The sequence below is a fragment of the Azospirillum brasilense genome (assembly GCF_003349955.1).
Lineage (GTDB): Bacteria > Pseudomonadota > Alphaproteobacteria > Azospirillales > Azospirillaceae > Azospirillum > Azospirillum brasilense_B.
Genome location: NZ_QLKQ01000002.1, coordinates 78,000 through 133,201, shown reverse-complemented (window position 1 = coordinate 133,201; position 55,202 = coordinate 78,000). Strand labels below are relative to the sequence as shown.

General features: G+C 68.6%; 50 protein-coding genes and 2 tRNA genes. 30 read left to right on the top strand and 22 right to left on the bottom strand.

Annotation, left to right across the window (positions count from 1 at the left end; translation table 11 throughout):
* Window positions 1–137 precede the first annotated feature (137 nt).
* From DXK32_RS01655 to DXK32_RS01630, 6 genes are all read left to right on the top strand, one after another.
* A tRNA-Val gene (locus DXK32_RS01655) sits at window positions 138–212 on the top strand.
* Between the two features lie 131 nt (window positions 213–343).
* Window positions 344–418 (top strand) — tRNA-Val (locus tag DXK32_RS01650).
* 232 nt (window positions 419–650) lie between these two features.
* On the top strand, window positions 651–815 hold the full coding sequence (locus DXK32_RS01645) for a hypothetical protein (protein ID WP_014240656.1): 165 nt from the start codon (window positions 651–653) through the stop codon (window positions 813–815).
* A 150-nt stretch (window positions 816–965) separates the two neighbouring features.
* Window positions 966–1,856, top strand: coding sequence for a pantoate--beta-alanine ligase (gene panC, locus DXK32_RS01640; protein WP_114856912.1), 891 nt, complete (start codon window positions 966–968; stop codon window positions 1,854–1,856).
* Between the two features lie 128 nt (window positions 1,857–1,984).
* Window positions 1,985–3,478 (top strand): NADP-dependent succinate-semialdehyde dehydrogenase, encoded by a 1,494-nt coding sequence (gabD, locus tag DXK32_RS01635; protein ID WP_114856911.1) that lies wholly within the window; start codon window positions 1,985–1,987, stop codon window positions 3,476–3,478.
* A 187-nt stretch (window positions 3,479–3,665) separates the two neighbouring features.
* Window positions 3,666–4,076, top strand: a complete 411-nt coding sequence (locus DXK32_RS01630; protein ID WP_247876925.1) for a flagellar basal body-associated FliL family protein — start codon at window positions 3,666–3,668, stop codon at window positions 4,074–4,076.
* A 133-nt stretch (window positions 4,077–4,209) separates the two neighbouring features.
* On the opposite strand, the gene DXK32_RS01625 is transcribed toward DXK32_RS01630, so the two are convergent.
* Entirely contained in the window at window positions 4,210–5,595 is a 1,386-nt protein-coding gene (locus DXK32_RS01625; RefSeq protein ID WP_114856909.1) for a class II 3-deoxy-7-phosphoheptulonate synthase, read from the bottom strand.
* A gap of 216 nt (window positions 5,596–5,811) precedes the next feature.
* On the opposite strand from DXK32_RS01625, the gene DXK32_RS01620 reads away from it, so the two are divergent.
* Window positions 5,812–7,155 carry an AmpG family muropeptide MFS transporter gene (locus DXK32_RS01620; protein ID WP_114856908.1) on the top strand — a complete coding sequence of 448 codons (1,344 nt, stop codon included), beginning with the start codon at window positions 5,812–5,814 and terminating at the stop codon, window positions 7,153–7,155.
* 75 nt (window positions 7,156–7,230) lie between these two features.
* On the opposite strand, the gene DXK32_RS01615 is transcribed toward DXK32_RS01620, so the two are convergent.
* The 3 genes from DXK32_RS01615 to DXK32_RS01605 all read right to left on the bottom strand — a co-directional run bounded on the left by DXK32_RS01615 (window position 7,231) and on the right by DXK32_RS01605 (window position 10,258).
* Window positions 7,231–8,127, bottom strand: coding sequence for a manganese catalase family protein (locus DXK32_RS01615; RefSeq protein ID WP_114856907.1), 897 nt, complete (start codon window positions 8,125–8,127; stop codon window positions 7,231–7,233).
* A 169-nt stretch (window positions 8,128–8,296) separates the two neighbouring features.
* Window positions 8,297–9,649: a glutathione-disulfide reductase gene (gene gor / locus DXK32_RS01610; RefSeq protein ID WP_114856982.1), complete on the bottom strand. Its 1,353-nt coding sequence runs from the start codon at window positions 9,647–9,649 to the stop codon at window positions 8,297–8,299.
* A 111-nt stretch (window positions 9,650–9,760) separates the two neighbouring features.
* Complete coding sequence (locus DXK32_RS01605) at window positions 9,761–10,258, bottom strand: flagellar basal body-associated FliL family protein (RefSeq protein WP_114856906.1); 498 nt, start codon at window positions 10,256–10,258, stop codon at window positions 9,761–9,763.
* 363 nt (window positions 10,259–10,621) lie between these two features.
* On the opposite strand from DXK32_RS01605, the gene DXK32_RS01600 reads away from it, so the two are divergent.
* Window positions 10,622–11,785: a nicotinate phosphoribosyltransferase gene (locus DXK32_RS01600; RefSeq protein ID WP_114856905.1), complete on the top strand. Its 1,164-nt coding sequence runs from the start codon at window positions 10,622–10,624 to the stop codon at window positions 11,783–11,785.
* A gap of 74 nt (window positions 11,786–11,859) precedes the next feature.
* Here the strand turns inward: DXK32_RS01600 and DXK32_RS01595 are convergent, their stop codons facing one another.
* The 3 genes from DXK32_RS01595 to DXK32_RS01585 all read right to left on the bottom strand — a co-directional run bounded on the left by DXK32_RS01595 (window position 11,860) and on the right by DXK32_RS01585 (window position 14,361).
* The gene (locus DXK32_RS01595; protein WP_114856904.1) at window positions 11,860–12,192 is read right to left on the bottom strand and encodes a (2Fe-2S) ferredoxin domain-containing protein; all 333 of its coding nucleotides are present in this window, start codon (window positions 12,190–12,192) and stop codon (window positions 11,860–11,862) included.
* A 99-nt stretch (window positions 12,193–12,291) separates the two neighbouring features.
* Window positions 12,292–13,590: an ergothioneine biosynthesis protein EgtB gene (gene egtB / locus DXK32_RS01590; RefSeq protein ID WP_114856903.1), complete on the bottom strand. Its 1,299-nt coding sequence runs from the start codon at window positions 13,588–13,590 to the stop codon at window positions 12,292–12,294.
* Window positions 13,591–13,764: 174 nt separating this feature from the next.
* Entirely contained in the window at window positions 13,765–14,361 is a 597-nt protein-coding gene (locus tag DXK32_RS01585) for a hypothetical protein (RefSeq protein ID WP_114856981.1), read from the bottom strand.
* Window positions 14,362–14,559: 198 nt separating this feature from the next.
* Between DXK32_RS01585 and DXK32_RS01580 the strand changes: the two genes are divergently transcribed.
* The 5 genes from DXK32_RS01580 to DXK32_RS32530 all read left to right on the top strand — a co-directional run bounded on the left by DXK32_RS01580 (window position 14,560) and on the right by DXK32_RS32530 (window position 21,539).
* On the top strand, window positions 14,560–15,351 hold the full coding sequence (locus tag DXK32_RS01580) for a crotonase/enoyl-CoA hydratase family protein (RefSeq protein ID WP_114856902.1): 792 nt from the start codon (window positions 14,560–14,562) through the stop codon (window positions 15,349–15,351).
* 258 nt (window positions 15,352–15,609) lie between these two features.
* Window positions 15,610–16,353, top strand: coding sequence for a hypothetical protein (locus DXK32_RS31965; RefSeq protein WP_162801027.1), 744 nt, complete (start codon window positions 15,610–15,612; stop codon window positions 16,351–16,353).
* Between the two features lie 258 nt (window positions 16,354–16,611).
* Window positions 16,612–16,914: a succinate dehydrogenase assembly factor 2 gene (locus tag DXK32_RS01575; RefSeq protein ID WP_035674467.1), complete on the top strand. Its 303-nt coding sequence runs from the start codon at window positions 16,612–16,614 to the stop codon at window positions 16,912–16,914.
* A gap of 10 nt (window positions 16,915–16,924) precedes the next feature.
* Entirely contained in the window at window positions 16,925–20,551 is a 3,627-nt protein-coding gene (gene mfd, locus DXK32_RS01570) for a transcription-repair coupling factor (RefSeq protein ID WP_114856901.1), read from the top strand.
* A 4-nt stretch (window positions 20,552–20,555) separates the two neighbouring features.
* Entirely contained in the window at window positions 20,556–21,539 is a 984-nt protein-coding gene (locus tag DXK32_RS32530; RefSeq protein WP_205215614.1) for an ACT domain-containing protein, read from the top strand.
* 3 nt (window positions 21,540–21,542) lie between these two features.
* Here the strand turns inward: DXK32_RS32530 and DXK32_RS01560 are convergent, their stop codons facing one another.
* Window positions 21,543–23,408: an AI-2E family transporter gene (locus DXK32_RS01560; protein ID WP_114856900.1), complete on the bottom strand. Its 1,866-nt coding sequence runs from the start codon at window positions 23,406–23,408 to the stop codon at window positions 21,543–21,545.
* 157 nt (window positions 23,409–23,565) lie between these two features.
* Here DXK32_RS01560 and DXK32_RS01555 point away from each other — a divergent pair, with 157 nt between their 5' ends.
* Window positions 23,566–24,009, top strand: coding sequence for a PRC-barrel domain-containing protein (locus DXK32_RS01555; protein WP_114856899.1), 444 nt, complete (start codon window positions 23,566–23,568; stop codon window positions 24,007–24,009).
* Window positions 24,010–24,015: 6 nt separating this feature from the next.
* Here the strand turns inward: DXK32_RS01555 and arfB are convergent, their stop codons facing one another.
* Window positions 24,016–24,435 carry an alternative ribosome rescue aminoacyl-tRNA hydrolase ArfB gene (gene arfB / locus DXK32_RS01550; RefSeq protein WP_114856898.1) on the bottom strand — a complete coding sequence of 140 codons (420 nt, stop codon included), beginning with the start codon at window positions 24,433–24,435 and terminating at the stop codon, window positions 24,016–24,018.
* Window positions 24,435–25,088 carry a DsbA family oxidoreductase gene (locus tag DXK32_RS01545; RefSeq protein WP_114856897.1) on the bottom strand — a complete coding sequence of 218 codons (654 nt, stop codon included), beginning with the start codon at window positions 25,086–25,088 and terminating at the stop codon, window positions 24,435–24,437. Before DXK32_RS01545 ends, arfB begins: the two co-directional genes overlap by 1 nt.
* Window positions 25,089–25,251: 163 nt before the next feature.
* Between DXK32_RS01545 and DXK32_RS01540 the strand changes: the two genes are divergently transcribed.
* Complete coding sequence (locus DXK32_RS01540) at window positions 25,252–25,710, top strand: hypothetical protein (RefSeq protein ID WP_114856896.1); 459 nt, start codon at window positions 25,252–25,254, stop codon at window positions 25,708–25,710.
* A gap of 15 nt (window positions 25,711–25,725) precedes the next feature.
* Here DXK32_RS01540 and DXK32_RS01535 read toward each other — a convergent pair whose 3' ends face one another.
* From DXK32_RS01535 to DXK32_RS01525, 3 genes are all read right to left on the bottom strand, one after another.
* A complete protein-coding gene (locus tag DXK32_RS01535) occupies window positions 25,726–26,109 on the bottom strand; it encodes a hypothetical protein (RefSeq protein WP_114856895.1) in 384 nt (127 codons plus the stop codon).
* A gap of 64 nt (window positions 26,110–26,173) precedes the next feature.
* Complete coding sequence (locus tag DXK32_RS01530) at window positions 26,174–26,449, bottom strand: hypothetical protein (RefSeq protein ID WP_114856894.1); 276 nt, start codon at window positions 26,447–26,449, stop codon at window positions 26,174–26,176.
* 86 nt (window positions 26,450–26,535) lie between these two features.
* Window positions 26,536–27,531: an extracellular catalytic domain type 1 short-chain-length polyhydroxyalkanoate depolymerase gene (locus DXK32_RS01525; RefSeq protein ID WP_247876924.1), complete on the bottom strand. Its 996-nt coding sequence runs from the start codon at window positions 27,529–27,531 to the stop codon at window positions 26,536–26,538.
* Between the two features lie 169 nt (window positions 27,532–27,700).
* On the opposite strand from DXK32_RS01525, the gene cobU reads away from it, so the two are divergent.
* The 4 genes from cobU to recG all read left to right on the top strand — a co-directional run bounded on the left by cobU (window position 27,701) and on the right by recG (window position 32,756).
* On the top strand, window positions 27,701–28,225 hold the full coding sequence (cobU, locus tag DXK32_RS01520) for a bifunctional adenosylcobinamide kinase/adenosylcobinamide-phosphate guanylyltransferase (RefSeq protein ID WP_114856892.1): 525 nt from the start codon (window positions 27,701–27,703) through the stop codon (window positions 28,223–28,225).
* Window positions 28,222–28,833 carry a cob(I)yrinic acid a,c-diamide adenosyltransferase gene (gene cobO, locus DXK32_RS01515; protein WP_114856891.1) on the top strand — a complete coding sequence of 204 codons (612 nt, stop codon included), beginning with the start codon at window positions 28,222–28,224 and terminating at the stop codon, window positions 28,831–28,833. The genes cobU and cobO overlap by 4 nt, the downstream gene beginning before the upstream one ends.
* A gap of 3 nt (window positions 28,834–28,836) precedes the next feature.
* Entirely contained in the window at window positions 28,837–30,294 is a 1,458-nt protein-coding gene (locus tag DXK32_RS01510) for a cobyric acid synthase (protein ID WP_114856890.1), read from the top strand.
* Window positions 30,295–30,674: 380 nt separating this feature from the next.
* Window positions 30,675–32,756 carry an ATP-dependent DNA helicase RecG gene (recG, locus tag DXK32_RS01505; protein ID WP_114856889.1) on the top strand — a complete coding sequence of 694 codons (2,082 nt, stop codon included), beginning with the start codon at window positions 30,675–30,677 and terminating at the stop codon, window positions 32,754–32,756.
* Window positions 32,757–32,781: 25 nt separating this feature from the next.
* Here recG and DXK32_RS01500 read toward each other — a convergent pair whose 3' ends face one another.
* A complete protein-coding gene (locus tag DXK32_RS01500; RefSeq protein WP_114856888.1) occupies window positions 32,782–33,507 on the bottom strand; it encodes a DUF502 domain-containing protein in 726 nt (241 codons plus the stop codon).
* A gap of 166 nt (window positions 33,508–33,673) precedes the next feature.
* On the opposite strand from DXK32_RS01500, the gene DXK32_RS01495 reads away from it, so the two are divergent.
* Together DXK32_RS01495 and DXK32_RS01490 are read left to right on the top strand one after the other, a co-directional pair.
* Window positions 33,674–34,723, top strand: coding sequence for a type III polyketide synthase (locus tag DXK32_RS01495; RefSeq protein ID WP_114856887.1), 1,050 nt, complete (start codon window positions 33,674–33,676; stop codon window positions 34,721–34,723).
* An 11-nt stretch (window positions 34,724–34,734) separates the two neighbouring features.
* Window positions 34,735–35,274, top strand: coding sequence for an isoprenylcysteine carboxyl methyltransferase family protein (locus DXK32_RS01490; RefSeq protein ID WP_114856886.1), 540 nt, complete (start codon window positions 34,735–34,737; stop codon window positions 35,272–35,274).
* On the opposite strand, the gene DXK32_RS01485 is transcribed toward DXK32_RS01490, so the two are convergent.
* On the bottom strand, window positions 35,246–35,659 hold the full coding sequence (locus tag DXK32_RS01485) for a hypothetical protein (protein ID WP_114856885.1): 414 nt from the start codon (window positions 35,657–35,659) through the stop codon (window positions 35,246–35,248). The genes DXK32_RS01490 and DXK32_RS01485 overlap by 29 nt on opposite strands.
* A gap of 160 nt (window positions 35,660–35,819) precedes the next feature.
* Between DXK32_RS01485 and DXK32_RS01480 the strand changes: the two genes are divergently transcribed.
* A complete protein-coding gene (locus tag DXK32_RS01480) occupies window positions 35,820–36,527 on the top strand; it encodes a Crp/Fnr family transcriptional regulator (RefSeq protein ID WP_114856884.1) in 708 nt (235 codons plus the stop codon).
* A gap of 21 nt (window positions 36,528–36,548) precedes the next feature.
* Here DXK32_RS01480 and DXK32_RS01475 read toward each other — a convergent pair whose 3' ends face one another.
* Window positions 36,549–36,962: a response regulator gene (locus DXK32_RS01475; RefSeq protein WP_114856883.1), complete on the bottom strand. Its 414-nt coding sequence runs from the start codon at window positions 36,960–36,962 to the stop codon at window positions 36,549–36,551.
* Window positions 36,963–37,195: 233 nt separating this feature from the next.
* The gene (locus DXK32_RS01470; protein WP_247876923.1) at window positions 37,196–37,930 is read right to left on the bottom strand and encodes a Crp/Fnr family transcriptional regulator; all 735 of its coding nucleotides are present in this window, start codon (window positions 37,928–37,930) and stop codon (window positions 37,196–37,198) included.
* 300 nt (window positions 37,931–38,230) lie between these two features.
* Between DXK32_RS01470 and DXK32_RS01465 the strand changes: the two genes are divergently transcribed.
* Entirely contained in the window at window positions 38,231–38,515 is a 285-nt protein-coding gene (locus DXK32_RS01465; protein WP_205215613.1) for a hypothetical protein, read from the top strand.
* A 91-nt stretch (window positions 38,516–38,606) separates the two neighbouring features.
* Here the strand turns inward: DXK32_RS01465 and DXK32_RS01460 are convergent, their stop codons facing one another.
* Window positions 38,607–41,216 (bottom strand): glycosyltransferase family 2 protein, encoded by a 2,610-nt coding sequence (locus tag DXK32_RS01460; RefSeq protein WP_114856881.1) that lies wholly within the window; start codon window positions 41,214–41,216, stop codon window positions 38,607–38,609.
* Window positions 41,217–41,655: 439 nt separating this feature from the next.
* Here DXK32_RS01460 and DXK32_RS01455 point away from each other — a divergent pair, with 439 nt between their 5' ends.
* The 3 genes from DXK32_RS01455 to DXK32_RS01445 all read left to right on the top strand — a co-directional run bounded on the left by DXK32_RS01455 (window position 41,656) and on the right by DXK32_RS01445 (window position 42,549).
* Window positions 41,656–42,069 carry an HIT family protein gene (locus DXK32_RS01455; RefSeq protein WP_114856880.1) on the top strand — a complete coding sequence of 138 codons (414 nt, stop codon included), beginning with the start codon at window positions 41,656–41,658 and terminating at the stop codon, window positions 42,067–42,069.
* A 121-nt stretch (window positions 42,070–42,190) separates the two neighbouring features.
* Complete coding sequence (locus tag DXK32_RS01450) at window positions 42,191–42,367, top strand: CsbD family protein (RefSeq protein ID WP_114856879.1); 177 nt, start codon at window positions 42,191–42,193, stop codon at window positions 42,365–42,367.
* Complete coding sequence (locus tag DXK32_RS01445; protein ID WP_114856878.1) at window positions 42,367–42,549, top strand: hypothetical protein; 183 nt, start codon at window positions 42,367–42,369, stop codon at window positions 42,547–42,549. The genes DXK32_RS01450 and DXK32_RS01445 overlap by 1 nt, the downstream gene beginning before the upstream one ends.
* A gap of 129 nt (window positions 42,550–42,678) precedes the next feature.
* Here the strand turns inward: DXK32_RS01445 and DXK32_RS01440 are convergent, their stop codons facing one another.
* Together DXK32_RS01440 and typA are read right to left on the bottom strand one after the other, a co-directional pair.
* Window positions 42,679–43,152 carry an OsmC family protein gene (locus DXK32_RS01440; RefSeq protein WP_114856877.1) on the bottom strand — a complete coding sequence of 158 codons (474 nt, stop codon included), beginning with the start codon at window positions 43,150–43,152 and terminating at the stop codon, window positions 42,679–42,681.
* 126 nt (window positions 43,153–43,278) lie between these two features.
* Window positions 43,279–45,105 carry a translational GTPase TypA gene (gene typA, locus DXK32_RS01435; RefSeq protein ID WP_114856876.1) on the bottom strand — a complete coding sequence of 609 codons (1,827 nt, stop codon included), beginning with the start codon at window positions 45,103–45,105 and terminating at the stop codon, window positions 43,279–43,281.
* Window positions 45,106–45,375: 270 nt separating this feature from the next.
* Between typA and DXK32_RS01430 the strand changes: the two genes are divergently transcribed.
* From DXK32_RS01430 to DXK32_RS01415, 4 genes are all read left to right on the top strand, one after another.
* Window positions 45,376–47,304 (top strand): autotransporter assembly complex protein TamA, encoded by a 1,929-nt coding sequence (locus DXK32_RS01430; protein WP_247876922.1) that lies wholly within the window; start codon window positions 45,376–45,378, stop codon window positions 47,302–47,304.
* A gap of 113 nt (window positions 47,305–47,417) precedes the next feature.
* Window positions 47,418–51,737 carry a translocation/assembly module TamB domain-containing protein gene (locus tag DXK32_RS01425; protein WP_114856978.1) on the top strand — a complete coding sequence of 1,440 codons (4,320 nt, stop codon included), beginning with the start codon at window positions 47,418–47,420 and terminating at the stop codon, window positions 51,735–51,737.
* Between the two features lie 127 nt (window positions 51,738–51,864).
* Window positions 51,865–52,563 carry a rhomboid family intramembrane serine protease gene (locus DXK32_RS01420; protein ID WP_114856875.1) on the top strand — a complete coding sequence of 233 codons (699 nt, stop codon included), beginning with the start codon at window positions 51,865–51,867 and terminating at the stop codon, window positions 52,561–52,563.
* Window positions 52,564–52,670: 107 nt separating this feature from the next.
* Entirely contained in the window at window positions 52,671–53,555 is an 885-nt protein-coding gene (locus DXK32_RS01415) for an S-methyl-5'-thioadenosine phosphorylase (RefSeq protein WP_114856874.1), read from the top strand.
* Between the two features lie 78 nt (window positions 53,556–53,633).
* On the opposite strand, the gene DXK32_RS01410 is transcribed toward DXK32_RS01415, so the two are convergent.
* Both DXK32_RS01410 and DXK32_RS01405 read right to left on the bottom strand, forming a co-directional pair.
* Window positions 53,634–54,047 carry a hypothetical protein gene (locus DXK32_RS01410; RefSeq protein WP_035674528.1) on the bottom strand — a complete coding sequence of 138 codons (414 nt, stop codon included), beginning with the start codon at window positions 54,045–54,047 and terminating at the stop codon, window positions 53,634–53,636.
* A gap of 109 nt (window positions 54,048–54,156) precedes the next feature.
* Entirely contained in the window at window positions 54,157–55,077 is a 921-nt protein-coding gene (locus DXK32_RS01405) for a pseudouridine-5'-phosphate glycosidase (RefSeq protein ID WP_114856873.1), read from the bottom strand.
* Window positions 55,078–55,202: the final 125 nt, after the last annotated feature.

Here is a 55,202-nt window from a genome sequence, read left to right as displayed (position 1 = left end):
GGGAGGGTTTCTTTGATATTGGTGTGAAACAGGTGCTTGACAGGAGGGGGCGGGGCCTTTAGAAACCCGCCTCACCGCAGCGGTGGCAACGACGCGACAGCGAAACGAGCCTGATGCCGACGCGGTTTTACTGGGATGGGCGCATAGCTCAGCGGGAGAGCACACCCTTCACACGGGTGGGGTCGTAGGTTCAATCCCTACTGCGCCCACCATCCCAAAGTCCGGTGGTTCCTGGGCTTTGCGGATGGTACCATCCCCTCCACCATAGGGCCGGTCAAGATCGGGGTCCGTCGGGCCTCGCTTTGTCGTCTCCGTGGTGCGTCAGCGGTTGTTTCTTTGGGATGGGCGCATAGCTCAGCGGGAGAGCACACCCTTCACACGGGTGGGGTCGTAGGTTCAATCCCTACTGCGCCCACCATCCCAAACACCGCCTCCTCTCCAAAGCATCGCTGGAATTCGCCAGTAACGAGCCGTCGACTCGGTTGCGTGGCCATGTTTCACGGCGTGAATGCCACAAAAAATCCCTGCTTAATCGCGTGTGCCTTTTTAAGACGAATGCCGCCGCAGTTGATTCAGATCAGCTACAGCCTGTGGGGTTTTCGTCTATCGCTTCCAGCATCCGATTTGCTCAATCATCTGGAAGCAGTGACATGGAAGATACGCGCGTGACCCTTCTCGCCCTCGGCCTGCTGGTCGTGGCGCTCGTCGTGATCCTCGGTTCGGTGGTCCTGTCTCCGGCCACCCTGGTCCTCCTGGCCACGCTCGGCGCCTGGGTAAACCTGACCTATCTGGTCGTCGTCACGCTGATGCGTTGACCGAGTCCGCGGGCGGGAGACCGGCGGTCCGACCCGCCCGCAGGATGGAAAAATTTCAAATTCCGGCTCGTCCGGTTAATTCCATGACTGGACAGCGCCGATCCGGCGGTTTATCCCAGCGCCGTTTATGACGCCTGTGGAGCACCCGCCATGACCTCCCTCGCCGCTGCCCGCCCGCCGGAGTCGGAACAGCCCCTGCCGGTCGTCCGCAGCGTGGACGATCTCCGCGCCCAGGTGTCCGCCTGGCACCGCGACGGCAAGACGGTGGCCCTGGTGCCGACCATGGGCGCCCTGCACGACGGCCATCTCGCCCTGGTGCGCCGCGCGCGGGAACTGGCCGACCGGGTGGTCGCCAGCGTCTTCGTCAACCCGACCCAGTTCGCCCCGCACGAGGACTTCGACCGCTACCCGCGCGACGAGGCCGGGGATTCGCGGAAGCTTGTCTCGGCGGGCTGCCATCTGCTCTACGCTCCCACGGTGCGCGCCATGTATCCGGAGGGCTTCGCCACGGCCATTTCGGTCGGCGGCCCGGCGGAGGGGCTGTGCGGCATTTTCCGGCCCCAGATGTTCGGCGGCGTCGCCCTGGTCGTGACCAAGCTGTTCCTCCAGGCCCAGCCCGACGTGGCGGTGTTCGGGGAGAAGGATTACCAGCAGCTCATGGTCATCCGCCGCTTCGCCCGCGACCTCGACATCCCGGTGCGGGTGGAGGGGCTGCCGACGGTGCGGGAGGCCGACGGGCTGGCCATGTCCTCGCGCAACGCCTACCTGTCCGCCGACGAGCGCGCCCGCGCGCCGGAGTTGAACCGCGCGCTTCGCGACGCCGCCACGGCGCTGGCCGGTGGGGCGGAGGCCACCGCGGTCCTGGAGGCGGTGCGGGCGCGCATCACCGCCGCCGGTTTCGGCTCCATCGACTATGTCGAGCTGCGCGATGCCGACACATTGGAGCCGGTGATCCGTGCGGAGCGTCCGGCGCGTTTGCTGGCCGCCGCCTGGATGGGCAAGGCGCGCCTGATCGACAACGTGCCGGTCCTTCCGGCGTAAACGCCGGCGTTCCATCCCCGGTCCGCACGTCTGCCCCCGTCACGCGAAGGATCGCAGAGGGGGCGTGGTGTCCTATACTCTCTGGCGACCGCGCTGTTGCGCGCAAGAACCAAGGGAAGGAAGGCACCATGCCGTATGATTCCGTGGACACCGCCCGCCGTCTCGGGCTGAAGGACGCCGAGCTGCTGCGCTTCCAGGGCTTCGTCGATGGCCGGTGGATCGACGCCGACAGCGGCAAGACCGTGGAGGTGACCAACCCCGCCGACGGCAGCGTCCTGGGCAGCGTGCCGATGATGGGCGCCGACGAGACGCGCCGGGCCATCGACGCCGCCGAGCGCGCCTGGCCGGCCTGGCGCGCCCTGACCGCGAAGGAACGCGCGAAGGTCCTGCGGACCTGGTTCGACCTGATGATGGCGAACCAGGAGGATCTCGCCCGCATCATGACGGCGGAGCAGGGCAAGCCGCTCGCCGAGGCGCGGGGCGAGGTGGCCTACGCCGCGTCCTTCATTGAATGGTTCGCCGAGGAGGGCAAGCGCGTCTACGGCGACACCATCCCGCAGCATCTGCCGGGCCGCCGAATCGTCGTGACCAAGGAGCCGATCGGCGTCACCGCCGCCATCACGCCGTGGAACTTCCCGGCGGCGATGATCACCCGCAAGGCCGGCCCTGCGCTGGCCGCCGGCTGCCCGATGGTCATCAAACCGGCGACCGCCACCCCGCTGACCGCGCTCGCCATGGCGGTGCTGGCGGAGCGGGCGGGCATCCCGGCGGGCATCCTCGCCGTCGTCACCGGCTCGGCCCGCGCCATCGGCGGTGAAATGACCGGCAACCCGACGGTGCGCAAGCTGACCTTCACCGGCTCCACCGAGATTGGCAAGGAGCTGATGGCCCAATGCGCCGGCACGGTGAAGAAGGTGTCGCTGGAGCTGGGCGGCAACGCGCCGTTCCTGGTCTTCAACGACGCCGACCTCGACGAGGCGGTGAAGGGCGCCATCGCGTCCAAGTACCGCAACACCGGCCAGACCTGCGTCTGCGCCAACCGGCTGCTGGTGCAGTCCGGGGTCTACGACGCCTTCGCGGCCAAGCTGGCCGAGGCGGTGAAGGCGCTGAAGGTCGGCCCCGGCCTGACCACGGAAGGGGCGCAGCAGGGGCCGCTGATCGACATGGCGGCGGTGGAGAAGGTCGAGGACCACATCCGCGACGCCACGGAGAAGGGCGCCCGCGTGGTGCTGGGCGGCAAGCGGCACGCGCTGGGCGGCAGCTTCTTCGAGCCGACCATCCTCGCCGACGTCACCCCGGCGATGAAGGTGGCGCGTGAGGAGACCTTCGGCCCGGTCGCCCCGCTGTTCCGCTTCGAAACGGAGGAGGAGGCCGTGCGCATGGCCAACGCCACCGAGTTCGGTCTGGCCGCCTACTTCTACAGCCGCGACATCGGCCGCGTCTGGCGGGTGGCCGAGGCGCTGGAGTACGGCATCGTCGGCATCAACGAGGGCATCATCTCCACCGAGGTCGCCCCCTTCGGCGGCATGAAGGAAAGCGGCATCGGCCGCGAGGGCTCCAAGTACGGCATCGAGGATTACTTGGAAATCAAGTATTTGTGCATGGGCGGCATCGGCGGCTGAAGGCCGGGTGCTGATTTCAAGTAAAAAAGCGGGGCCGGTCGCGCGACGCGCTTTGACCGGCCCCGTTTTTTTATCTAGGATAAATCATCGTTAAATATGCCCATACCCCCCATCCGGGGAATGATGGGGGAAAGGCGGCCCGGTGCACTTCCTGCTGCGGCGTTCCGATGGGGAGTCGGTGTCCGTGATGCCCGTCCTCGTCGCGGTGGCGTTGGTGCTGCTCGCCGCGCTGGGCACCTGGACGGTGGTCTCCGCCAAATCCGGTGCGCGAAAAAACGCCGGTGGCGACCGCAAGGCGCAGAAGACCTACGCGTCCCTGCCGACGATGACCTTCACGCTGGGCGGCAGCGACGCGCGTCTGGTGGACATCCGCGTGCTGCTGGAGATCGAGCCCACCGCGGACCCGAACCCGGCCATGCCTTTCGTTCCCCGCATCGCCGACCAGATGGCCGACCGTCTGCGCCAGATTGAGCCGGGCCAGCTGAGCGGGGCCGAGGGCGCCAACCTGATCAAGAGCACCGTGGCGAGCGTGATGAAGCGCGAGGCGCAGGCTATCCGCGTGCGCGAGGTGCTGCTGGAACGGATGGTGGTGCGGTAGAGAGGGGACGCTTGCCCCCACCCCGGCCCTCCCCCGCTTTCGCAGGGGAGGGTGCCCTCTGCGAAGCGGCGGCAGTTCCCTCCCCTGCGTTAGCGGGGGAGGGTTAGGGTGGGGGCAAGCCCCTGCGGATGCCTTACTCCGCCGCCGCGCGGCGGTCGGCGTCGCGCTTCAGGCGGGCGCGCTTCAACTCCTCGGCCAGCAGGAAGGCCAGCTCCAGCGCCTGGCTGGCGTTCAGCCGCGGGTCGCAGGCGGTGTGGTAGCGCAGCGCCAGCTTGTGGTCGGTGATCGCCTGGGCGCCGCCCGTGCACTCCGTCACGTCCTGGCCGGTCAGCTCGAAATGGACGCCGCCGGCGTGGGTGCCCTCGGCCTCGTGCACCGCGAAGAAATCGCGCGCCTCCGACAGCACCTTCTCCACCGGGCGGGTCTTGTAGCCGCTGGTGGACTTGACGGTGTTGCCGTGCATCGGGTCGCTGGACCAGACGACGACGCGGCCCTCGCGCTGCACCTTGCGCAGCAGGGGCGGGAACTTCTCCGCCACCTTGTCGGCGCCCATGCGGACGATCAGGGTCAGGCGGCCCGGCTCGTTGGTTGGGTTCAGCAGGTCGATCAGGCGGATCAACTCGTCCGGATCGGTCGTCGGGCCGCACTTCAGGCCGATCGGGTTCTTCACGCCGCGCAGGAACTCGACATGCGCGCCGTCCGGCTGGCGGGTGCGGTCGCCGATCCACAGCATGTGGGCCGAGACGTCGTACCAGTCGCCGGTGGTGCTGTCGACGCGGGTCATCGCCTGCTCGAACGGCAGCAGCAGCGCCTCGTGGCTGGTGAAGAACTCGGTCTCGCGAATCTGCGGGGTGGTCTGGGCGGTGATGCCGCAGGCCGCCATGAAGCCCAGCGTCTCGTCCAGCCGGTTGGCGATCTCGCGGAACTGCTCACCGGCGGGGGAGCGCTCGACGAAGCCCAGCGTCCACTGATGGACCTTGTGCAGGTCGGCGTAGCCGCCCTGGGAGAAGGCGCGCAGCAGGTTCAGCGTGGCGGCGGCCTGGGTGTAGGCCTGCATCATGCGCTCCGGGTCGGGAACGCGGGCGTCCGGCGTGAAGTCGAAGCCGTTGATGATGTCGCCGCGGTAGGACGGAAGCTCGATCCCCTCCAGCACCTCGGTGTCGGCGGAGCGCGGCTTGGCGAACTGCCCGGCCATGCGGCCCACCTTGACCACCGGGATGGCGGCGCCGAAGGTCAGCACGACGGCCATCTGCAGCAGGACGCGGAAGGTGTCGCGGATGTTGTTCGGGTGGAACTCCGCGAAGCTCTCCGCGCAGTCGCCGCCTTGCAGCAGGAAGGCGTTGCCGGCGGCGGCGGCGGCGAGGCTGTCCTTCAGCCGGCGCGCCTCGCCCGCAAAGACCAACGGGGGATAGGAGGACAGGCGCTGCTCGACCGCTTCGACCTTGGACGGGTCCGGATAGGTCGGAAGCTGCTTCGCCGGCTTCGACCTCCAGCTGTCGGGGGACCAACGCTCAACCATGACGCCCGCTCTTTCCTTGTGCTAAGGGTTCCTCTCGAAGGCCGGATGACGGCCAGAGGGGTACTCTGTATAGCGGTCGCCGGGAAATTTTTCCATAGTTTCGACCGCAACTTCCGCAATGGATGATGCGGCGCGGCGCCCGAAAAAGCGCGCTGGCCGGGGCGTCCGGCTGGAGCCTATACAGACGGTTACGCAGGTGTGCGGAAGGGACAACGGGTGAAACCATCCTCCTGGGGTCAGGCGGCCTCCGTCTATCTTGACCGGCGCGTTCTGGCCATTCTGTTCCTCGGCTTTTCCGAAGGGCTGCCGCTGGCGCTGACCGGGTCCACCCTGTCGATCTGGCTGCGCGAGGGCGGCGTCAGCAAGACGGCCATCGGCCTGTTCGCGCTGGTCACCATGCCCTACGCGCTGAAGTTCGTCTGGGCGCCGCTGATCGACCGGCTGCGCCTGCCGGTGATGACCCGCCTGTTCGGGCGGCGGCGCGGCTGGGCGCTGGTGGCGCAGGCCGGTTTGATGGCGGCCCTGATCGGGCTGGGCAGCACCAACCCGGTCACCGACCTGTGGTGGACCGCCATGCTGGCCGTGGTCGTCGCCTTCTTCTCGGCCAGCCAGGACATCGTGGTCGACGCCTACCGCGTCGAGGTTCTGGAGGAGCACCAGCAGGCCGCGGGGGCCGCCATTCTCGTGCTCGGCTACCGCTTCGGCATGCTGGCGGCGGGGGCGGGGGCCTTGTACCTCGCGGAGTTCTTCGGCTGGCACGTCGCCTACTACGTCATGGCCGGGCTGGTCGCGGTCGGCATGGTGACGATCCTGCTGAACCGCGAGCCGAAGGTCGCGGACACCGCGGAATCCAAGGCGCGGGAGCAGCATGTGGCCGACTGGCTGGCCGCGCGCCCGCACCTGACGGGCTGGAAGGCCGACCTGCTGGCCTGGATCTACGGCGCCGTCGTGGCGCCCTTCGTGGAGTTCATGACGCGCCCGGCCTGGGCGGCGGTCCTGCTGTTCATCGCCTGCTACAAGCTGGGGGACGTGCTGGCGGGGGTGATGTCGGCGCCCTTCTACGTCGATCTCGGCTTCGAGAAGACGGAGATCGCCAACGTCACCAAGCTGTTCGGCCTGTGGGCGACAATCATCGGCGGGCTGATCGGCGGCGTGCTGGTCGGGCGCATCGGCGTGCTGCGCGGGCTTCTGGTCGGCGGGCTGATGCAGATGCTGTCCAACCTCGGCTATGTCATGCTGGCGCAGGTCGGGCACGACGTGTCGGCGCTGGCGGTGACGGTGGCGCTGGAGAATGTCTGCGGCGGCATCGCGACGGCGGCCTTCGTCGCCTATCTGTCGAGCCTGTGCAACACCGCCTACACGGCCACGCAATACGCGCTGCTCAGCAGCTTCTACAAGCTGGGCGGGGACCTGTTCGGGGCATCGTCCGGCTGGCTGGCCGAGCGGATGGACTGGAGCAGCTTTTTCCTGCTGTCCACCGGCGGGGCGGTGCCTGGGCTGCTGGTTTTGCTGTGGCTGATGACGCGGCCAAGGCGGGACGAGGCGGTGGTGAAGGTTTAAGTGGGGGAGTTGGCAATCCAACACTTGCCCCCACCCTGACCCTCCCCCGCTGGGCGGGGGAGGGAAATATGGGCCTTACTTCACCGGAGTCATCTTGCCGGAGCCGGGGCCGGCGCCGAGGTCGGCACCCGTCACCGGGTTCACGTCGGTGCGCGACATGGTGCGCTTGGCGGCCTCGTTGACGGCCTTCATCTCTTCCGCCGCCAGCCGGACCGAGGGGTTGCCGTCGCCACCGCTGACCGGGGCCTGGTCGGGGGTGACGTTGACGAACTCCCACTGCTCGCCCTGGTTCCACGGGCCGCGCATGTCGCCGTCGCCCTGGCTCATGTTGTAGTACTTGTCGGTGTATTCCGGGTTGCCCGGCAGCTTGCCCGGCGGGAAGTTGTTCTCGATGGAATAGAGCGCCTTCTCGAACATCTTCTGGTGCGCCACCTCGCGGGTCATCAGGAAGGTCAGCGCGTCCTTCACGCCCGGATCGGGGGTGATGTTGATGAGGCGCTCATAGATGATCTTGGCCCGCGATTCCGCAGCGATGTTGGAGCGCAGGTCGGCGGTCGGCTCACCGATGCTGTCGATGTAACCGCCGGTCCACAACTGGCCCGCGGAGTTGGTCAGGGCCGGGCCGCCGCCGTAGAGCAGGGCCAGCGTGTGGCTGCCGTTGCCCTTGGCGATGTCGGCGTAGAGGTCAGTGACCTCCTCGGCGCCCTCGGCCAGCTTGCCCTTCACGCCCTTGGTCAGCATGGCGACGATGCTGCCGATGATCTCCAGATGGCTCAATTCCTCGGTCGCGATGTCGATCAGCATGTCCTTGCGGCCCGGGTCCTCGTCGGACAGGCCCTGCGTGAAGTAGCGCAGGGCCGCCGCCAACTCGCCCTGGGGCCCGCCGAACTGCTCCAGCATCAGGCTGGCCAGCTTCGGGTCCGGTTCAGCGACGCGGACCGTGTACATCAGGTTCTTGTTGTGCATGAACATGCGTAGGAGCCCTCCCGGTGCCTGGATGAAGGATGGGAGGCGACGGCTTCCGCGGGGGTGCTGGACCGCCGCCGTGCGTGCCGCCGCCATCGTCGTGTGCCCTCAACACAGGCTTCTTAGAAGCGTTCCAGGAAATCGGGCTCCTGACCTTTGGTTTTATGTCCGATCGTCAGGATGCCTTCTCGCGCATCAGGACGAATTCCTCCGCGGTAGAGGGGTGGAGAGCGATGGTGCGGTCGAAATCTTTCTTTGTGGCGCAGCAGTTCAGGGCGATGCCCAGCCCCTGGACGATCTCCGGCGCGTCCATGCCCATCATGTGGCAGCCGAGCACGCGCTGGCTCTCCCCATCCACGACCAGCTTCATCAGGACGCGTTCGTCGCGGCCCGACATGGTGTGCTTCATCGGGCGGAAACCGGCCTTGTAGATGTCCACCGTCGCAAATTTCGCCCGTGCCTCGGCTTCGGTCAGGCCGACGGTGCCGAGAGGCGGGATGGAGAAGACGGCGGTCGGGATGTTGGCGTAGCTGATGCTGGTCGGGTTGTCGTTGAACAGCGTCTCGACGAAGGCGCGCCCCTCGGCGATGGCGACGGGGGTCAGAGCCATGCGGTCGGTCACATCACCGACGGCGAAGATGTTGTCCACGCTGGTGCGCGAATACTCGTCCACCCGGATCGCCCCGGCGTCGTCAAGCGCCACGCCGGCGGCCTCCAGCCCAAGGTCGCGGGTGTTCGGCCGGCGCCCGGTCGCCGCCATGACGAGGCCGGCGGAATGCTCCCGCCCCAGCTGGTCGGTGACGGTGAAGCCGCCGGGGCCTTCCTCGACCTTCACGGGCTGGGTGCGGGTGAGGATGGTGATGCCGCGCTTGCGCATCTCCTGGGCCAGGGCGACACGGATGTCGTCGTCGAAGCCGTTCAGCAGCTCCTCGCCGCGGATCATGATCGTGACCTCGGCACCAAGGCCCCGGAATATCCCGGCGAACTCGACGGCGATGTAGCCGCCGCCCAGGATGATGACCGAGTGGGGCAGGGTGCCGAGCTGCAACGCCTCGTTGGAGGTGACGGCGTGCTCGATCCCCGGAATCCTGGGCAGCGCCGGCCAGCCGCCGGTGGCGACCAGGATGTTCTTCGCGGTGTAGCGCTTGTTCGCCACCTCAACCGTGTGGCGGTCGATCAGCCGCCCGAAACCGGTGTGCAGGGTGACTCCGGAGTTTTCCAGCATCTTGATGTAGATGCCGTTCAGCCGGTCGATCTCGGCGTCCTTGCGCCCGATCAGCGTCGCCCAGTCGAAGGCCGGCGTGGTGGTGGACCAGCCATAGGAACAGGAGTCCTCGAAGGCGTCGCGGAACTGGGCGGCGTAGACCAGCAGCTTCTTCGGCACGCAGCCGCGGATGACGCAGGTGCCGCCGACCCGGCTGCCTTCGCAGATGGCGACCTTGGCCCCCATGGCCGCGGCCCGCCGGCTGGCCGCGACGCCGCCGGAGCCGGCACCGATGGTGAACAGGTCGAAATCGAACTCGGCCACGGCCGCCTCCTTGCAATCCCACGATCCGAACGGGAGGGGAGTGTTCCCCATTCCGGCTCCCCTGTCGAGCGTTGGAGGGCCGGCATCGGCATGGGCGGAGCGGGCCTTCCCTCAGCGCATGACGAGTTCCTGGACCAGCACCTGCCGGATCTTCATGGAGCCGAGTTCCTTCGCGGCGGTGCGCATCACCGCGTCCTTGATGTAGAAGGCGCCGTTGCGCCCGCGCAGCTCGCCGGGGTCGGTGTCCAGCATCACGTTGGTCATGGCGTTGGCGATGCGCGGCCCGTAGCTCTCCACCGTCTTGACGGGGGCGGTCGGTTCCATGTCGAGCACCACGCGGACCCGCAGCTCGCGCAGGCGGTCGCCGTCGCTCAGCGTGAAGATCATCGCCGGCAGCCGCGCGTAGTTGGCGGCGGTGCGCAGCGTATCCCCCACCACGCGCCCGGCCTGCGCCGTGCCGGGCTTCAGCAGGAAGGCGCCGCCGGTGCCCGCGGCGGCCAGCCCGGCCATGGTGCAGAGCAGCCCGACCACCACCCGGCGGCCGAGACGGTCGAGCGTCGAGGGAGCCGCCTTAATGTTCGGCGCGTTCTGGCGGATTGTCCGGCTCATGCCGACCTCGTCGCTTTTTCGGGCACCGCAGGGGATCGGTGCCTGTTCTTGGGTGTATGGTGGATGGATGAAAGGAAATCGTCAAATGCAGGTATTTTATACTTTTTGGTGAGAGCGTATTACAGTCAGGAACTGCGCATCTCTTCTCGGCTTCTTTGTTCTCGAAATGCGTCTGATTTCGTAGCGTATTTTTGGTAAATCACCGTTGCTTGCGACGGTGGGGCGCTGCGGATGAAGCCTCTTCCACCGGAGGGCCGGGGCGTATAATGCTGGTTTCTCTATCGGATCGCCGTTCCCGCCGCGGGGGCGGCCTCCGGACGTGACCGTCGCGAAGGGCAAGAGCGGGAAGACAAGGACATCGCCATGGACGAGACCAGGAACAAGCCGCCGGCCAGTCACGCGCCCGCCAGCCATCCGCCCGCGTCGGCCATCACCGAATGGACCGACACCTATTTCAAGCGGACCAAGGAGGCGGTCGGGAAATTCGGTGACAAGAAGGTCACCTACGCCATCTTCATGCGCCGCCCGGTGGTCTGCGCGCCGCGACTCGTCATCGAATGGCTGGAAGCGGTGGCGCGCGAGCGCGGGTTCGACCTCGACATCGTCCTGAACTATCCGGAAGGGAAGTGGGTCGGTGCGGGCGAGCCGATCCTCTACATCACCGGCTCCTTCTACCATCTGGTCGACACCGAGACGATCATCCTGCAGAAGCTCGGCCCCGCCTGCGTCGGCGCCTACAACGCCTTCACCATGTGCGCCGACCTGCCGAAGACCGCCTTCCTCGCCATGGAGGCGCGCCACTGCGCCGGCACGGAGATGGAGGAGATGATGGCCTACGCCGCCTCGGTCGGTTCGGACCGGGCGAAGCGCAAGGTCGGCGCCAAGGGCTTCATCGGCAACGCCACCGACGCCACCGCCCATTTCTTCGGCCAGAAGAAGGGCATGGGGACGATGCCGCACGCGCTGATCGGCTACGCCGGATCGACCGTGCGGGCGGCGGAGATGTTCCACGAGACCTTCCCCGAACTGCCGCTGACCGTGCTGGTCGACTACTTCGGGCGCGAGGTCACCGACGCGCTGGAGGTCTGCCGCCGCTTCCCCGGCCTCGCCGCCCAGGGCAAGCTGGCGGTGCGGCTCGACACGCCGGGCGGGCGCTTCCTGGAGGGGCTGGACCCGCCGGGCTCCTACGCGGTGCTGGAGAGGCACGCCCCCCATTCCATCCGCGGCTACCGCGACGAGACGCAGCTCCGCTATCTGATCGGCACCGGCGTCTCGGCGGCGGCGATCCATTTCATGCGCGAGAAGCTGGACGAGGCCGGTTTCCCGGCGGTGAAGATCGTCGCCAGCTCCGGCTTCGGTCCGGCGAAGTGCCGCCTGATGGCGGAGGCCAACGCCCCCGTCGACATCATCGGCACCGGCAGCTATCTGCCCGAGCGCTGGACCGAGACCTACGCCACCGCCGACATCATCGAATACGACGGCGAGAAGCGGGTGAAGGTCGGCCGCGAGTTCCTGTTCCGCAAGTAGCATCGTCGTTCCGCACCAAGAACGCCCCTCCGCCGGCCACGCCGCGGAGGGGTTTTCGCGTTCAGCCTTTATGTTCAGCGAGTCAGCACCATCACCAGCCGTTCGACCGGCGTGTCGTTGACGAGGTGCGAGTCGACGATCTCGTCGATGTCGGCGGGCGTTTCCGGGCGGTACCACAGCCCCTCTGGATAGACCACCATCAGCGGCCCGGCGGAGCAGAAACCGAGGCAGCCGGTCCAGGCCATACCGACGTCCGTCAGCCCCTTGGCCTGGATGCGCTGGCCGAGCTGCTCCCACAGCGGGTGGGCGTTCTTCGCCGCGCAGCTCCCGCGCGGATGGCCGGGCGGGCGCTGCTGGGCGCAACAAAAGACGTGGTGGCGGAACACTTGCGGCAGATCGAGGGACATCGAAGGCTCCATAGGCCATAATTTAATTATGGTTATAGAGCTTGCTGCGGTGCAGCGCCACCGTTTAAAACGATTCCAATATGTCAGCTGTCCTATTCATCAGGCATCCTCGGCCAGCCGAAGGCCGGTGAAGGACAGGCGGGAGTCCGGCCGCAGGTAATGCCGGGCCGTCGGGTTGGCGTGGTCGAAGGGGGTGACGCAGCTGCCGCCCCGCAACACCATGCGGTTGATCATGAAGCGGCCATGGACGGCCTCGTCCACTCCGTCCGGCAGGCGGTAGCCGGGATAGGGAGCGAAGGGGCTGCGCGTCCATTCCCAGACGTCGCCGAACAACTGCCAGGGGCCGTCGCCGTGGCAGGTGCTGGGGCGCGGGTGGCGGTGGCCGGTGCCCAACAGGTTGCCCATGCTGTCGCAGCGCGACGCCACGGCCTCCCATTCGGCCTCTTCGGGCAGACGCTTGCCGGCCCAGCGGGCGAAGGCGTCGGCCTCGAACCAGCTCACATGGCAGACCGGTTCGGCGGGATCGAGCGGGCGCATGCCGTAGAGGGTGAAGATTTGCCACGCGCCGTCGCGCCATTCCCAATAGAGCGGGGCCTGCCACCCCTCGGTCTGCACCGCCTCCCAGCCGTCGGCGAGCCAGAGCGAGCGCTTGGCGTAGCCGCCGTCCTCGATGAAGTCGCGGAAGGCGCCGCAGGAGACCGGCAGGGCGGCGAGGCGGAAGGGCTCCAGATGGACGCGGTGGCGCGGCCCCTCATGGTCGAATCCGGCCCCGGCGTCCGTCCGCCCGATCGCGACGAGTCCGCCCTCATGCTCGATCCAGCGTTCGGGCTGCGGCGGAACCGGCACGGCTTGCGGCGGCTGCTCGTAGGCGGGGCGCAGCGGGTTGCTCCAGAAGGCGTGCTTGACGTGGGTCAGCAGCCGTTCCTGGTGGCGCCGCTCGTGGGTGATGCCGACGATCACGCGGTCGGCGATCTCCGGCAGGTCCGCCTCGTCGGCCTGGTTCAGCAGATGCAGCACCGCGGCGTTCACATGGTCGCGGTAGCGCATCACCTCCGCCGCGTTGGGCCGGGAGAGCAGGCGCAGGGTGGGGGAGGGAAGCTGGTGGCTGCCGAAGCGGTCGTCGCGCGCGGCGAACAGCGTCAGAAAGGCCGGGTCGAAGGGGCGGTAACCGGGGTTGCAGGGCACCAGGACGGTGGTTTCGAACAGCCACGTCGTGTGGGCGAGATGCCATTTGGCCGGGGCGCCGTCGGCCACCGACTGGACCATCAGGTCCTCGGGCGACAAGGGGGCGGCGAGTTCGGCGGTGCGGGCGCGGATCTTCTGGAAACGGGTGGAGAGGGTTTGGCGAAGGGCGTCACCGGACGGCTGGGCGTGCGTGGCGAGATGGGTGTCGGGCACGGGGAACCTCCCTGCGGGAGCGGGTTTTCCGCGGCGGGAACAGCGCCGGAACGCGCCTGGATTCCGCCGGGGAAACAACAGGTCCATTGTGCCGCATGGTCCAACCATCCTGGGTGGCGCATCGGAGGGGGGCTTTCTCCGAATTCGCGCATCGCACCAGCGGTGGGACTGTGGTCAGGCGTCCACCACCAGATGCGGACGGAAGGCGCCTTCAAGCGTCAGAAGCAGGCGCAGATACACGGCAACGCGCCGCGATGTCGTCGTGCGCTGTTCCAGGCAATCGCGGAGCTGGTTGGCGAGCGCCACATTCTCCGCCGTCTGTCCGGGCGGAAGCGCCGGGTGCGTCGGCGCCGCCATGTCGACGATGTGGTCATGGTCGACCGAGTGGGCCGCGACGGCCTTTTCGAGGAGCGCCGCCGCGATGCGTTCGATGTCCTCATCCGCTGGCGGCGGCTGGGCGAGGTTGGGGGCGAGGTGCGGCGGGGGACGGCGGTTCGCGAGCTGCGCGCGCAGATTCTGCTTGATGCGCGCCCGCTGCCCGGCGTTCAGCGTGTCCAGCTCATCGATCTCGTCGAACAGCAGATCGTAGAGGCGCCGCCGCTTGTGGTTGGCCTCATCCTGGTCGCGGCGCTCTTGCTGCTCGCGCTCCTGCTGTTGCAGGTCCTGCCGATTCTGCCGCCGTTTCCTGCGGTCGGTCGCGCTGCCGGTGCGCTCCACCACGCCGGCCGAACGGACCAGGGGTTCCGGGCGTCCGATCGATCCGTCGGTCATGGCGACCTCCACCGAAAGTGGCTGGGACTGTTCAGTGTACCAACTGTCGCGATTCTGTCAAGGTGACGCTTTGGCCAGCGGCGGAGGCCACGTTTCAGGTGAGCGTTGCTCACCCGAACACGCGGCGTACTCGTTTGTCAGGGGTGTGGCTCGGGCTCGACAGTGGGGCATCGCAAACGCAGGCAAAAGGACCGCGCCATGTCCCTGACGACCAAACACGCCGACTCCGCCAACCCCGTGCTGTGCGTCACCGCCGGGGGAATCGCTACCCTCACCCTGAACCGCCCCGCCAAGTTGAACGCCATCAGCACGGCGCTGGCCGCCGCCATGCTCGACACGCTGGACGCTCTGGAGGCCGACCCGGCGGTGCGGGCCATCATCGTCACCGGCGCCGGGGAGCGGGCCTTCTCCGCCGGGGCTGACATCGCGGAATTCACCCCGGCCGTCCGCCGGGGACCGGAGGCCGCGGTGCGCGCCTTCCGGCCCGGACAGACGCTGTGCGCGCGGATCGAATCCTTCCCCAAGCCCGTCATCGCCGCGGTCAACGGCATCTGCTACGGCGGCGGTTGCGAGATTCTGGAGGCGGCGCACCTCGCCGTCGCCAGCGAGCGGGCGAGATTCTCCAAGGCGGAGATCAAGCTCGGCATGATGCCGACCTTCGGCGGGACGCAGCGGCTTCCCCGCAACGCCGGGCGCAAGCGGGCGCTGGAATGGCTGCTGACCGGCGACGCCTTCCCGCCGGCGACGGCGCTGGCGGTGGGGCTGGTCAACCAAGTGGTGGCCCATGACGCGCTGCTGCCGGCGGCCTTCGAACTGGCCGGGCGGATCGTCCGGCATTCCCCGGCGGCGGTGTCCGGCATCCTGGGAGCGGTGACCCGAGGGCTGAACATGACCATCGGCGAAGGGCTGGCGGTGGAGACCGAGCGCTTCGCCCGGCTGGCGCCGGGGGCCGACCTGCGCGACGGGCTGCAGGCGTGGCTGTCGCGCTGAATCAAGCTCCTTCCGGGGGATCGTCCGGCGTTTCAGTTTGCGCGGGGGCGCGCCGGTGTGCGGTGCGCCCCACCATAAAAGATCGATTGTACGATAAGCGCACTGCTTTTGTGCAATGGAAAGTATTTTAAGCAATGATGAGCGATGCATGCATGTGCGTTCATTGCTTTTTAGGAAAATGTTTGGTTGACGAGCGTCATATCGCCAAATAGATTCCGCCTATGCAGCCATCATCGAAATGCCATGTTTGGAGCTATCATGTCTAACGTTAGCTTACAGGCCTTGGATTGCCTCAGCAAGATAACAAATATCCTTGAGGGATGCGAAGACTCAATAACGGCAACTCGATTGAAGAGAGATTATAGTTTCGATGATAGAATTTTTGAAGAAGCTGTAGCGTATGGGCACGAAAACAACATAGTTTCTCGCGGGAAGTTCAATAAAATTTCTCTCATAAAAGGATATTCAATACCAGAGGAGGCGTATTATCCATCGATTGGCAAATGTATTAATGATTTGTGGATTAAGGAGGGGCATGAAAGGAGCGGGTACTATCTTGAGAACACATCAAGAAGGGACTCGAGAATCGCCGGGCCTTGGACGCGACCCGATTTTACATTGATATCGCACAAGAAATTTCCATGGACCATCGGGCACGAGTTCGACGTCGTCACCTTTGAGGTGAAAAGGCCTGATAGCTGCAATGTCTTGGCCGTGTTCGAGGCGCTGTCCCATGCCAGTGTGGCCACGCGTGCTTATGTGGTGTTCCCGCTAGACGAGAAATCCTGGATTGACTTGGATGCAGCCCAAGCTCGGCGGGTTAAAGAGGAATGCGTCCGTCATGGAATTGGACTGATCCTGGTTGAAAAGATTTGCGGGCCTGCAAAGCCAGTCCATTTTATCAGGGCAACGAAGAGAGAAATAGACCATGAAAAATGCAACAGTTTTCTGAGTTCTGTTGTCTCTGACGAAGGGAAAAAGCAAATAGCTAGGTGGAAGTAAAAAGGACTTTATTTTGCGGTAAATTGCCAATTCATCTCTATATGTTTTGTTTGGGCCGTAGGATGTGGCTTCCAGCCTCGTTGAGCAATTCTGCGTCACGGGCTGGAGGCGTGGCTCGCGCACTGAATCAAAGACCTCGCGGGGGATCGTCCGGCGTTTCGGTTTGCCTCCGCGCGTGCCGCCGTGCAGGATGCGGGGGTGGATGTGGACCGCTCCGCCCCCTATCTTCCGGGGCCGGGGCTTTTTGGCGTGGATGGCATGAGCGACGAGAACACCCTGTCCGAGAGCGGCGAATCCCTGGAAAACCGGCGCAAGCGGCTGCGCTTCCGGTCCTGGCACCGCGGCATGCGCGAGATGGACCTGCTGATCGGCAGCTTCGCCGACGCCCATGTCCCGGCCTTCGACCACGCGCAGCTCGACCGCTACGAGGCGCTGCTCGAACTCAGCGACCCCGACCTCTACAACTGGTACGCCGGGCGCGAGCCGCTGCCCGCCGAGCATGACACCGACGTCATGCAACTGTTGACCAAGTTCCGCTACACGCCCCGTCAGGGGTCCTGAGGCCCGATCCTTGCCCAGCTTCGAACAGTTGCAGCCGGGACGCTCCGGCCGCCTTCTGGTCGGCGGCGCCCCCGCCGGTCATGACGCCCGCGTCCTCGCCGACCTCGCCAAGCGGGCGGGGAGTGCGGGACTTCTCCACGTCGCGCTCGACGACACCCGCGCCGCCCAGCTGGCGGAGGCGCTGGCCTTCTTCGCGCCGGCGCTGGAGGTGCAGGTGTTCCCGGCCTGGGACTGCCTGCCCTACGACCGGGTGTCGCCCAACGGCGGCATCGTGGCGAAGCGGATCGACACGCTGACCCGACTGCTGGCGCGCAAGGCCGACGCCGCGCCGCTGGTCGTGCTGACCACCGTCAACGCCATGGTGCAGAAGGTGCCGCCCCGCGCCGCCTTCCGCGACGCGGTGTTCTCGGCGAAGCTGCGCGACCGGATCGATCTGGAGAAGCTGCAGCGCTATCTGGCCGGCAACGGCTACACCCGCGCCCAGACGGTGCGCGAGCCGGGCGAGTTCGCCGTGCGCGGCGGCATCATAGACCTGTTCCCGCCGGGCACCGACGAGCCGCTGCGCCTCGACCTGTTCGGCGACGAGCTGGAGGCCGTGCGCAGCTTCGACCCCATGTCGCAGCGCACCACCGACAAGCGCGACGGCGTCGACCTGAAGCCGATGTCGGAGGTCTTCCTCGACGAGGCCGGCATCGCCCGCTTCCGCTCCGGCTACCGGGAGCTGTTCGGCGCCGTCACCGACGACGACCCGCTCTACGAGGCGATCAGCGCCGGGCGCAAGTACGGCGGCATGGAGCACTGGCTGCCGCTGTTCCACGAGACCATGGAATCGCTGCTGGCCTACATGCCCAAGGCCATCCTGTCGCTGGACCATCAGGCGACGGAGGCGCGCGATTCGCGAATCGCGCAGGTGGTGGACTTCCACGCCTCCCGCGAGAGCATGATCGTCATCGAGAAGCGGACGGGCTCGCCGGTCTACAAGCCGGTGCCGGTCGGCATGATGTTCCTCGACGCCCAGGCCTGGGATGACCTGTTCGCCGCCCACGCGGTGGCGCAGCTCCAGCCCTTCGGCACGCCGCCGGGCATCAAGGGCACGCTGGACGCCGGCGGGCGGCGCGGCCACGACTTCGCCGAGGAGCGGGCGCGGCCCGACGTCAACGTCTTCGAGGCGGTGAAGGACCACATCCGGGCGCTGCGGGCCGACGGGCGGCGCGTGCTGGTGGCTGGCTATTCCGCGGGCTCCCGCGACCGTCTGATGACGGTGCTGGGCGACCACGGCATTCCGGGGCTGGAGCCGGCGGAGAGCGTCGAGGACGTCCGCCGCTTCGACCGCAACATCATCGGCATGATCGTGCTGGGAATGGAGCACGGCTTCACCTCCGCCGACATGGCCGTCATCACCGAGCAGGACATCCTCGGCGACCGCCTTGTCCGTCCGGCGGCGAAGAAGAAGCGCAAGGCCGCCAACTTCATCGCCGAATACACGGCGCTGGCCTCGGGCGACCTCGTGGTGCACATGGACCACGGCATCGGGCGCTACGACGGGCTGGAGACGCTGGAGGTGTCCGGCGCGCCGCACGACTGCTTGCGGCTGATCTACGAGGGCGGCGACAAGCTCTACGTCCCCGTCGAGAACATCGAGGTGCTGACCCGCTACGGGTCGGAGGACGCGCACGCGCAGCTCGACAAGCTGGGCGGGGCCGGCTGGCAGGGCCGCAAGGCCCGCGTCAAGAAGCGCCTGAAGGACATGGCCGAGGCGCTGCTGAAGATCGCCGCCGAGCGCATGCTGAAGAAGGCCGACCCTGTCTACACGCCGGAGGGCGTCTATCAGGAGTTCGCCGCCCGCTTCCCCTATCCGGAGACCGACGACCAGCTGAAGGCCATCGAGGAGGTCTTCACCGACCTCGGCTCGGGCCGTCCCATGGACCGGCTGGTCTGCGGCGACGTCGGCTTCGGCAAGACGGAGGTGGCTCTGCGCGCCGCCTTCCTCGTCGCCATGAGCGGGCAGCAGGTCGCCGTCGTGGTGCCGACCACGCTGTTGGCGCGCCAGCACTTCAAGACCTTCACGACGCGGTTCGCGGGGCTGCCGCTGCGCATCGTCCAGCTTTCCCGCATGGTCACCGCCAAGGAGCAGACCAAGGTCAAGCAGGAGCTGACGGAGGGGACCGCCGACATCGTGATCGGCACCCATGCGCTGCTCGGCAAGGGCGTGCAGTTCAAGCAGCTCGGCATGGTCATCGTCGACGAGGAGCAGCATTTCGGCGTGAAGCAGAAGGAGCGGCTGAAGGAGCTGCGCGCCGACGTGCACGTCCTGACGCTGACCGCCACGCCGATCCCGCGCACGCTCCAGATGGCGCTGTCCGGCGTGCGCGAGCTGTCGCTGATCGCCACCCCGCCGGTGGACCGCTTGGCGGTGCGCACCTTCGTTCTGCCCTACGACCCGGTGGTGGTGCGCGAGGCCATCCTGCGCGAGCATTACCGGGGCGGCCAGACCTTCTACGTCTGCCCCCGCGTCGAGGACCTGCCCAAGGTCGCCGAGCGGGTGCGCGAGCTGGTGCCCGAGGTCAAGATCGTCACCGCCCACGGCCAGATGCCGGCCAGCGAGCTGGAGGAGGTGATGACCGCCTTCGACGAGGGCAAGTTCGAGGTGCTGCTCGCCACCAACATCATCGAGAGCGGCATCGACATCCCCAACGCCAACACGCTGATCGTGCACCGGGCGGACATGTTCGGTCTGGCCCAGCTCTACCAGATCCGCGGGCGCGTCGGCCGGTCGAAGGTGCGCGGCTACGCCTACCTCACCTACGCGCCGAACAAGCCGCTGACCGGCACGGCGCAGCAGCGACTGCACGTCATCGAGACGCTGGACAGCCTGGGCGCCGGTTTCCAGCTGGCCAGCCACGACATGGACATCCGCGGCGCCGGCAACCTGCTGGGCGAGGAGCAGTCGGGCCACGTCAAGGAGGTCGGCGTCGAGCTGTACCAGCACATGCTGGAGGAGGCCGTCGCCAACGCCCGCGCCAACATGGATGGGCAGGTGCCGAGCGGGGCGGAGGACCAGCCCTGGACCCCGCAGATCAACCTGGGCACCCCGGTGCTGATCCCGGAGGAGTATGTCCCCGACCTGACGGTGCGCCTGTCGCTCTACCGCCGCATCGCCGATCTGGTGGACCGGGCGGAGATCGACGGCTTCGCGGCGGAGCTGATCGACCGTTTCGGCAAGCTGCCGGGCGAGGTGGAGAACCTGCTCGACGTGGTGACCATCAAGCAGCTCTGCCGTCAGGCCGGCGTGGAGCGGGTGGACGCCGGGCCGAAGGGCGCCGTGCTGACCTTCCGCAACAACAGCTACGCCGAGCCGGCCAAGCTGCTGACCTACATCAGCCAGCAGATGAGCCTGATGAAGCTGCGGCCCGACCACAAGCTGGTCTACACCCGCGAATGGACCGACGAGGCCCAGCGGGTGCGCGGCGTCAATCGGCTGATGAGCGATCTCGCCCAGATGGCCGGCGGTGGCGCGGTGCCGAAGGGCGAGGCGCCTCCGCCTCCGCCGCCCCCGCCGCCGCCGCGCCCCAGCGCGCTGAAGGTCGGGTCGAAGTTCGGGCGGAACATCCCCTCGCGTCCCTTCGGACGGCGCTGAGGCGATGAAGAAGGAAAGCGGACCCAAGGTTGGCGGGTCCAACGACAGGGGCCTGGCGAAGGCCCTGGCGCTCGGCGGTGACCGGCGCGCCTTTGGCAGCATTCCGACGGTGGCGGAGGCGGTGGCCGCCGACCCCGCCCGCCTGCCGGAACTGGTCGCCTGCCTGTTCGACGGCGACGCCGGGGTGCGGATGCGCGCCGCCGACGCCTTGGACCGGGTGTCGCGCGGCGATGCCCGCCCGCTGGATGCCTTCGCCGAACGTCTGCTGACCGAGGCGGCGGCGATCGAGCAGGCCGAGGTGCGCTGGCATCTGGCGGCGATCCTGCCGCGCCTGAGCCTGACCGGGGAACAGCGCGAGCGGGTGGTGGCGCTTCTGGAGGGCTGGTTCGAGAACCGGGCCAGCCGGATCGTGCAGAGCGCCGCGCTTCAGGCGATGGTCGATCTGGCGGCGGACGATCCGGAGCTTCGCCCGGTGGCGGCGGACATGCTGGGCCGGGCCATGCGCTCGCGCATCCCGTCGCTCGCCGCTCGGGCCAAGCGCATCCTCAAGCCGTTCGAGGTGGACCGGGCCACATTGGACGCCGCCCTGCTGCCGGAGACCAAGCCGCTGACCCTGTCGGTCCTGCCCGACCGGCTGGCGGTGGCGCGGCTGGCGCCGGGGGACGGGATGCCCGGCTGGCTCGACTGGACCGACCCTCTGGTCAGCGCCACCCGCACGGGGGAGGAGCTGTCGATCCTCTGCCGCGAGTCCCGCGTGCCGGAGGGTGTGACGGCGGAGCGCGGGTGGCGCGCCTTCAAGGTGGAAGGGCCGCTGGACTTCTCGCTGTTCGGGGTGCTGGCGCGCATCGCCGTGCCGCTGGCCCAGGCGCGGGTGCCGATCTTCGCCATGTCCACCTACGACACCGATTACGTGCTGGTGCGCGACGAGGACGTGGAGCGCGCGGCCGACGTGCTGAAACGCGTCTGCACCGTCCTGGCCCCCTCCTGACCGTCACGCCTGCGGGGCCTTCTCCGCCTCGACGGCGGCGAGCACCCCCAGCTCCTCCAGCTGGGTGACGGCGCCGGTGAGGCTGGTGGCGACGCGGTCGGCGGTCGTCTGGGTGGTGGCCTGCTCCGGCGCGTCGGCTTCGGGGTGGGCGCTCCACAGGCAGAGCAGGATCGGAACGTCGGGGCCGAAATGCAGCCGCAGGCGGCGCACCAGCCGGCGGGCGTGCGACAGGGCGGACGGGTTCAGGTAGGACAGCGCCACCGCCGACACGCCGGTCGGGGCCAGCGCGGCGATGGAGCGGACCGAGACCGTCTCGCAGGGGATCACGTCGGCGCGCAGCCCGCGCGGGCGCAGCATGTGGCCGAGCAGCGCCGCCGCCGCCTCGTCAAGGTCGTTGCGGGCGCCGATGCACAGGATCAGCGGCGTGTCCTCCGCGGCGGGCGGCGAGGACTCCATCATCTCGTCCAGCAAGGCCACCATGCCCTCGGCCACCGCCTGCCGTCCCTCCGGGTTCAGGCGGTTGCGCTGGCGGTCCTGCTCGGCCAGCGACAGGGTGGGGATCAGCAGGCCATGCCCGGCCTCGACCAGCCCGCCCTTGCTCATCTTCTCCTCGGCGATCTCCATGGCCTCGATGGGGTCGCGGGCGAGCAGGCGCTGGTAGAGCTTGGCCTCGTCCGGCAGCACCGGGCGGTCGCCCAGCATCACCTCCAGGAAATGCAGCTGCGGCACGTGCCGCCCCAGCACCACGAGGCAGACCGTCAGCGGTGTCGCCAGCAGAAGCCCGACCGGCCCCCACAGCGTCGTCCAGAACACCGCCGCGACGATGATCGCCAGCGACGACAGGCCGGTGGCCGAGCCGTAGAGCCAGGGCTCCACCACGTTGTTGGAGAACAGCTCCACCGCCACGAACAGGGCGATGCAGAGCAGCGGCAGGGTCCACCCTCCATCGACCGCGAAGGACAGCAGGATCGGGAAGGCGGCGGCGATCGCCGGTCCCAGGAAGGGGATGAAGCGCAGCACCGTCGACAGCAGGCCCCAAAGCAGCGGATTCGGCACGCCGATCAGCCACAGCCCGACCCCGATGGGCAGGCCGTAGGTGACGTTGACCACGCACTGCATCAGCAGATAGCGGCTGACCCGCTCGCCCGCGTCGTTCATCGCCTCCGTCGTGCGGCTGAGGTCGCCGGACCCGGCCAGCCGGATCAGACGGTCGCGCAGATCCTCCCGTTGCAGCAGCATGAAAATGGTGAAGACCAGCACCATGCCCGCCGTGGCGACCGGGGCCATGGCCGGCCCCAGCACGTCGCTGATGATGGTCAGCGCGTCGCCGTCCTGTTCGATCCGCACCGGCACCGGCTCCCGCGCGGCGCCGGGGGCGGGCAGGGCGTTGGCCGGGGCGGCGGGCGCGGTCTCGCCGGTCACCTGCTCCAGCCCCTGCTTCAGGTCGCGGAAGGCTTCGGTCGCCTGCTGCACCACGCCGCCGCTGCCCGCCGATGCGGCGCGGGAGCGCAGAGAGTCCAGCTTGTCATGCACATTCTTCTGATAGGTCGGCAGGTTGTTGGCGAGATCGGCGATCTGCCCGCCGACCACCATGCCGAAGCCGGTGATGCCGGCGAAGACCAGCACCACCACGGCCAGCACGGAGGGTATCCGACCCAGCCGCAGCCGCTCCAGCCGGCTGACGATGGGCGCCAGGACGAAGGTCAGCAGCACCGCCAGCGCGATGGGGACCAGGATGTCGCTTCCCAGATAGAGGGTCGCCACCACCAGCGCGATGACCAGCAGCGTCGTCTGGGTGGAGGCGGGCGGGGCGGCCTTCGGCACCGGTATGGGGCGGGCCTGCAACCGGCGGGCGGTGTCTTCGGCCATGATCGGCGGAGCCTCGGGGGAGAGTTGAGAGAGTGCAGAACGCGGCCGGACGCGGCGCGTTCCGGGACGTCGGCCGCAATCGCCGCAAGACACCGAGACGATTGCGGTCGACAGTCTGTTTAAACCCGCGTGGTTATCTCGTCAGAAGGAGGGGGCTATGCGTAAGGTTGCTGTTCCGGTCCTGTCGGCGGTCGCGCTTGTGGCTTTGGCGGGCTGCGCCGAAACGTCGAGCTGGTTCGGTGGGGGAAGTGAGCAGGCGTCCCGCCCGATGTCCGAACAGTCGCTCCAGACCGCCTCGCGGATCGAGCCGCAGGCCATGCTGGGCAAATCCGTCGTCGCCTATGACGGGCAGAAGGTGGGGCAGGTCGAGGATGTGCTGTTCAACCGCAGCAACCGGCCGAGCCAGCTCGTGGTCCAGACCGGCGGCATCATGGGCATCGGCGGGCGGAACGTGGCGCTCGACATCGACAACGTCCGCTACAACCAGCAGCAGGACGCCCTCGTGGCGACCCAGCTCACCAAGGATCAGTTCGCCAATCTGCCGGAATTCCAGTATGGCGGGAACATGATCTCGCTCAGCCGCCAGAAGACGCCGCATTGAGCGGAGTCAGTCCTCCGGCTTGCCGGAGCGCAGGCGCTTGATGTCGGACCGCTGACCCTTGGCCTCCAGGCGACGCTTCTTGGAGCCGAGGGTCGGCTTGGTCGGGCGTCGGCTCTTCGGCACCACCGTCGCGTCGCGGATCAGGTCGATCAGCCGCTCCCGCACATCCTCGCGGTTGCGCAGTTGGCTGCGGTAGGTGTCGCCGACGATGATCAGCACGCCCGCCGCGGTCATGCGCGAGCCGGCCAGCCGGACCAGCCGGGCCTTCACGTCGTCCGGGATGTTCGGCGAGGCCGCCACGTCGAAGCGCAACTGGACGGCGCTGTCCGTCTTGTTGACGTGCTGGCCGCCCGGACCGGAGGCGCGGATGAAGCTTTCCTGAAGCTCGTTCTCGTCCAGGCTGATGCGGGGGGTGACGCGAATCATCAATCGGCCGCCGCCGTCACGCCCTCCTGCTCCTCCACCCCGAGGTCGAGAAGCGGGAGGAAGCTGGCGGGTTCCTGCGCGCCGGACAGCGCGTAGCGCCGGTTGAAGATGTAGCAGGGCACCGCCTGAAGGCCGAGCTGCCGCGCCGTGGCGTCGGCGTTGAAAACCGCCGAGGTCTCGGCATCGCCGGTCAGCAGAGCCTTGATCTCCGCGAAGTCGAAACCCAGGCCGGCGGCGGTCGCGGCCAGCGTGTCGCGGTCGCCGATGTCCAGCCCGTCAACGAAATAGGCGTGGAACAGCGCGTCGGCCATGCGGTCGCCCAGCCCGTGGCGGGCCGCGATGCGGATCAGCCGGTGCCCGTCGAAGCTGTTGGGCGTGCGCCGGATGCGGTCCAGCCGCAGCGGCAGGCCGTCGCGCTCCGCCGTTTCCTCGACCACCAGATGGATCTGTCGCGCCCGTTCGGTGCCGCCGAACTTGGCCGCCAGATAGGCGCTGCGCTCCATGCCGCCCGGCGCCATGTCCGGATTGAGCTGGAAGGGCTGCCAGCGCAATTCCACCTGGACGCGGGGCCGGTCGGCCAGCGCGCGGGCAAGCCGCCGCTTTCCGATGTAGCACCAGGGGCAGATCAGGTCGGCGTAGGATTCGATCAGCATGGACCCACTATCCTCCATTCCCGCCCCGCCGCGCAACCGCCCTGCCCGTGGGGCATCCCGCCGCGTTCGGGCCACCGCCGTTGCAACCCTTTGTTAACCCTTGCCGCCGGAGAGTCGCCCTGTTGCGCGGATGAGTGTCCGCGGCGGTCGGAGGCGTGTGGCGATGGCGAATTCCTATGTGGACGGCAAGGTGCGCGACGCGCTGGTGGCGGCCAAGGGGAGCCGGGCGACCGCGCAGAAGCTTCTGATGGCCTGGGCGGCCGAGGACCCGCAGCTTCTGCTGGGCATTTCGCAGCCTTTCCTGAAGGCCATCGCCGCGGCGGCGATCGAGCGGGGCGTCCGGCCGTCCGCACCCAGCCGGTCCGCGCCCGCGCAGCCGGGCCGGTCGCGTGGTTCCGCGGATTCGGCGCTGAGCAAGGAGGCGCTGGCCGACGTGCTGAGCCGCCTCGGCCGCGATCCCGGCGAGGATGCGCCGGCGCCGCGTGGCCGCGCCGGCTCACCCGCTCCGGTCAAGTCCGCCACCATGGTGGTTCCCGCCGGCAAGGGCGGGCAGGGTGGCGTCACCCATGAAAAGGCGATGATGACGCTCGCCAAGGCCTTCGTGGCGAAGAAGATGCGCTGAGCAACGGCGCGGGGCTTACTCCGCCGTCATCCGTTCGATCCAGCCCGGCTGCCGCGGTTCGGGCCGGATGTCCGGCGGCGGGCTCGCCAGGGCGGTGTGGCCGTTGCGGTGCGGGTCGGGGATGTGATGGCAGTCCACGTCGGCCAGCGTCTTGTAGCAATAGACGCGGGAACGGTCGACGTAGACCTTCTCCGGGCAGTAATGCCCGGTTTCCGAGAAGGACACCGCCGAGCAGTCGCGCCCGGTCGCGGCGGACACCAGATGGTCGCCGAGCGTCTTCTTGGTGCTGGTGACCGAGGCCAGATCGGCGCCGAGGCTGGCGACCATCATCGGCCCGCCGCAAGCGCCGAGCGGGATCACCGCCAACGCCAGCACCGCGATTGACTGAGCGAGCCTCATCACCCTTCGCACCCCGTCCCGTGTTCGATCCGATTCCAGGCGAACCTCATTAAAAAGCCGTGAATCAGCGCAGCAGCGTGCAGATTCGCGACCGGCACTGCACCAGCACGAAGGTGTCCTTGTCCTCCGTGCAGCCCACCTTGAACACGGTCTGGCCGGATCGGCCGGTGACGTAGCTCATCACCTCCACCTTGGCGGGCGTGCAGTTGCCCAGCGACTTCGCGGCTTCCTTCGCCTCGGCCTGCCCGGCGGAGACGTTGGCGGCCTGGACCGTCGGCGACGCCGACAGGCACAGCGCGAAGGCGCCGAGGGCAGCGAGGCGGAAAGCGGTGACGCGCATGGCCGGATCGGTGGGCTGGTGGGTGCTGAGGAAGTTTATGGCACGGGTGTCGCGAATTCGGCTGTGCAAAAGTGGTAACCGCGGGCTCACGCGCGTTTTGCGGGCTCGGCGTGCCGGTGGGACAGGAAGAAGCGCAGCATCTCCCGCGCGGCGTCCGGCCCCTGCGGGTCGGTGTAGGTGCCGTCCGGGCTGCCGCCGGACCAGGCGTGGCCGCTGCCGTGGACGGTCCACTGCTCGAACAGCGTTGCTCCATCGCCGTCCTTGTGAACGGTGCGGGTGAAGCCGCGTCCGCCGGGCGCCTGTCCCTCCTCGGTCGTCGCGGTCAGCCCCTCCGCGTTGGCGGTGGCCTGGGCCATGACATGGTCGCCGTTGCGCGGGTGCACGACCTTGTCCGCGTCGCCGTGGAAGACGATGGCCGGAACCACCGGAGCCCCGGCCGTCGGCCGCTGGCCGGGCGAGGAGCCGGCCTTCATCGCCAGCAGGGCGGAAGGCACGCCGCTGGCCGAGCCGTAGGGCAGGCCGGAATGGACGCCCACCGCGGCGAACAGGTCGGGATATGTGGTTGCCAGAACCATTGCGGCGGAGCCGCCCGCGGAAATTCCGGCGACGTAGACGCGCTGCGGGTCGGCCCCGTGCTCCGCCAGGACCTGCCGGGTGGCTCCGGCGATCAGCGCCGGTTCGCCGCGCTCGCGGCGCTGGTGGTCGGGGTTGAACCAGTTCCAGCACTTCTTGTCATTCGCCGCGGGGGTCTGTTCCGGGTAGAGGACGAGGCAGCCGGCCTCCTCGGCCAGACGGTTCATGCGGGTCCCGACGGCGAAGTCCTCCGGGGACTGGGTGCAGCCGTGCAGCATGACCAGCAGCGGACGCGGTCCCGCCGCCGCACCCTTCGGTACGAACAGCCGGTAGGCGAGCGTGCCGGAGTCGCCGGTGAAGGCCCCGGATTCCATCGGCTCCGTCATGGGGACGGGTTTCGGCGGGGGCGGAGGAACGGGCGCGCCGCGGCGGAACAGTTTTCCGGTCAGGCGGCGGAGGAAGGCCGCGGCGCGGGCCAGTGCCGGGCGGGGCCGGTTGGTGTCGGTCACGGTCGGCGGCTCCGGGGTCGTTCGGGAGGGAAGGCGGTGGATGGTACGGGACGGAGGCGGCGGAGGACAACCGCCGATCTGCACTGCGCTCCGGCAACTCCCTGGCGGTTTGCGCCCGGCCGCCAACTGCGCTAACCATCCGGTTCTGAAAGCGTCCAGGTGAGCCGACATGAGCACCGACATCACCCTCGTCCTGGGCGGCGCCCGCTCCGGCAAGAGCCGCTACGCCGAGGGGCTGGTGACCGCTTCGCCCGGCCCGCGGGTCTACATCGCCACCGCCCAGGTGTGGGACTCCGAGATGGCCGACCGCGTCGCCCGCCACCAGGAGGACCGCGGCCCCGGCTGGACCACGGTGGAGGAACCGCTCGACCTGCCCGGCGCGCTGCGCCGCCACGCCGCTCCCGGGACGGGCGTGCTGGTCGATTGCCTGACGCTGTGGCTGTCCAATCTGATGATGGCCGAGGCCGAGGTGCCCGCCCGCTCCGCCGAGCTGCTGGCCGCCCTGGCCGATGTGGAGGGGCGGGTGGTGCTGGTTTCCAACGAGGTGGGGCTGGGCATCGTGCCGGACAACGCGCTGGCCCGCCGTTTCCGCGACCATGCGGGGCGGCTGCACCAGGACATCGCCGCCGTGGCCCGGAGGGTGGCCTTCGTCGCCGCCGGGCTGCCGCTGCTGCTGAAGGGAGAAACACCATGACCGAAGATGCCGACCAGAACGAACGGCACGCCGAGAAGATGAAGCGGCGCAAGGCGCTGCACGACCGCGTGATGGCCAGCAAGACGCAGGAGAAGGGCTTGCTGATGGTCAACACCGGCAACGGCAAGGGCAAGTCCACCGCCGCCTTCGGCCTGATCCTGCGTGCCGCCGGGCATGGCATGCGGGTCGGCGTGGTGCAGTTCGTCAAGGGCGCCTGGTCCACCGGCGAGACGGTGGCGCTGGAGCGCTTCGAGGATCTCGTGGACTTTTACACGATGGGCGAGGGCTTCACCTGGGAGACCCAGGACCGCGAGCGCGACATCGCCGCCGCCAAGGCCGCCTGGGCCAAGGCGCAGGAGCTGATGGCCGACTCCAAATACAGCCTCGTCGTGCTGGACGAGCTGAACATCGTCCTGCGCATGGGCTATCTGCCGGTGGAGGAGGTGCTGCCGGTGCTGACCGGGCGGCGCGAGGGGCTGCATGTGCTGGTCACCGGCCGCACCGCCAAGCCGGAACTGATCGAGGCCGCCGACCTCGTCACCGAGATGACCCTGGTCAAGCACCCCTTCCAGGCGGGCATCAAGGCCCAGCCGGGCGTCGAGTTCTGAGCCATGCCGCGCGCGATCATGCTCCAAGGCACCGGCTCCGACGTCGGCAAGTCGCTGCTGGTGGCCGGGCTGTGCCGGGCGCTGGTCCGCCGCGGCCTGACCGTGCGGCCCTTCAAGCCGCAGAACATGTCCAACAACGCCGCGGTCACCGCCGACGGCGGCGAGATCGGGCGCGCCCAGGCGCTTCAGGCGCGGGCCTGCGGTGTGGCGCCGTCCGTCCACATGAACCCGGTGCTGCTGAAGCCGCAGTCGGACGTCGGGTCCCAGGTGGTGGTGCGCGGCGTCGTCGAGGGTACCGCGCGGGCCGGCGACTACCAGTCGCGCAAGGGACGGTTTCTCCCCACCGTGCTCGACAGCTTCGAGCGGCTGAAGGCCGAGGCCGACGTGGTGGTGGTCGAGGGGGCGGGCAGCCCGGCCGAGGTCAATCTGCGGGCCGGCGACATCGCCAACATGGGCTTCGCCACGGCGGCGGGCGTGCCGGTGGTGCTGGTCGGCGACATCGACCGCGGCGGGGTGATCGCCAGCCTCGTCGGCACCCACGCCCTGATCCCGCAGGAGGAGCGGGCGCTGGTCGCCGGCTTCCTCATCAACAAGTTCCGCGGCGACGTGCGGCTGTTCGACGGTGGCCTGTCGGTCATCACAGAGCGCACGGGCTGGCCGAGCTTCGGCGTCGTGCCCTGGCTGGCCGACGCCGCCCTTCTGCCGGCGGAGGACGCGGTGGCGCTGGACACCTGGAAGACCCGCTCCGGGGGGCGGCTGCGCGTCGCCGTGCCGATGCTGTCGCGCATCGCCAACTTCGACGATGTCGACCCGCTGGCCCAGGAGCCGGACGTGGCCCTGTCGATGGTGCCGCGCGGCCAGCCGCTGCCGGGCGACGCCGATCTGGTCATCCTGCCGGGAAGCAAGGCGACCATTACCGATCTGGCGGTGCTGCGCGCCCAGGGCTGGGACGTCGATCTCGCCGCCCATCGCCGGCGCGGCGGGCGGGTGCTGGGCATCTGCGGCGGTTACCAGATGCTTGGGCGGCGAATCGCCGATCCCGACGGCATCGAGGGACCGCCGGGCGAGGCCGAGGGGCTGGGGCTGCTGGACGTCGACACCGTCCTGAAGGGGCCGAAGGTGCTGGAAGAGGCGACCGGAGTCGACGCCGAGACAGGGGCCGCGGTCGCCGGCTATGAAATGCACATGGGCCGCACGGAGGGGCCGGACCGCACCCGTCCCATGCTGACCCTGGCCGGCGGGCGGACCGATGGCGCGGTGTCCGCCGATGGGCGGGTGATGGGTTGCTACCTGCATGGCCTGTTCGGGGCGGACGGCTTCCGCGCCTCCTTCCTTGCCGGGCTGGGCGGCGAGGCCTCCGGACGCTCCTACGACGCGACGGTCGAACAGGCGCTCGACGCCATCGCCGTCCGGCTGGAGGAGCATGTGGGCATCGACGCCCTGCTGGCCGCGGCGCGATGAGGGACATCGCCGTGGGCGATGCTTCATGAAACCGATTTCATGATCCCGCAACGCTGGGGTCAGGCGGGCGGCGCTACAAATACAGTCATTGACGACGTTTGATTACTGGCGAGTCATCCACCGGCGGTTCCCGCCGCCGGCCACATACGATCCGGAATGTTCCCGCATACCCTCGGATCGTTTCTTGCGGCGGTGTGCATTGGGTTTTTGCCTTGGATCGGCGTCCCCCGCCCAGGCTTCCCCCCAAACCCTTGCACACCGCCGTCTTCTTTTCTCCCCACGGGCGTCTTCAGAAACCGCCGCGCTTGACGCGGAGCCCCCTCGGCGGGCTTGAATGGGTGTCACAAGCCCCATGTCCCCGTTGCCGAGACCTCATCCCCGTGCGTCCCGTCGTTCTCTTCCCCCTGTTCCGTCCGGTGACGGCGCTCCCCGGCCTCGGTCCCCGGCTGGGCAAGCTCGTCGAAAAACTGGCCGGTCCGCAGGTCGTGGACCTGCTGTGGCACCTGCCCTGCGGCGTCATCGACCGCCGCTACGCCCCGAAGATCGCCGAGGCGCCGAACGGACGGATCGCCACCATGACGGTGCGCATCGATTCGCACGCCGCCCCGCTCAACTCCCGCCACCCCTACAAGGTGCGCTGCACCGACGAGACGGGCGTGCTGGAGCTGATCTACTTCCATGTGAAGGGCGATTGGCTGGAACGGCAGATGCCGGTCGGCGCGACGATGGTGGTGTCCGGCAAGGTGGAGTGGTTCCACGACACGCCGCAGATCACCCACCCGGACGCCGTGGTTCCGGTGGAGTCGAAGGACGAGATCGAGGCGGTGGAGCCGGTCTATCCGATGACCGCCGGGCTCCCGGCCAAGACGCTGCGCAAGGCCGTACGGGCCATGCTGACCGACGTGCCGGAGCTGCCGGAATGGCAGGACGCGGCGTGGCGCTCCCGCAACGGCTGGCCGACGTGGCACGAGTCGATCCGCCGCGCCCACACGCCGGAGGACGAGGCCGACCTCGCCCCGACCAACCCGATCCGCCGCAGGCTGGCCTATGACGAGCTGCTGTCGAACCAGCTCGCCCTGACTCTGGTCCGCATGCAGCAGCGCCGCCTGTCCGGCCGGGTCATCCAGGGCGACGGGCGGCTGCGCGCCAAGGTGGCCGCGGCGCTGCCCTTCTCGCTGACCAAGTCCCAGGCCGGTTCGCTGGAGGAGATCTACGAGGACATGGCGGCGGAGCGGCGGATGCTGCGCCTGCTCCAGGGCGACGTCGGCAGCGGCAAGACGGTGGTCGCGCTGATGGCGATGCTGAACGCGGTGGAGGCCGGCCATCAGGCCGCCCTGATGGCGCCGACCGAGATTCTGGCCCGCCAGCACGCCGAGAGCCTCGCTCCGCTGTGCAAGGCGGCGGGGGTGGACCTTGCCCTTCTGACCGGGCGGGACAAGGGCAAGGCGCGGCAGGCGGTGCTGGACCGGCTGGCCTCGGGCGAGCTGCCGCTGCTGGTCGGCACCCACGCGCTGTTCCAGGAGGACGTCGCCTTCAAGGACCTCGCCCTGGCGGTGATCGACGAACAGCACCGCTTCGGCGTCCACCAGCGGCTCCAGCTCTCCGCCAAGGGGCGGGCGGTGGACGTGCTGGTGATGACGGCGACGCCGATTCCGCGCACGCTGACCCTGACCGCCTACGGCGACATGGACGTGTCGCGCCTGACCGAGAAGCCGGCGGGGCGCAAGCCGATCCAGACCGTGACCATCGCGCTCGACCGGCTGGAGGAGGTGGTGCACGGCATCCACCGCAAGGTGCAGGAAGGCGCGCGGGTCTATTGGGTCTGCCCGCTGGTCGACGAATCGGAACAGACCGACCTCGCCGCCGCGACGGAGCGCCACGCCTTCCTGCGCGCCACCTTCGGCGACCGCGTCGGGCTGGTCCACGGCAAGATGCGCGGTCCGGACAAGGACGCGGTGATGGCCGCCTTTCAGGCCGGCAATCTGGACGTGCTGGTCGCCACCACGGTCATCGAGGTTGGCGTGAACGTGCCCGAGGCCACCGTCATGGTGATCGAGCACGCCGAGCGCTTCGGCCTCGCCCAGCTTCACCAGCTCCGCGGCCGGGTGGGGCGCGGCGAGAAGCCGTCCTCCTGCCTGCTGATGTTCGACCCGCAGCTGACGGAGACGGCGCGCGCCCGCCTGAAGACGATGCGCGACACCGAGGACGGCTTCGTCATCGCCGAGGAGGATTTGCGGCTGCGCGGCGCCGGTGAGGTTCTGGGCACACGCCAGTCGGGATTGCCGGAGTTCCGCATGGCCGATCTGGCAATGCACGGCGACCTGCTGGCGGCGGCACGCGACGACGCGAAGCTGATCGTGGACCGTGATCCGGATCTGGCCGGCGAGCGCGGTCAAGCGCTGCGAACCTTGCTCTACCTGTTCGAGCGGGACGCGGCGGCGAAGACGTTGCGGTCGGGGTGAGAGAAGCGCCGAAGGCTCTCGGCTCTCACGCCCGCTTGCGCTCGTCCAGCAGCGCGGCCTTCACCTCGCGGGGCTTGCGGTCGGGCGGGGTGACGATGCCGCCGGACATCACCAGCTTCAGCCCGTCCTCCACCGTCATGTCCAGGACGGTGACCTCGCGCCGCGGCAGGATCGCCAGATAGCCGGCGGTCGGCGGGGCGCAGGGGATGAAGACGTGCACCATCTCCTCCTCGGAGATCTTCTGGATCTCCGGATGGGCGCCGCCTGTGATGAAGCCCAGCGACCACATGCCGTGGCGCGGGAACTCCACCAGCACCACCTCGCGGAAGGCCTTGGACTTCTTGGCGAGCACCGTCTCGACGATCTGTTTCACCGCCCCGTAGACGGAGCGGACGACCGGCATGCGCTCCACCACCCCCTCGCCGATGCGCACCACCAGCCGCCCGACATAGCCGGCGGCGAAGGCGCCGATCAGGGTCAGCACGATGATCAGCGTCAGCACCCCGATGCCGGGGATCGAGAAGGGCAGGTAATTCTCGGGATTGTAGGCGGAGGGGATCAGCGGGCGCACATGCCCGTCGATGAAGGCCAGCAGCCACCAGCCGAGATAGACCGTGACCGCGATCGGCGCCGTCACCAGAACGCCCGCCAGGAAATAGGCGCGCAGCCGCCCCGTCAGCCCGATGCCGGCGGGCCGGTGGGACGTGCTCTCGTCCGCCGCGCTCTGGCTGTCCTGCTCGTTCCGATCCACCGCCCCACCCCCGAAAATCCGATGCCCGCTATAGTGATACAGGACATGGCTCCTGCTCAATCCACATCGACGTCTCGGCGGACGGGAAAGAGTCGCCGGGGAGAAAGCGAAGCAACTCCCTCCGGGGGGCTGGTCCGCCACCCCCGCGCGCATCACATCGCTGAGAATGACCCATCCCCCCCGCATCCTGTCGCTCGCCACAGCCCTGCCGCCCCATCGCCTCAGCCAGGAGGAGGCGCTCGGAGTCGCGCGGGCCGTCTTCGCACCGCGGATGCGCGACTTCGAACGGCTGGTGCCGGTCTTCGCCAACACCGGCATCGAGACGCGCCACGCGGTCATGCCGATCGACTGGTACCAGGAGCCGCACGGCTGGCCCGAGCGCACCGCCGCCTTCCGCGAGGGCGCCCTGGCCTTGCTGGAAGAGGCGGCGGGACAGGCGCTGGCCCATGCCGGCCTGAAGCCGCAGGACGTGGACGCCATCGTCTGCGCCTCGACCACCGGCATCGCCACGCCCAGCCTGGAAGCGCTCCTGCTGGAGCGCATGGGCTTCCGGCCCGACACGGTGCGGCTGCCGCTGTTCGGGCTGGGCTGCGCCGGTGGTGTGCTGGGGCTGACCCGCGCCGGGCAGATCGCCCAGGCGATGGCGGGGCGGACGGTGCTGTTCCTGGTGGTGGAACTCTGCACGCTGGCCTTCCGCTCGGCCGAGGCGACGCCGACCAACGTCGTGGCCAGCGCCCTGTTCGCCGACGGAGCGGCGGCGGCGGTGCTGCGCGCCGATGGGGAGGGCGAGGGGCCGCGCCTCGTGGATGGGGCGGAGCACACCTGGCCGGGCACGCAGGACGTGATGGGCTGGCGGGTCGAGGATGACGGGCTTGGCGTGATCTTCAGCCAGAGCATCCCGGCGCTGATCCGAAGCCGTTTGGAGCCGGTGCTCGACGGCTTCCTGGAGCGGCGGCGGCTGGCCCGCAGCGACCTCGCCGGGCTGATCGTCCACCCCGGCGGCGCCAAGGTGCTGCACGCGTTGGAGGAGGTCTGCGCCCCGGTGTCCGCCGGTCTGGACGACGCCTGGGCGGTGCTGCGCCGCTGCGGCAACATGTCGGCGGCCAGCGTGCTGTTCGTGCTGGAGCGGCGCATCGCCTCCGGCGCCCGTGGCTCCCACCTGATGACCGCGCTCGGCCCCGGCTTCACCGCCGCGCTGGCCCACATCGACCTTTAGGAGCGCGCGGAATGGAGACGCTGCCGCTGGGCTGGCCCCACGTCATTCTGCTGCTGGTCGCCGCCCAGCGTCTGGGCGAACTCGTCATCGCCCAACGCAACACGCGCCGCCTGCTGGCCGAGGGAGCGCAGGAGGTCGGGGCCGCCCATTACCCGCTGTTCGTCGGGCTGCACGCCGGATGGCTGGCTCTGCTGTTCGCCGTCGTGCCGGCGGACGCACCGATCAACGGCTGGCTGCTCGCTCTGTTCGTGCTGCTGCAGGCCGGACGGGTCTGGGTGATCGCCACGCTGGGGCGGTTCTGGACCACCCGCATCGTCACCTTGCCCGGCGCGCCGCTGGTGCGGCGCGGGCCGTTCCGCTGGGTCCGCCACCCCAACTATCTGGTCGTGGCGGGCGAACTGGCCGTGCTGCCCCTGGTCTTCGGAGTGTGGTGGATCGCGGCGCTGGCCACGCTGCTGAACGTGCCGCTGACCCTGCACCGCATCCGTGTGGAGGATGGCGCGCTGTCCGGACGGCGCGCGCTCAGGTCAGCAGGAAGCACAGCATCGTGACGCAGCCGGCGATGGCCGCCCCGTCCAGGTGGTTGGGGAAAGCGTGCCAGAAGGACTCGCGAGGCTCCGGTTCTTCGCGGTCCATCTCGTCCAGCCACAGGCCGGCGGGCAGCCCGCCGTTGGCGCGCTCCGCCAGGGCACCGGACAGATGGGCCATCGACACCGCCAGATAGCAGAACTTCACGAAGTTCAGGACGAAGTACATCGGCCCGCCGGCCTCGGCGATGGGATCGGTCACGCCGCCCATGGCCGCCACGGCGGTCGCCATGGCGATGGCCGCGGCGAAGGGGATGGCGACGACCGACAGCAGGCGCTGCGAATCCACACGGCCGGCGTTGGGAATCAGGCTGCGGGGAACGGGGCCGGAGGGCAGTTGGAACGACATGGCTCTCTCAATTCCGGTGGGCGCGTCCCGTCCGTTCTGCCGCCTTCAGGGTTAACGGGACGTTAGCGATACCCGTTGGAGGGAGGAGGTTCCACCTTTGCGCAGGCGCGGCTATGCTGCCGCCTGTGGCCCACGGCCGCCGACCGACAAAGGAGACATCGTGCCTGCCGACGCTGGACCGTCCCGGCTGGATGACATCACGCTGCTGAGCCCGCTTTCGGCGGAGGAGCGCGCCGCCGTGGCGCGCCAATGCCGTTGGCGCCGCTTTCACGCGGGTGAGCAGATCATCGACCATCAAGGGGACTCGCGGGACGTCGTGCTGGTGGTCGAGGGGCGTGTGCGGGTGCTGAGCCATTCCCCGGCGGGCCGCGAGATCAGCTTCGACGACATCGAGGCCGGCGGTTTCCTGGGCGAGATGGCCGCCATCGACGGGCTCCCTCGTTCGGCCGCGGCGGTGGCGCTGGACGAGGAAACGCTGATCGCCTTCCTGGCGCCCCAGCCCTTTCAAGAACTGGTGTCCGGTCACCCGGAACTCGCCATGGCGGTGATGAGGCGCCTGTGCCGGGTCGTCCGCATCGCCACCGACCGGGTGATGGAACTGTCGACGCTGGGCGCCAACAACCGTGTGCACGCCGAATTGCTGCGGCTCGCCAAGCGGGGGCGGGTGGAGGGGCAATTGGCGGTGATCGCTCCGATCCCCGTCCATGCCGACATCGCCAGCCGGGTCAGCACGGCCCGTGAGACGGTCGCCCGCGTGTTGAACGATCTCGCCCGCGACGGGTTGGTGGAGCGGCGGGCCGACGCGCTGGTCGTCCGCGACCTGCGCCGGCTGGAAGCGTTGGTGGAGGATGTCCGGGCCGGCGTCTGACGCGGTCCCGGAGACGGCCCGTCAGTCCGGCACGCCCAGGATGGTCAGGATCAGGGCGCGAAGCGATTCGGGATCGTAGGGCTTGGGGAGGAAATGCCACCCGGCGTCGCTGATCTCCGCCTTGGTGGCCGCGGATTCGTCGCCCGTGGTGATGATGACGGGCAGGTTCGGACCGATCTCCGCCAGGACCGTCCTGACCGATTCCGGCGCCTTTCCATGCCGCCCAAGATGATAGTCGGCGACCAGGATGTCAGGGAGCGCCGCGCCGTTCAGCGCCTCCAGAAGCGCGGCGGGGGTCGGGGCGCTGACCAGCAGCATGCCCCAATCCTCGAACAAGGTTTCCATGCACAGGCACAACACCATGTCGTCCTCCATGAGGGCGACCGTCAGTGTGCCGGAGCTAGCGGATCGGCCGGCGAGGAGGGCGTCGGTCATGCATTATCCAATGAACAGCGGGGGACCAGTGAACAACAGGACGGCAAATGCCGGCTGCCCGATCCCCTCCGTTCGGTCTGAGTGGCGAAGCCGTTTCGGGGTGGCCGCTGTCCATTCGGTGGTCTGCCCCCTCAGTTATCTAAGAAGGCAATTAAGATTCTATATCGGACCGCGCGCCACCGCATTGTCATAGGTTAATTGGACGGGGATATCGTCGGGGCGCGATGATCCGGTCAGTCTCCCGCGCGCTTGCGGTCGGATTTGGCGTCCAACGCGTGCTCCAACTGCTTGGGCGCCTGGATCAGGTGCAGGTACAGCTCGTCGAACTGGCCGACGGAGGCGAGCTGCTTCACGTCATGCACCGTGATCTGCTGGCCCGCCAGATCGATCAGCCCGATGTCGCGCAGCCGCCGGAGCGTCCGGTTGATGTGGACGATGCTGAGGCCCAGCGCGTCGGCCAGGATCTCCTGGGTGACCGGCAGGGTGAAGCGCCCCTCCTCGACCAGCCCGACGATGCTCAGCCGCCGCAGCAGTTCCACGATCAGGTGGGCGGTGCGCTCCAGCGCGGTGCGGCGGCCGACGCTGAGCAGCCGTTCGGCGATGATCGCCTCCTCCTTGGCGCCCGACCAGGCGAGGGCGGCGGCCAGACGGGGGAAGAGCTTGAACAGTTCGATGATGCGTTCCGGCTGGAAATTGGCGACTTCCGCCGGAGTCAGGGTGGTGACGCCATGGTCCGCCGTCTCGAACAGGTTGCAGTAAAAGCCGATGATGTCTCCGGGCAGGACAAAATTCACCACCTGCCGCCGCCCGTCGGGAAGCGCCTTGTGACGGATCGCCCAACCTTTGCGCATCACGCGCACGCAACCGTAGCGTTCGCCTTGCTGGAGAAGATCGGAGCGTGAGCCGTGTCGGGTAACATTGCGCTCCAATTCGTTGAGGAAGTTCTTTTCCTCGTCTGTCAGGCTCATGTAACTGGTGATCTTGCGCCCCAGTGGAGATGACGGTATGTTGGCCTGGGCGCGGGTCATTTCTGTTCCAGCCTTTGATCGTCCAATTGTTATGGCCCCGAAGCGAGTGCCACTGCCAGCCCAATTCCGGGCGGCCTCGAACGATTAAGCCAAACGATAAAACCATCTATAACATAGGTTAATGGGGGTTAGATTTTCTCGACCGGACAGGTGAGGGATCATATACAAAACTGTTGGTGGCATTGGCCGTATGGGGTTTTGAACGGTCGTCGGTGGTAACAGATCAGTGCGGGGGGCGGCATGGCGGCGGAGCGGGATGCGGCGGGACTGGCTGCCCTCTCGATTTGTGAATCCCTTATGCTCTCACTGGTGGAGCGCGGAGTTTTACGGCTCGAGGAAGCGCATGCTGCGCTTGAGGATGCCGCCGCCGCCCACCAGAATCGCGATCCGAAGGGCGAGGATCCCAATCTGCATCGTTTGGCGCTGCAAATCGTCGAGCGTCTGATGATTCAGGTGAACGCCACCCATCCCGCGTCGGCGCATGCTGCGGTCGGTCAGATGGCGGACAGCGGTTCCCAGGACTGAGCAAGCGCGGAGCCGGACGGGCAAAATGAAGAGAGCCCCGCCATCCTCTGGCGGGGCTCTCTTGATTTTGCCGTGCGACGGATGGGAGCGGTCAGTCCGCCCCGGCTCCGGCGGTTTCGGTCGGCTGCGGGCGCTGCTTGCCAAGCCCGATGTTCGGGAAGGCGTTGATCAGCGCGGTGATGAAGGCCGACAGGTAGGGCAGCGACTGCACCACCAGCAGGCCCGACCACATGAAGGCGTCGCGGTTCTCGTGGCCGAACACCAGCACGATGGCCAGGGCGGCGCCCCACAGACCCAGCAGGAGCGCGATCTCCTCCCGCGCCATCAAAAAGGCCTGCATCAGCGCCGGCTGGTTCTCGCACTTCGGCGTGCGGACGAAGGGACGGCCCGAGGTGAACATGCCCAGCCACATGGCGCGGCCCACCGTGTGGGTCAGCGCCATGCCGGCGATGGCCGCCCCGACCTTGTCCCAGAAGCCGCACTTCACCCGCGCCTCGTACAGCCAGAGCGAGGCGCCGACCTTGAAGGCGAAGACGCTGAGCGTCGGGATCATGAAGACGCTGGGCGGGAACTCGAAATATTTCGGGAAGGCCAGCAGGCCGAGCGACCAGATGATGCCGGCGATGCCGAAGATCATGTGGGCGGCGTCGGCGAACCAGGGCAGCCAGCCGGTGATGAAGTGATACTTCTGCCCGGCGGTCAGGCGCGGGCCGCCCGGCAGCAGGTCGCGCCAATGGTGCTTGAGGATCTGCACCGCGCCGTAGGCCCAGCGGAAGCGCTGCGTCTTGTAGGCGGAGAAGCTGTCGGGGACGAGGCCCTTGCCATAGCTCTCCGGCATATAGACGGCCTCATACTTGTGCTCGAAGAGGCGCAGGCCGAGGTCGGCGTCCTCGGTGATGCACCACTCGCCCCAGCGCCCGACCTCTTCCAGCGCCGACTTGCGGATGATGGTCATGGTGCCGTGCTGGATGATCGCGTTGCGCTCGTTGCGCTGGATCATGCCGATGTGGAAGAAGCCGGCGTATTCCCAGTTGATCATCCGCTGGAACAGGTCGTGGCTCCAGTCCCGGTAATCCTGCGGGGACTGCACGAAGCCGACCTCGGGCCGGTCGAAATGCGGGATGGTCGCCTTCAGCCAGTCGGGATGGACCTGATAGTCGCTGTCGATGACGGCGATGTGCTGGGCGTCCGGTGCCGTCTGGGCGAGGCCGAAATTCAGCGCACCGGCCTTAAAGCCCGGCCAGTTGTCCAGGTGGAAGAAGCGGAACTTCGGCCCCAGCTTGCGACAGTACTCCTCGACCGGGCGCCACACCGCCGGGTCCTTGGTGTTGTTGTCGAGCAGCAGGACCTCGTAGTTCGGGTAGTCCAGCCGGGCCAGCGCGTCCAGAGTCTCCATGACCATGTGCGGTGGCTCGTTGTAGCAGGGCACATGGATGGACACCTTCGGCGCGTTGGGCAGGGGGGCCGCCGAGCAGGGCTGGAACTTGCGCTTGAAGCGGTCCTGCCAGACGACCTCGGTCAGCTCGAGCCCGTCGATCAGCATGACGGCGAGCAGCACGAGCTGGCAGAAGACCAGGATGCCCCAGGCGATTTCCGTGGTGGTGGCGAGGCCGGCGACGCTGGCCGCGGTGAAGGTGAAGACCAGCACCGAGGACACGCCCTGGATCATCGCGCCGTAGAAGACCTGCCCGCCGAACTTCAGGTCGCCGCCGCGGCGCCACAGGAAGAAGACGAGCGGCAGGAAGCCCACCGCGATGGAGACGCCGCACATCAGCGGCCAGTTCCGCAGCTCCGTCACCTCGCCGATCATCGGGAACTTCGGCTTGCGCCACGCGTCCCAAAGGCCCCAGCTCGTGCCGGCGGTGCCTTCGATCTCGCGTTTCCAGGGCTGGTCGAAGGCCTCCATGATGAAGTAGTCGAGCTTGTTCTGCGCCGCGACGTTCAGGAAGGTGCGGATGAATTTGGCCTGGTTGACCTGGCTCGCCTCGGCGCCGCGGCGCCACGGGCCGTCCGCCGGCCAGCCGATTTCCGAAATCAGGATGTGCTTGTTCGGGAACTTGGTCTTCAGCTCGTTGTAGCGGAACATGGCGTAATCGACCGACTGGTCGGCGGGCACGCCTTCCCAGTAGGGCAGCAGGTGGACGGCCAGGAAGTCCACCGCGTCGGCCAGTTCCGGATGCTCCAGCCAGACGTGCCACGGTTCCGCGGTGGAGACCGGGACATTGACCTTCTTCTTCACGCGCTTGATGTATTCGATGGCCTGCGGGACGGTGATGTCGGCGCGCAGGATCGCCTCGTTGCCGACCAGGACGCGGCGGACGTTATTGTTGTCGCGCGCCAGCTTGATCAGGCCGTTGATCTCCGGCTCGTCGATCTCCGGCTTGCCGGCGATCCAGGCGCCCGCGGTGATCGGAATCCCGTACTTGCGGGCGATGGGCGCCGTCTGCTCCGACCCGTCGGTGGTGGAGTAGATGCGCACGCCCTTGACCGACCCCTCCAGGGCCTTCATGTCCTTCTCGATGTCCTCCGCCGAGGCCTTGTCGCCCTTGGACGGACTCTTGTCCGGGTGGAATGGCGTGTAGCCGACGCCGCTGATGGCGCCGCCCCAGGACCGTTCGGCGACCGGGCGGTTCCACAGCGCCCAGACTCCGATGTTGCCCAGGATCACGAGAAGAAGAGCCGCGATCGCCGACTTGCGCATGACCGTCTTTCTTTGTCCCAAACGTCTGCCGGCCGTCCTGGCTTGGTCCGCCCCGGCCGGGCATCTTTCACTTCAGCGAAGGGGTTCAACCGCATTGGCGCGCAGGGGGACTCGCCGCCCCGACACCGCCTTCGGACCGAACACCCGTACCCACCACCCTGGTTGCAGGACACGTCTCAATCCGCCGCGCGATCCGCATAAGCCGGAGGACCGAACGCCTCCGACCGGAACATCACCGGACCGAATAAAGATCGTGCGGCAGTTTATACATTTTTCCTAGTCCCGCAACCAGTCCCACTCCGACGCGCCGGTGCCCAGACCTGCAGCGGCGGCAATCCCCACTGGACGAACGCCCCATATGGGCGTTTTCTTCCGCGGACACCGCGAGGAAAACCTTACGGGCCGAAGGAAAGTCAGCACAGGGAAGACACGGGACCCCATGACGATGTTCCATCTCCACGAGCGTTTGCAGGCCGATACCGCCCTCATCGCCGAATGGCAGCTGTGCCGCGTCCTTTTGATGGACAACCGGGTGTGGCCCTGGCTGATCCTGGTCCCCGCCCGGCACGGCCTGACGGAGATCCACCAACTGCCCCGGGAGGACCAGCACCGGCTGATGGACGAGATCGCCCGGGCCTCGCGCACGCTGGAAACCCTGTTCGGCCCGGACAAGATCAACGTCGGGGCTCTGGGCAATCTGGTTCCGCAGCTTCATATCCATGTCATCGCCCGCTCCAAGGAGGACCCGGCCTGGCCGGGGCCGGTGTGGGGGTCGGGCTTCGCGGAGCGCTACGGCCCGGAGGAGCGGGACAGCCTTATCCGAAAGATCGGGGAGGGGTTGGGCCAAAAGTGAGGCCCGGCGAAGCCGAACGCGACGGCTCCCTCTCCCTTTGCGGCCAAGCGGAGGCGTGACGTTTCGCAGACTGCCCTGTTTATGCTCCCTGAAACATTCACCGATCAAAGGAGAGGGCACCATGAACACCGATCGCATCACGGGTGCCGGCAAGGAGCTGAAGGGCGAAGTCAAGAAGCAGGCCGGCGATCTGACCGGCAATCAGGAGCTGAAGGACGAGGGCCGCGCCGACAAGGCTGAAGGCAAGCTGGACAAGGTCGTCGGCAAGGTGAAGGACATCCTCAAAGGCGACAAGTGATGGGCACGGAGGAGCGGGGACATCGCAAGGACGATGCCCCGTCCGACGCCGCCCAGCGGATCGAGGACAAGCTCATCGAGGAAACCGGGCAGGCCTCGGGCGATCCCGACAAGCCGGTCCAGGAAAAGTTCGACGAATTGGGCGAGAAGCCCGAGATCAAGAAGAAGAGCTTGCGGGACTAAAGCGAATTTTCATTCGCTTTGGATTCACATGGCCTCATTTGCCGGCCGGGACCGCCGTCGCGGTCCAAAGCGGATTGGCATCCGCTTCAGGAATCGCCCCCTCCCATCCGGGAGGGGGTTTTTTCTTTGTCATTCAACGGTGATCCGGGCTTCGACCCGCACCGGGAAATTCACCGAATTGGCGATGAAGCATTTCTCATGGGCCTCGTGGTGCAGGGCCACCGCCTTGGCGGAATCGCTGCCGGGGGCGAGGGTGACCTGGGGGCGCAGGACGACGTCGGTGAAGCGTCCGCCGCCGTGCGCCTCCTCGGCCATCGTTCCGGCGGCCTCGTCCGTGTAGGCGGTCACCGTGACGCCGTTCACCGCGCACAGATGCAGGTACCACAGCATGTGGCAGGCCGAGAGCGAGGCCACGAGCATGTCCTCGGGATTGTAGCGCGCGGGATCGCCGCGGAAGGCCGGGTCGGACGAGCCGGGGATCGGCGGCTTGCCGGGGGCCGTGATCTCGAGGTCGCGGCTGTAGGCCTTGTAGCCGGCGGTTCCGCTTCCCTGATTGCCGGTCCAGGTCACCGTCGTGCCGTACCGGTGTTCGCGCCCTGACATTGGTCCCTCCGGATGTGTTTCCGGGAGGGTAACCGCGCTCACCGCCTCTGAAAAGAAAATGGGCCATAAAAAAAGCGGGAGGGCCGAAGCCCTCCCGCGATCTCAACGCTGCCTTGCCCGTCAGCCTCAGCTGGCTTCGGCGGCGCGGGCATGACGCTTGCGCTCGTTCGGGTCGAGGTAGCGCTTGCGCAAGCGGATGGACTTCGGCGTCACCTCCACCAGCTCGTCGTCGCCGATGTAGGACAGGGCGCGCTCCAGCGTCATCTGGATCGGCGGGGTCAGGCGGACCGCCTCGTCCTTGCTGGTGGTGCGGATGTTGGTGAGCTGCTTGCCCTTGATGACGTTGACCTCGAGGTCGTTGCCGCGGGTGTGCTCACCGATGATCATGCCCTGATAGACCGGAACGCCCGGATCGATCAGCATCGGGCCGCGATCCTCCAGGTTCCACAGCGCGTAGGCGACCGCGGTGCCGTCGGCGTTGGAGATCAGCACGCCGGTGCGTCGGCCGGCGATCGTGCCCTTGTAGGGCGCGTAGCCGTGGAACAGCCGGTTCATGATGCCGGTGCCGCGGGTGTCGGTCAGGAACTCGCCCTGGTAACCGATCAGGCCGCGCGATGGGGCGTGGAAGACGATGCGGGTCTTGTTGCCGCCCGACGGACGCATCTCGATGAGGTCCGCCTTGCGCTCCGCCATCTTCTGCACGACGGTGCCGGAGAACTCCTCGTCCACGTCGACGACGACTTCCTCGATCGGCTCCAGGCGCTGGCCGTTCAGCGGATCGGTCTTGAACAGCACGCGCGGGCGGCTGATGGCCAGCTCGTAGCCCTCGCGGCGCATCGTCTCGATCAGGATGCCGAGCTGCAGTTCGCCGCGGCCCGCCACCTCGAAGGCGTCGCCGCCCTCGGTGTCGGAGATGCGCAGCGCCACGTTGCCTTCCGCCTCGCGGAACAGGCGGTCGCGGATCATGCGGCTGGTGACCTTGTCGCCCTCGCGGCCGGCCAGCGGGCTGTCGTTGACCGAGAAGGTCATCGCCAGGGTGGGCGGGTCGATCGGCTGGGCGTTCAGCGGCTCGGCGACGTCCGGCGCGCAGATGGTGTCGGCCACGGTGGTGGTGGTCAGGCCGGCCAGGGCGACGATGTCGCCGGCGTGCGCCTCGTCCACCGGAACGCGCTCAAGACCGCGGAAGGCCAGCACCTTGCTGACGCGGGCGTTCTCGATCAGCTTGCCGTCGCGGCTCAGCGACTTGATGGCCATGTTGACCTTGACGCTGCCGGTCTGGATGCGGCCGGTCAGGATGCGGCCCAGATAGGGGTTCGCCTCCAGCGTGGTCGCCAGCATGGCGAAGGGCAGATCCTCTTCCACCTTGGGCGGCGGGACGTGGTCGCGGATCAGCTCGAACAGCGGGGTCAGCGTCTCGCGGGCGCCGTTCTCCAGGTCCGTGGTGGCCCAGCCGTTGCGGCCCGAGGCGAACAGGGTCGGGAAATCGAGCTGCTCGTTCGAGGCGTCGAGCGAGGCGAAGAGGTCGAACACCTCGTCATGCACCTCGTGCGGACGGCCGTCGGGACGGTCCACCTTGTTGATGACGACGATCGGACGCAGGCCCAGCTTCAGCGCCTTGCCCAGCACGAACTTGGTCTGCGGCAGCGGCCCTTCGGCGGCGTCGCAGAGCAGGACCACGCCGTCCACCATGGAGAGGATGCGCTCGACCTCACCGCCGAAATCGGCGTGGCCGGGGGTGTCCACGATGTTGATGCGCAGGTCGTTCCACAGGACCGACGTGCACTTGGCCAGGATGGTGATGCCGCGCTCGCGCTCCAGATCGTTGGAGTCCATGGCGCGTTCGGCGACCTGCTGGTTCTCGCGGAACGAACCGGCCTGCTTGAGGAGCTGATCGACCAGGGTCGTCTTGCCGTGGTCGACGTGCGCGATGATGGCGACGTTACGAAGATTCATGTGTCGGGGACTCTTAAATCCGCTTGGGGCTTCCGTTGCGCTATGCCGCCCCGACACCGCGGCTCGTCGGCCGCGCACAACAAAAAAACCCTCCGAATTTGGTCGGGGGGCTCTGCCGGGGAAACTGTTGCGACGCAATATAATGATCCGGCTTCATAACGCAAGCGGCGAGGTGAGGGAAACTCGCCCAAAGCGCCTATGCGGAATTTCCTTGCGCCGCGGCGACCGAATCATTGGCGTCTGGAACAAGGAATCTTACATGGTCGGTTGATGACCCGCCGCGTTTCCGCTTCCCGCCTCGCCATCCTCCTCCTGTCCAGCGCGCTCGTCGCCGTGCCGGGCGACCCGTCGCGCGCGCAGGACCCGGCGCCGGACGCCACCCCGCCGCCCGCGGCACAGGACGAATCAGGGCAGGATGACCCGACCCCCGACGCCCCCGGCCCGCAGATCCCCTACGAGGTGGAGTTCACCGGGCTGGACGACGACGACCTGCGCACCCTGCTGCGCGACAGCTCCTCGCTGGTCAGCCTGAAGGACGACCCGCCGCCGTCGGTGCTGGGGCTGGAGCGGCGGGCCGACAATGACCGGGAGCGGCTGCAGACGGCGCTGCGCTCCGCCGGCTTCTACGACGCGGTGCTCGACATCCGGGTCGACGCGGCGCAAACGCCGGCCAAGGTGACCGTGGCGGTGACGCCCGGCACGCCCTACCGCTTCAAGACCATCACCATCGCCTCCACCGACGGCGCGCCGCTGCCGGGCGGCGACGTGACGCCGGCCGACATCGGCCTGCCGGTGGGGGAGCGGGCGCGGGCGCCGCAGGTGGTGGACGCCCAGTCCGCGCTGCTGCGCCGGATGACCGACCGCGGCCACCCCTTCGCCACCGTCGCCGAGCGGCGGGTGGTGGTGGACCATGACGACCACAGCATGGACGTCACCTACTCGGTCGATCCCGGCCCGCTGGTGATGTTCGGCGACACCAAGATCGACGGGCTGGCCAGTGTCGACGAGACGCTGATCCGAGGGCGCCTGCCCTGGAAGCAGGGCGACATCTACAGCCCGGCCAAGGTCGACCGGGCGCGCCAGCAGATCGCCCAGCTCGACGTGTTCGACACCGTGCGGGTGCGGCTGGCCGAGGAGCCGGGGCCGGGCGGCGTCACGCCGGTGGACGTGACCCTGGCCGAGAAACTGCACCGCTTCATCGGGGCCAGCGCCTTCTACTCGTCGGAGGATGGCGTGGGCGGCTCGGCCTATTGGGGCCACCGCAACCTGTTCGGCGGGGCGGAGAGGCTGCGGCTGGGCGTCGAGGTCGGGCGGATCGGCGGCGACAACGGCGCCGCGCAGGGACCGCGCGGCAGCCTGGACCTGCCGGACATCCGGCTGTCCGCCAATTTCCGCAAGCCCGACTTCCTGGCGCCGCGCCAATCGCTGATCCTGGATTTCCAGGTGGCCTCGGAGCAGCCGCCGGCCTACGACCGGGTCGCCACCATCGGCTCGGCCTCGCTGGAACGGCAGGTGACCGACCAGCTCAAGGTCTCCTACGGCGTCTCGGGGGAGCGCGGGCGGGTGCGTTCCAACCTGCGGGAGTATCAGACCGGCTTCATCGGCGTGCCGCTCGGCGTCGCCTGGGACGGCTCGGACAATCTGCTGAACCCGTCCAAGGGCTACCGCGCCTCGCTGCTCGCCACGCCCTGGTTCCCCTACACCGGGGACAGCGATTCGCCGTTCACCAGCTTCCAGATCAACGCCTCAGCCTACCGCGACCTTGCCGACGACGGGCGCTACGTCGCGGCGGCGCGCATCGGCGTCGGCAGCACGGTGGGGGCGTCGCTGGACCAGGTTCCGCCGGACCACCGCTTCTATGCGGGCGGTGGCGGGTCGGTGCGCGGCTACGGTTTCCAGAAGGCCGGACCGCGCGATATCTACGGCGACCCGACCGGCGGGCGCTCGCTGTTCGAAGCCGGGCTGGAACTGCGCGTCAAGGTGACCGAGACCATCGGCATCGTGCCCTTCGTCGACGCCGGCACCGTCTTCGACAGCGCCTTCCCGGACTTCAAGGAGCCGCTGAAGGTCGGCGCCGGCATCGGCGCCCGCTACTACACCGATTTCGGACCGCTGCGCGCCGACGTCGCCTTCCCGCTGAACGCCGATTCCGGCGATGCGAAGTGGCAGCTCTATCTCAGTCTGGGTCAGGCCTTCTGATTCGTCCTTTCAACCGGTGATGCCGGTCCGGGTCGCATTTTTGCCACTTGGATCGGGATCGCCCATGCTCTTTCCCGTTATACCATTCGGGGAATGCCGCAACGGGGTGCGTGGTGTCGGTTTTGCGTCGTCTGATCGTTCTTCTTCTGGCCATCGCCGTCCTCAGCGGGGCGGTCCTGACGGAGGCCGCCCGCGCGGCCGACACCGACGGGGGCGGCTGGGGGCCGGCCAACGCCGTCCGGCGCTGGATCGCCCAGACCATCGAGAAGGCGGTCAACGGCCCGGACCTTCAGGTCAAAATCGGCACCATCGGCGGCGCCGTCCCCATCAACTTCACGATCTCGGACGTCACCGTCGCCGACCGCGAGGGCGTGTGGCTGCGGCTGGAGGATCTGCGCGTCAACCTCGCCCCGACCGCGTTGCTGACCGGGCGGGCCAAGGCCGACGCCATCGAGGCGCAGCGCGTCGTCGTGGAGCGCGCGCCGTTGCCCGCCGAAGGGCCGGAGCCACCGCCCGACCAGGGGCCGACCTCGCTGCTGCCCAGCCTGCCGGTGGGAGTCGCCGTGGACAAGCTGGCGATTGCCGAGCTGGTCCTGGCGGAGCCGCTGATCGGGCAGGAGGCCCGCCTGAAGATCGACGGGTCGCTGGACCTCGCGTCGGGCGGGTCGTCGCTGGAGGCGCATCTGAACGTCGACCGGCTGGGCGACCAGCCGGGCACGGTGGCGCTCGATGTCGCCTTCAACCCCGACGACAAGCGGCTCGACCTGAACCTGAAGGCGTCGGAGCCGGCGGGCGGGCTGATCGCCACCGCGCTGAACATCCCCGGTGCGCCACCGGTCAGCGCCTCGTTGGACGGGCAGGGCTCGCTGGACGATTGGAAGGGCACCTTCACCGCGGTGGCGGAGAACGCTGCCCGGCTGGCCGCCGACGCCACGATCCAGGCGGTGTCGGAAGGGCACGCCGTCACCATCGCGGCGACCGGCGACGTGGCGTCGCTGCTCGGCCCCGACATCGCGCCGCTGGCCGGTCCGCAGCCGGCGCTGAAGGGCACCGTGGTGGTCGGTCCGGACGGCGCCCTGACCCTGCAGCCGGTGGCCGTGGAGACCGCCGCCGCCACGGCCACCCTCTCGGGGCGCGTCGGCGCCGATCGCCGCAGCCTCGACCTGCGCTACGAGGTTCAGGCCGGGCCGGACTCCACCCTGCACGGCTTCGCCCCCGGCATCGCCTGGCGGGAGGGCAGCGTGTCGGGCACCGCCCAGGGCACGCTGGACGCGCTGACCGTGGTGGTGGAGGGGCTGATCCACGACCTTGCCGCCGATGACCCCGCCCTGGCCTCGGTCGCCGGGCCGGAGGTGCGGCTGGACGGGCGGGCGCTGATCAACGCCGACACCGGGGCGGTGGGAATCGACGGTGTGACCCTGACCACCGCGGCGGCCAGCGCCGGAGCGCAGGGCAGCGTGACCGGTTGGGGCCAGACCGCCGACGTGACGGTGTCGCTGAACGCCGACGACCTGTCGCGCCTCTCCGCCCTCGCCGGGCAGCCGCTGGCCGGGTCGCTGGCCCTGGCCGGGCCGATGCGCCGGCAGGAGGACGGCACGCTTACGGCCGGTCTCAGCGGCGCGCTGCGCGGTCTGCAGACCGGGACGCCCGCCGACGGCGTGCTCGGCCGCGACGTCAGCCTGGGCGCGCAGGCGGTGATGGAGCCGGGCGGCGCCATGCGCCTCACCGACCTGACGGTGGATGGCCGCAACGGGCGTCTGACCGGTGCCGCGGCCCTGGTGGACGGGGCTGTGGACGCGAAGACCCGCTTGGAGATCGCCGACCTCGCCCCGGTGGGCACCGCTGCCGGGACGGAGATGGCCGGTGGCCTGACGCTCGACGCGACGGCGAAGGGGCCGTTGGACAAGCTGGTGGCCGAGGCGGCGCTGCACGCCCGGAACCTCGCCGTGCAGGGGCGCCGCTTCGGCGACACGCGGCTGAACGCCACCGCGCAGAATTTGCCGGGCGCGCCGCAGGGGCGCGTCTCGGCCCGCACCGAACTGGCCGGCGCCGGATTGACCGCCGACGCCGCCTACGCGCTGGAGGGGCAGGCGCTGCGCATCAGCGATCTGGCCGTGGCGAACGGGCCGAACCGGATCACCGGGGCGGTGCGCGTGGCGCTCGACGCCATGACCGTGTCCGGCAAGCTCGACGGCAACCTGCCGCAGCTTCAGGCGCTGTCGGAACTGGCCGGCGTGCCGCTCACCGGGGCGGCGGGCTTCACCGTCGCGCTCGACGCGCCGAACGGCAAGCAGGCGGCCAACCTGACCGCCAACGCCACCAACCTGCGCGTCGAGGGGGAAGGGGGGCCGCTGTTCGCCGCGCGCCGCCTGACCGCCAACGCCGATGTCGCCGACGCGCTGGGCAACGCCAGCGGCAAGGCGCGCGTGGAGCTTCAGGACGGGGCCGCCGCCGGCAACGACCTGTCGCGGGTGACCGCCAGCGTCGACGGCTCGCTCGCCAAGGCCGCCTTCCGGGCGGAGGCCGCGGGGGCCGGGCGCGACCCGCTGGGGCTCGATCTGGCGGGGGAATTCACGCAGAGCGGTGCGCTGAACCGCATCCGGCTCGACCGACTCCAGGGCCGCTACAGCGGCGAATCCTTCCGGCTGACCCAGCCCGCCGCCATCGCCCTGGGCGAGCGGCGCTACGAGGTGTCCGGCCTGCGGCTGGTCAGCGGCAACGCCCAGCTCGCCGCCGACCTCGGCCTGAACGGAGAGCGGCTGTCGGGCGAGCTGCGGCTGGATCGCGTGCCGATGGCGCTGGCCCGGCTGGCGAACCCGACCCTTCGGCTCGACGGCACGCTGAACGCCCAGGCGACGCTCGGCGGCACCGTCCGCCGCCCGCAGGCCGACGCCACGGTGCGAGTCGCCAACCTGAAGGCGCAACAGACCACCCAGGCCGGCGTGCCGGGCCTGAACGCCACTGTCAACGCGCGCTGGCGCGACGCCCGTCTGTCGGTGGACGGCGACGTCGCCACCGGCAACAACGCCGGCCGGGTGACCCTGACGGCCGCCGCACCGCTGGCGATGAACCCGGACACGCTGGCCTTCTCGGTGCCGGAGCGCGGGCGGCTGGAGGCGGCGCTGCGCGGCGCCATCGACGCCTCGCTCGCCAACGACCTGCTGGCGGCCAGCGGCGACCGGGCGCGCGGCACGCTGCGGCTGGACGTCAGCGTCGACGGCACGGTGGCGGCCCCGCGGCTGGGCGGCACGGTGACGTTGGCCAACGGGCGTTACGAGAACCGGGCGAGCGGCGCCATCATCAGCAACATCGACGCCCGCATCGTCGGCGACGGCGACGTGTTCACCATCCAGAATTTCCGCGGGCGGACCACCAACGGCGGCGAGATCAGCGCCCGCGGCGTGATCCGCCCCGCCGCAGCGGACCCGCAGCAGCAGCTCGACCTCGTCATCCAGGCCGACCGGGCGCGGCTGGTGCAGAACGATCTGGCGGCGGTCACCCTCGGCACCAACCTGACCCTGACCGGCAGCTTCCTGAATCCGCGGCTGGCCGGTCCCGTGCGGATCGAGCGGGCGGAGATCCAGATCCCCAACCAGACCCCGCCCAACGTGGTGGACCTGAAGGTCGTCGAGGTCGGCAAGGGCCGCAAGGCGCAGCCGGTCAGCCTGAAGAACGGGCAGGCCGGCGATGGACAACCCGCGGCGCCGGAGCCGGCCTTCGCGATGATCCTCGACCTGACGATCAACGCGCAGAACCAGATCTTCGTGCGGGGCCGCGGGCTGGAGGCCGAGTTCGCCGGCCAGCTCGCCGTCAAAGGCACTTCCAGCCAGCCGCTGGTCAGCGGGCGGTTGAACATGCTGAAGGGCGAGCTGGACGTCCTGGCCAAGACCTTCGTGTTCAAGCGCGGCATCATCGAGTTCGACGGCGGTCCCGCCATCGACCCCCGGCTGGACTTCCTGGCGGAGGCCACGGCCAACGACGTGACCGCCCAGATCCTGGTCACCGGGACCGCCGGACAGCCGAAACTGGAGCTGACCTCCCCGCAGGGCTTGCCGCAGGACGAAGTCCTGTCCGCCGTTCTGTTCGGGAAGTCGGTCGGCAACCTGAACGCCGTGGAGGCGGTCCAGCTCGCCCAGTCGGCGGCGACGTTGGCCGGCTTCGGCGGCGGCGGACCTGGCCTGATCGGCAACCTGCGCCGCGGTCTCGGCATCGACCGGCTCGAATTCACCGGCGGCGCCGACGGCAAGGGCGGGGCGGTGGAGGCCGGACGCTACGTCAGCGACCGCGTCTATGTCGGGGTGGAGCAGGGCATCGGCGCGAACCAGAGCCGCGCCACGGTCGAGGTCGACATCACCAAGAACATCAAGGCCCAGGCGGATGTCGGCGCCGATTCCGACACCCGCGTCGGCGTCAAGTGGGAGTGGAACTACTGACCGGTCCGGCCAGCCCCCCGCATTCGCGGGTTGCTTGCCGGCGCTGGTCATCGGCGCAAGAGCCCCCATATCGAGCAAGGATGAAGGCCGGCCGCCAAGGCTCCGGTCATCGGCGAAGGGGGAGCGGTTGCGCGCTGCCAGAAGGATTCCCTACGTCAACCAGGGCATCGTCCTGGCCTGCACGCTGGCTTTCGTGCTGGGTCTGCCGCCGGAATCCCTCGCCTTCGTTCCCGCCTATTTCTTCGGGACGGTGGAGACGGCCGGGCCGCTGCCGACCTGGGCGGTGTGGCGCGGGCTGTTCGGCCATGTCCTGATCCACAGCGACATCGTGCATCTGGTCAGCAACATGCTGGCGCTCTGGGCCTTCGGCGGTGCGGTCGAGCTGGCGATGGGCAGCCTGCGCTACCTGCTGTTCTTTCTCCTCTGCGCCGCAGCGGGGGCCATGGTGGAGGGGGCCTTGGCCGTCGATCCCATGGCGCCGCTGGTCGGGGCGAGCGGGGCGATCTGCGGGGTGATGGGAGCCTTCCTGCTGCTGCACCCGCAGGCCACGCTCGGCGTGACGCCGGGGCCGCGCGTTCCCGCCTCCTTCGTGGTGGGCAGCTTCCTGGCGATCAACGTGGCGATGACGCTGATGCCGCCGGCTCCGGGCTCGGGTCTGGGCGATGTGGCCTGGGCCGCCCATCTCGGCGGGTTCGGCGCGGGGATGGCGCTGGTCGCCCTGTTCCGCCGCCCCGGCGTGGCGCTGTGGAGCGTCGCCCGCCTCGGCACCGCGGCGAAGGCCGCCGTCTATCTGACGCTGGTTGTGGTTCTGCTGCGAACGCTGTGACCTCCTCCGCCGTGACGGTTGCCGCCGTGACGGTTGCCGCCGTGACCGTTGCCTTTGCCGGGCCGGGGCGGAATACTGCGCCCTCCCATTGACGGAGGCATGTGACTATGGCGCAAACCGGGTCCGCGCCGGTGCTCGGCGTGATCGGCGGCAGCGGCGTCTACGACATCGACGGATTGGAAAACCAGCGCTGGGTGAAGGTTGAAACGCCGTTCGGCGACCCGTCGGACGAGCTGCTGACCGGCGAGTTGAACGGCCAGACGCTGGTTTTCCTGCCGCGCCACGGCCGCGGCCACCGCATCCCGCCGTCCGAACTGAACTTCCGCGCCAACATCTACGCGCTGAAGGCGCTGGGCGTGACCGAGATCCTGTCGGTGTCCGCCGTCGGCTCGCTGAAGGAGCATCTGCCGCCGGGCACCTTCGTGGTGATCGACCAGTTCATCGACCGCACCTTCGCCCGCAACAAGAGCTTCTTCGGCACTGGTCTGGTGGCGCATGTGGCGCTGGGCCATCCGGTCTGCGGGCGGCTGGGCGACCTGATCGAGGAGGCGTTGGTGGAGCTGAAGGTTCCGCACCAGCGCCGCGGCACCTACATGGTCATGGAAGGTCCGCAATTCTCAACCAAGGCCGAGTCCGAGCTGTACCGGAGCTGGGGCTGCGACGTCATCGGCATGACCAACATGCCGGAGGCGAAGCTCGCTCGCGAGGCGGAGATGTGCTACGCGACCGTCGCCATGGTCACCGACTTCGACTGCTGGCATCCGGAGCACGACCACGTCACCGTCGACGCCGTCATCCGCGTGGTGGTCGCCAACGCCGACAAGGCGCGGTCACTGGTCAAGACGCTCGCGCCGAAGCTCCAGGTGCGCGACGGGCAGTGCGCCCAGGGCTGTCACACCGCGCTCGACCACGCGATCATGACCGCACCGGACAAGCGCGACCCGGAGATGCTCAAGAATCTCGATATCCTCCTCGCCCGCGCGCTGGGCTGAGGACGCCAACGGAAAAAGCCGCGGGCCCCGGCGTGCGTCCGGGGTCCGCGGCTTTTTCCTTGGATCGGTCTGAAAGCCTCAGTGGCGGGTGCGCGCCGGGGTGACGTAGACGCCGTCCCAATCGACGCCGAACAGCGCGTCGTCGCCGGCTTCCTCCACCAGCTCGTCGTAATCGCTGATGTCGATCAGGCCGAAGATCGAGGCGGTGCCCGAGGCGTCCAGATCGCAGGTGATCACTCTGCCGGCGAACTCGACGGAGGTGAAGAACACCTCCGGCAGTTCCATGCTGTCGAGGTCGGCGGACACCGCGCACTCGATCTCATGAACGAGGCGCGAGGAGAGGGAACCCCGCAGTTTCGCCGCCTGGGAGGCCCAGACGATCTTCTTGACCCGCGCGGCCGGGCGGTTGTCGGTTTCGCCAATGCCCTCGTCGGGCTGGGCGGCCATGGCGATCATCCGGGAAACCAGGTTCGACGGGCTGGGCGCACGCATAGAGACCTCCGTGAAGAACGAGCGCAGAGTCACCCGACGTCGGTTAACGGGGACTTAAATCCGGACGTCACGGATGGCTTACCTCTTATGCGTAATGGTCTATGACCGGTCAGGCCGTCAGCGCCGCGTAAGCGGCCGCCAGCCGCGCCGCTGTGACCGCGTTGTTCCGGATCAGCGCCATGTTGGCGGTCAGGCTGCGCCCGCCGGTGATCCGCTCCAGCGCGGCAAGGAGAAAAGGCGTGACGGATTTTCCCGTGATTCCATGATGTTCCGCATCCTTTAGCGCCTGCGCGATGGCCCGCTCCATGGCCTCGCCATCCAACGCGTCGGCCTCCGGGATGGGGTTGGCGAGGACCACGCCACCCTCCAGCCCAAGCTCCCATTTGGCCCTCAGGATCGCCGCGACTTCGTGCACGTTGTCACAGCGATGAGAGACGGGCAGACCAGAGTTGCGGCTGTAGAAGGCCGGAAACGCGTCGGTGCCCAGACCCAGGACGGGCACCCCACGGGTCTCCAGCACCTCCAGCGTCTTGGGCAGGTCGAGAATCGACTTCGCGCCCGCGCAGACGACGCAGACGCTGGTGCGGGCCAACTCGTCGAGGTCCGCCGACACGTCGAAACTGGTTTCGGCGCCGCGGTGCACCCCGCCCAGGCCCCCCGTGGCGAAGACGGCGATCCCGGCCAGCCTTGCGGCGATCATCGTGGCGGCCACCGTGGTGGCGCCCGGCACCCCGGTCGCCAGCGCGACGGGCAGATCGCGGCGGCTCAGCTTCATGACGTTGGTGCCGCCCTTGGCGAGCCGCTCCAGAGCCTCACCGTCCAACCCGACGCGGATGCGCCCGTCGAGAACGGCGATGGTCGCTGGCACCGCCCCTTCGGCCCGCACCGCGTCCTCCAGCGCCGTCGCCGTTTCCAGGTTCTTCGGGTAGGGCATGCCGTGGGAGATGACGGTGGATTCCAGCGCCACCACGGGCCGGCCCCCGGCCAGGGCGGCGGCGACTTCGGGCGTCGGGGACAGGCGGTGGTGCATGGTCGGAGTCTCCCTGGTTCTCCCGCATCCTGCGCTGTGCTCCGCGCCGGCGCAACCGGAGGAATCGGAATTTTGTCCTTTCGCGAGGGCGGCCTATATTGCAGGGCATGCCTGCACAAAGCCCC

Bases quoted from the DNA above. Each gene is read 5' to 3' on its own strand.
- DXK32_RS01645 (WP_014240656.1), top strand. From the start codon at position 651: ATGGAAGATACGCGCGTGACCCTTCTCGCCCTCGGCCTGCTGGTCGTG.
- panC (WP_114856912.1), top strand. From the start codon at position 966: ATGACCTCCCTCGCCGCTGCCCGCCCGCCGGAGTCGGAACAGCCCCTG.
- gabD (WP_114856911.1), top strand. From the start codon at position 1,985: ATGCCGTATGATTCCGTGGACACCGCCCGCCGTCTCGGGCTGAAGGAC.
- DXK32_RS01630 (WP_247876925.1), top strand. From the start codon at position 3,666: ATGCCCGTCCTCGTCGCGGTGGCGTTGGTGCTGCTCGCCGCGCTGGGC.
- DXK32_RS01625 (WP_114856909.1), bottom strand. From the start codon at position 5,595: ATGGTTGAGCGTTGGTCCCCCGACAGCTGGAGGTCGAAGCCGGCGAAG.
- DXK32_RS01615 (WP_114856907.1), bottom strand. From the start codon at position 8,127: ATGTTCATGCACAACAAGAACCTGATGTACACGGTCCGCGTCGCTGAA.
- DXK32_RS01605 (WP_114856906.1), bottom strand. From the start codon at position 10,258: ATGAGCCGGACAATCCGCCAGAACGCGCCGAACATTAAGGCGGCTCCC.
- DXK32_RS01600 (WP_114856905.1), top strand. From the start codon at position 10,622: ATGGACGAGACCAGGAACAAGCCGCCGGCCAGTCACGCGCCCGCCAGC.
- DXK32_RS01595 (WP_114856904.1), bottom strand. From the start codon at position 12,192: ATGTCCCTCGATCTGCCGCAAGTGTTCCGCCACCACGTCTTTTGTTGC.
- DXK32_RS01585 (WP_114856981.1), bottom strand. From the start codon at position 14,361: ATGACCGACGGATCGATCGGACGCCCGGAACCCCTGGTCCGTTCGGCC.
- DXK32_RS01580 (WP_114856902.1), top strand. From the start codon at position 14,560: ATGTCCCTGACGACCAAACACGCCGACTCCGCCAACCCCGTGCTGTGC.
- DXK32_RS31965 (WP_162801027.1), top strand. From the start codon at position 15,610: ATGTCTAACGTTAGCTTACAGGCCTTGGATTGCCTCAGCAAGATAACA.
- DXK32_RS01575 (WP_035674467.1), top strand. From the start codon at position 16,612: ATGAGCGACGAGAACACCCTGTCCGAGAGCGGCGAATCCCTGGAAAAC.
- DXK32_RS32530 (WP_205215614.1), top strand. From the start codon at position 20,556: ATGAAGAAGGAAAGCGGACCCAAGGTTGGCGGGTCCAACGACAGGGGC.
- DXK32_RS01560 (WP_114856900.1), bottom strand. From the start codon at position 23,408: ATGGCCGAAGACACCGCCCGCCGGTTGCAGGCCCGCCCCATACCGGTG.
- DXK32_RS01555 (WP_114856899.1), top strand. From the start codon at position 23,566: ATGCGTAAGGTTGCTGTTCCGGTCCTGTCGGCGGTCGCGCTTGTGGCT.
- arfB (WP_114856898.1), bottom strand. From the start codon at position 24,435: ATGATTCGCGTCACCCCCCGCATCAGCCTGGACGAGAACGAGCTTCAG.
- DXK32_RS01545 (WP_114856897.1), bottom strand. From the start codon at position 25,088: ATGCTGATCGAATCCTACGCCGACCTGATCTGCCCCTGGTGCTACATC.
- DXK32_RS01540 (WP_114856896.1), top strand. From the start codon at position 25,252: ATGGCGAATTCCTATGTGGACGGCAAGGTGCGCGACGCGCTGGTGGCG.
- DXK32_RS01535 (WP_114856895.1), bottom strand. From the start codon at position 26,109: ATGAGGCTCGCTCAGTCAATCGCGGTGCTGGCGTTGGCGGTGATCCCG.
- DXK32_RS01530 (WP_114856894.1), bottom strand. From the start codon at position 26,449: ATGCGCGTCACCGCTTTCCGCCTCGCTGCCCTCGGCGCCTTCGCGCTG.
- cobU (WP_114856892.1), top strand. From the start codon at position 27,701: ATGAGCACCGACATCACCCTCGTCCTGGGCGGCGCCCGCTCCGGCAAG.
- cobO (WP_114856891.1), top strand. From the start codon at position 28,222: ATGACCGAAGATGCCGACCAGAACGAACGGCACGCCGAGAAGATGAAG.
- DXK32_RS01510 (WP_114856890.1), top strand. From the start codon at position 28,837: ATGCCGCGCGCGATCATGCTCCAAGGCACCGGCTCCGACGTCGGCAAG.
- DXK32_RS01495 (WP_114856887.1), top strand. From the start codon at position 33,674: ATGACCCATCCCCCCCGCATCCTGTCGCTCGCCACAGCCCTGCCGCCC.
- DXK32_RS01490 (WP_114856886.1), top strand. From the start codon at position 34,735: ATGGAGACGCTGCCGCTGGGCTGGCCCCACGTCATTCTGCTGCTGGTC.
- DXK32_RS01485 (WP_114856885.1), bottom strand. From the start codon at position 35,659: ATGTCGTTCCAACTGCCCTCCGGCCCCGTTCCCCGCAGCCTGATTCCC.
- DXK32_RS01475 (WP_114856883.1), bottom strand. From the start codon at position 36,962: ATGACCGACGCCCTCCTCGCCGGCCGATCCGCTAGCTCCGGCACACTG.
- DXK32_RS01470 (WP_247876923.1), bottom strand. From the start codon at position 37,930: ATGAGCCTGACAGACGAGGAAAAGAACTTCCTCAACGAATTGGAGCGC.
- DXK32_RS01465 (WP_205215613.1), top strand. From the start codon at position 38,231: ATGGCGGCGGAGCGGGATGCGGCGGGACTGGCTGCCCTCTCGATTTGT.
- DXK32_RS01460 (WP_114856881.1), bottom strand. From the start codon at position 41,216: ATGCGCAAGTCGGCGATCGCGGCTCTTCTTCTCGTGATCCTGGGCAAC.
- DXK32_RS01455 (WP_114856880.1), top strand. From the start codon at position 41,656: ATGACGATGTTCCATCTCCACGAGCGTTTGCAGGCCGATACCGCCCTC.
- DXK32_RS01450 (WP_114856879.1), top strand. From the start codon at position 42,191: ATGAACACCGATCGCATCACGGGTGCCGGCAAGGAGCTGAAGGGCGAA.
- DXK32_RS01445 (WP_114856878.1), top strand. From the start codon at position 42,367: ATGGGCACGGAGGAGCGGGGACATCGCAAGGACGATGCCCCGTCCGAC.
- DXK32_RS01440 (WP_114856877.1), bottom strand. From the start codon at position 43,152: ATGTCAGGGCGCGAACACCGGTACGGCACGACGGTGACCTGGACCGGC.
- typA (WP_114856876.1), bottom strand. From the start codon at position 45,105: ATGAATCTTCGTAACGTCGCCATCATCGCGCACGTCGACCACGGCAAG.
- DXK32_RS01430 (WP_247876922.1), top strand. From the start codon at position 45,376: ATGACCCGCCGCGTTTCCGCTTCCCGCCTCGCCATCCTCCTCCTGTCC.
- DXK32_RS01415 (WP_114856874.1), top strand. From the start codon at position 52,671: ATGGCGCAAACCGGGTCCGCGCCGGTGCTCGGCGTGATCGGCGGCAGC.
- DXK32_RS01410 (WP_035674528.1), bottom strand. From the start codon at position 54,047: ATGCGTGCGCCCAGCCCGTCGAACCTGGTTTCCCGGATGATCGCCATG.
- DXK32_RS01405 (WP_114856873.1), bottom strand. From the start codon at position 55,077: ATGCACCACCGCCTGTCCCCGACGCCCGAAGTCGCCGCCGCCCTGGCC.